Raw genomic sequence first — 57,671 nt, 5'->3', positions numbered from 1 at the left:
GCGACCAGGAGACGTTGGATGCGCTCGGCCGACTGCATCGCGCTCGAGGTGGTCTTGTTGGGGCGCATCGGCGAGCCGAGCGCGCGCACCAGCCGCAGCGTCGCCTCGGCGCGCTCGAGATAGCGGCCGAGCCAGAACAGATTGTCCGCGGCACGGCTCGGCAGCACGCCGGCGATGCGGCGGATGCGCACCTTGTCGGTCGCCGGCAGCAGCGTTGCCGGCGAGACCTGCTTCTCGGACACGACCCAGACGTCGGCAGCACGCGCGCCGTCGCCCATCGACACCGCGCGTGCGTCGGGCTGCTCGGCGATCCGGCAGAAGCCGCCGGGCATGATGGTCCAGCCGTCCTCGGTGGCGGCGGCAAACACCCGCAGCACGAACGGCCGCGGCGAGATCTGGCCCTGCTCCCACACCGGCATGGTCGACAGGCGCACCACCTCCTGGCCGACATAGTCGAGGCCGCGGTCGCCGATCGCGTCGATCAGGCGCTGGCGTTCCGGCGCATCGAGCTCGCTTGCGAGCACCGGGCCGTTGCTCGGAAAGCCCGGCACGAAGCGGCTATAGGCGCCTTCGATGGCGACCTCGTCGAGCCGCGACAGCACCTCGTCGCGCGCCGACTTCTGCCCGCACCACCAGGTCGCGATATGCGGCATCTTCAGCTCTTCGCCGAGCAGGCGACGGCTGAGCGCCGGCAGGAAGCCGAGCAGCGCCCGCGCCTCGAGCACGCCGGAGCCCGGCATGTTGGCGACCACGACGCCGTCCTTGCGCAGCACGTCGATCAGGCCGGGCACCCCCAAACGCGAGGAGGCATCGAGCTCCAGCGGATCGAGGAAGTTGGAATCGACCCGACGCAGCAGAACGTCGAGCCGCTTCAGCCCGGCCACGGTGCGGATGTGGAGACGGTTGTCGCTGACGGCGAGATCGTCGCCCTCGACCAGGAGGAAGCCGAGATAGCGGGCGAGCGTGGCATGCTCGAAATAGGTCTCGCTGAAACTGCCGGGCGTGAGCACGCCGATCCGCGGCTCGTCGCGGTCGGCGCTGCCGCGCAGGCTGTCGCGAAACGCCTCGAAGAACGGCGCGACGCGCTCGACATTCATCGACTTGTAGAGATTGGCGAAGGCACGCGACAGCACCAGGCGGTTTTCCAGCGCGTAGCCGGCGCCTGACGGCGCCTGGGTGCGGTCGCCAAGCACCCACCAGCGGCCATCGGGACCGCGGCCGACGTCGGCGGCATAGATCGAGAGATAGCGGCCGCCGGGCGGCTTTACGCCGCATACCGGCCGCAGATATTCGGCGCTGCCCGCAATCGCAGCCGCAGGAAGCGCACCCTCGGCGACCAGGCGGCCCTCGCCATAGATGTCGCGCAGCACCAGCTCCAGAAGCTGGGCGCGCTGCTTGATGCCGGCGGTGAGCTGCTGCCAGTCGGCGTCGTCGATCAGGAGCGGCAAATGGCTGAGCGGCCAGATCCGGTCGGCGTTCTCGCCCGGCGGGCGATAGGTGACGCCGGCCTCGCGCAAGTGCCGGTCGGCCATCGCAAAGCGGCGCTCGATCTCGTCCGGCGCGAGTGCGCCAAAGGCGTCGAAGAAACGGCTCCAGACGGCGCGGGGCTCGCCGTCGGGCGTCAGGAATTCATCGGGGATGCCGGGCAAGCGGCTATAGTCGCGAATCCATTGCGCAACGCGGCGCTGGCCGGGTCGCGCCCTGCCCGCCTGACCGGTCCCCTCGGTTGCGCCTTCGCCCATCCGCCTCTCCCTGCCCCATCACTATACTCAATGCAGGAGCGGCGTTCGCAAGTCGAGGGTCAGCGGAAACTCAATTGTGCGTTCCTCCGGCGGCGGCTGGACCGGGCCCGGCGTGTGGCCGTGATCCTGGAAGCGCGCCAGCCGCCGCGCCTCGGCCTCGTAGGTGTTGACCGGCTTGGTGTCGTAGTTGCGCCCGCCGGGATGGGCGACATGATAGACGCAGCCGCCGAGCGAGCGGCCGTTCCAGGTATCGATCAGGTCGAAGGTCAGAGGCGCGTGGACGGGAATGGTCGGGTGCAGGCCGGAGGCCGGCTGCCAGGCCTTGAAGCGGACACCGGCCACGGCCTCCGCCGACCGGCCGGTCGGGGTCATCGGCAGGCGGCGGCCGTTGCACGTCACCACATGGCGGCCCTCGATGAAGCCTTCAGCCTTCACCTGAAGTCGCTCGACCGAGCTATCAACATAACGAACAGTGCCGCCGGCTGAGCCCTCCTCGCCGAGCACATGCCAGGGCTCCAGCGCTTGGCGCAATTCCAGCGTCACGCCGCCATGGTGGACGCGGCCGAAGGCCGGGAAACGAAATTCGAGCTGGGCGAGATACCATTCCGGCTCAAAGGGATAGCCGGATTGCTTCAACTCAGAAAGCACGTCAACGAAGTCTGCCCAGATGAAGTGAGGCAGCATGAAGCGATCGTGCAGCGCCGTGCCCCAACGCACGAACTTGCCCTGTTGCGGTTCGCGCCACAGCTTTGCGATCAGCGCGCGGATCAAGAGCTGCTGCGCCAGCGACATGCGCGGATCGGGCGGCATTTCGAGCGCGCGGAATTCGACGAGGCCAAGCCGCCCGGTCGGGCTGTCGGGCGAATAGAGCTTGTCGATGCAGATCTCGGCGCGGTGAGTATTGCCGGTGATGTCGACCAGGAGATGCCGGAACAGGCGGTCCACCAGCCAGAGCGGCGCCTGGTAGCCCGGCGGCGGCACATGCGACAGCGCGACCTCGAGCTCGTAGATGCTGTCGTGCCGCGCCTCGTCGATGCGCGGCGCCTGGCTGGTCGGCCCGATGAAGAGCCCTGAGAAGAAATAGGACAGCGACGGATGCCGCTGCCAATACAGCACGAGGCTCTTCAACAGATCAGGCCGGCGCAGGAACGGCGAGTCCGGTGGGCTCGCCCCTCCGACCACGACATGATTGCCGCCGCCGGTGCCGGTGTGACGCCCGTCGATCAGGAAGCGGTTGGCGCCGAGCCGGACTTTTGCAGCGTCCTCATAAAGACCGAAGGTGATGTCGACGGCGTCGCGCCAGGTCTTGGCCGGCTGGATGTTGATCTCGATCACGCCGGGATCGGGCGTCACCTTGATGACGTCGATGCGCGGATCGAAAGGCGGCGGATAGCCTTCGACATGCACGGCGAGCTGCATCTCCTCGGCGGTCGCCTCGAGCGCTGCGATCAGCTCGAGATAGTCTTCGATCTTCTCGACCGGCGGCATGAAGGCGCAGATCACGCCGTCGCGAACCTCGACCGCCATCGCGGTGCGCACGGGAATCGCAGTGTTGAGATGTTCGGGCGCGAGCCTTGGCGGTGATGGCGGGCGCGCCCTGAGGCTGAACACCGGCAATTTGCCGCGCGCCTCCATCGGATCCTGCTCGTGGATGTAGGGGAATTCATTGGGCGGGACATAGCCGAGCGAGCCGATCGGCAGCCGCAGCCCGAGCGGGGAATCACCCGGCGTCAGGAACAGATGACTGCGCCGCAGGCTCCAGCGCTCGCTGCGCCAGCGCGGCGCTTCCGCGTTCCAGCGCTGCACCGGCATCACGAAGCCGCGCGGCGTGCCCAGCCCCTTGTCGAACACGCGCGCCATGCGCGCCCGCGCTTCAGGGTCGGACAGCTTGGAATCGGAGGGATCGACGTTGACCGGAAGCTCGCCCTCCTTCTGCAACCAATAGGCGGGATCCTCATAGGCCGGCATAATGTAGCCGGGATCGAGCCCGAGCCGCGCCGCGGTGCCTTCCATGAACGCTGCGGCGTCCTTGACCTGCGCCGGCCGCGCATCGGCGATCTTCGCGATGAGATCGGCGTTCTTCCAGATCGGCACGCCGTCCTTGCGCCAGTAGAGCCCAAAAGCCCAGCGCGGCAGGCTCTCGCCGGGATACCATTTGCCCTGGCCGTAATGCAGGAGACCACCGGGCGCGAAGCGCGTGCGCAGGCGGCGGATCAGATCGTCGGCCAGCGCGCGCTTGGTCGGACCGACGGCTTCGGTGTTCCACTCGCCGGCTTCGAGATCGTCGACCGAGACGAAGGTCGGCTCGCCGCCCATGGTGAGGCGCACGTCCTGGCTCACGAGATCGCCGTCGACCTGCTCGCCGAGCTCGTTGAGCCGCGCCCAGGCCTCGTCGGAGAACGGCTTTGTGATCCGCGGCGCCTCGCGGATGCGCCTGACGCTCATGTCGAAGGCGAACTCGACCTCGGCAAAGCCGGCGCTGCCGGAGATCGGTGCGGCCGAGCGATAATGCGGCGTGGCGGCGACGGGGATATGTCCCTCGCCCGCGAGCATGCCGGAGGTCGCATCAAAGCCGATCCAGCCGGCGCCGGGCAGATAGACTTCGGCCCAGGCGTGCAGATCGGTAAAATCGTTCTCGACCTCGGGCGGTCCCTCGATCGGATCGATGTCGGGACGGATCTGGATCAGATAGCCGGAGACGAAGCGAGCTGCGAGGCCGAGATGGCGCAGGGTCTGGATCAGCAGCCACGCCGAGTCGCGGCACGAACCGGCGCCCGAGGCCAGCGTCTCCTCCGGTGTCTGCACCCCCGGCTCCATCCGGATGATGTAGCGGACGCGCTTCTGCAGCTCCCTGTTGAGATCGACGAGGTAGTTGACGGTGTTGGAAGCCTCGCGCGGAATCGAGGCGAGATACTCGGCGAACTTTGGACCTGGCTGGATGGTTTCGAGATAGGGCGCGAGCTCGGTCTTGAGGTCCTTGGTGTAGTCGAACGGAAAGCTGTCGGCATAGGGCTCGACGAAGAAGTCGAACGGGTTGATCACGGTCATCTGGGCCGTGAAGTCGACCTCGATCTTTAGCTCGGTGGCCTTCTCCGGAAAGACGTAGCGTGCGAGCCAATTGCCCTGCGGGTCCTGCTGCCAGTTCACGAAATGATTTGATGGCGTGACCTTGAGCGAATAGCTCAGGATCGGCGTGCGCGTGTGCGGCGCCGGCCGCAGGCGGATGGTCTGCGGGCCGAGATCGATCGGACGGTCGTATTTGTAGTGCGTGACGTGGTGTAATGCGACGTAGATCGACACGGATCAGGTGCTCCAGCAGCTTTTTTGAGCAGAACACCTGACGTCATCGCGATCAAGCACTAACAAACGGCAGAGCGTGCCTACGGCACGGGCTATGCGCGCCTCTCACATCGTCGCCCCTAGCACCCATGGCGCAAACTCGGCACCGCCGAAACCAAGGCTCTCGCTCTTGGTCGGCTGTCCCGACGCGGTCTTCAGGATGAGATCGAAGATGCGCTTGCCGCACTCCTCGACGGTCTCGGATCCCTCGAGGATGGTGCCGCAATTGACATCCATGTCCTCTTCCATGCGCTGGTACATGGTCGTGTTGGTCGCAAGCTTGATCGACGGCGCGGGCTTGCAGCCGAACACGCTGCCGCGGCCGGTCGTGAAGCAGACGAGGTTGGCGCCGCCCGCCACCTGCCCGGTCGCCGCGACCGGGTCGTAGCCGGGCGTGTCCATGAACACAAAACCCTTCTTGGTGACGGCTTCCGCATAGTTGAGCACGTCGACGAGATTGGTGGTGCCGGCCTTCGCCATCGCGCCCAGCGACTTTTCGAGAATGGTGGTGAGGCCGCCGGCCTTGTTGCCGGGGCTCGGATTGGCATTCATCTCGGCGCCTTCCCGCTGCGTGTACTCTTCCCACCAGCGCATCAAGCCGACGAGCTTTTCGCCGACTTCGCGGCTGACCGCGCGGCGCGTGAGCAGATGTTCGGCGCCGTAGGTCTCGGGGGTCTCGGAGAGGATCACCGTGCCGCCATGGCGCACGATGAGATCGCTGGCCGCGCCGAGCGCGGGATTGGCCGATACGCCGGAATAGCCGTCGGAGCCGCCGCATTGCAGCGCCACGGTCAACTCGCTCGCCGGCACGGACTCACGCTTGACCTTGTTGGCATCGGCAAGCGTCTCGCGCACGAAAGCAACGCCCGCCTCCATCGTCTTGCGGGTACCGCCGACGTCCTGGATGTCCATCGCACGGAGCCGGCCGGCCAGCTTCTGCTCCTCCATCAACCCGCCGATCTGGTTCACCTCGCAACCCAGCCCCAGCACGATCACGTTGGAAAAGTTCACGTGCCGCGCGTAACCGCCGAGCGTGCGACGGAGCAGCGCCAGGGGCTCGTGCTGCGTCATGCCGCAGCCGGTCTTGTGGGTGAGCGCGACGACGCCGTCGACATTGGGGAAATCGGCCAGCGGATTCTCGCCGGTGAACGGATTCTTCTTGAAGACATCGGCGACGAGACCAGCGACATGCGCACTGCAATTCACCGAGGTGAGGATGCCGATGTAGTTGCGCGTGGCGACGCGGCCGTCGGGGCGGCGGATGCCTTCGAACGTCGCCGGCAGGTCGAAATTCGGCGTCGGCTTCACGTCCGCGCAATAGGCGTAGTCCTTGGAGAAATCGCCCATGCCGCAGTTCTGCGTATGCACGTGCTGGCCCGGCGAGATGGCTTGCGTCGCAAAGCCGATGATCTGGCCGTAGCGCTTGACCGGCTCGCCGACCGCGATCGGCTTGATCGCAACCTTGTGGCCCGAGGGAATGCGCTCGACCGCGCTCACGCCGTCGGCCACCACGGTGCCGGGCGGCAGGCTGGCACGCGCGATCACCACGCCGTCATCAGGGTGCAGGCGGATCACGGGAGCTGGGGTCGTCATGGGTGTCTCCTTGGTCTTCGGACTTCACCTCTCCCCGTTCTTACGGGGAGAGGTCGGATCGCGCAGCGATCCGGGTGAGGGGCGAGCCGCGCGCTCAGTCGTTAGCCTAGTTCGTGTTGAGAGAGGCCCCTCACCCCAACCCTCTCCCCGCAAGAGCGGGGAGAGGGAGAGGAGAGAGCGATCAAGCCTTGCCGCCGGAATCCTTCCGGGTCGCATTCACCTGCATCTTGGCATAGGTCGTCATCAGGCCGACCTCGTTCGACAGGGTGACCAGCTTGAAGCCCATGTTGATCGCCCGCGCCGCGCCTTCCGCGCCGCTGCAATGGATGCCCGGGTTGAGGCCGCGCTTGCCGCACTCCTTGATGATCTTCTCGTAGATCGCCAAGATCTCCGGCTCGCTGCGATCGAGCTTCGGCTCGAGGCCGTAGGAGAAGCCGAGGTCGGACGGTCCGATATAGACGCCGTCGATGCCTTCGACATCGAGGATCGCTTCCATGTTTTCGACCGCGGTCCTGGTCTCCATCATCGGGAGCAGGATGGTGTCGGCATTCGCTGTCTTCTGATACGAGCCCGCGGTGCCGTACATGCCGGCGCGGATCGGGCCGTTGGAACGCACGCCCTGCGGCGGATATTTTGAATAGGAGACGAGGTTCTTGGCCTCCTGCGCCGTGTTGACCATCGGGCAGATCACGCCATAGGCGCCGCCGTCGAGCACCTTGCCGATGATGCCGGGCTCGTTCCAGGGCACGCGGACCATCGGCGTCACCGGATGCTTGTCCATCGCCTGGAAGCATTGCACCATCGAGAGATAGTCCTGCACGCCGTGCTGCATATCGACGGTGACGCTGTCGAAGCCGCATTGCGCGATCATCTCGGCCGAAAAGCCCGAGGGGATCGCAAGCCACGCGTTGACCACGGCCTTGCCCGACTTCCAGATCTCTTTGACTTTGTTCGCCACGTTCACGTCCTTCCCTGTTGTTCTTGTTCACTGCCATTGCGAGTGAAGCGAAGCTTCCGAGCTCCAGCGCAAAATTGCTACGCAATTTTGTCGCTGGCTCCTCGCAAATGACGAAATCGAATTAACCCGCCGCCCTCCGGATCGCGACCTCGCTGACGCCGACCTCGCGGGCGGTGTTCACTATCGCCGCCCAGGTATCGTCCGGCAAGGGCACGCCATTTTTGGTACGATCGGCGCGCGTCTTTCGCTCGGGATCGCCGGGGACCAGCACCTGCTCGACGCCGGCAATCGGCTTGGTCGCGCGGATGAAGTCGGTATAGCGCGTGACTTCGTCGTCGAAGAGATTTGACGTGTCGACCACCTTGGGATCGACATAGAACGCCAGCATGCCGTTGGCGAAGCGGCGGCCGCCCGAGGTGGCGCCCGTTCCGGTCAACGCGCCGCCGAGCAATTCGCACATGAAAGCGAGACCCGATCCCTTGTGCTCGCCGAAGGCGCGGATCGCGCCGGTGCCCTTGGTGTGATCGCGCAGGCCGTCAGGCGTGTAGGGTCCGTACAGTACGACCGGCTCCTCGCGCAGCGTGCCGTCGGAATCGACCAGCGCACCCTTCGGCAGCTTCTTGCCGCCGCGGCTTGCGACCAGCACCTTGCCTTCGGCCACGATCGAGGTCGCGAAGTCGAGCACGATGGGATCCTGGCCCGGACGGGGAATGCCGACGCAATAGGGCGCGGTCGATAGCCGCTTCTCGACGCCGCCGAACGGTGCGACCAGCAGCGAGCCGGCGGCATTGACGAAATACACCGACACCAGTCCTTCGGCGGCCGCCATCTCGGCCCAGTCGCCGACGCGGCCGATGTGGCCGGCATTGCGCAGGGCAACCGCGGCAAGCCCCGCCTTCTTGCACTTCTCGATACCGATCCTCACCGCCTGCGGCGTCACCGTCTGGCCGTAGCCGAACTTGCCGTCGACCACAGCGAGCGACGGCGTGTCGAGCACCACTTCCGCGGTCTGGTTCGGCACGACGTTGCCGGTCTTTTTCCAGCGGATATAGACGGGCACGCGGATCACGCCGTGGCTGTCATGGCCGGTGAGATTGGCTGTGGTCAGGTAGGTCGCGATGCGTCTGGCTTCTTCGGGTGAGGACTCCGCATGCAGAAACACATCAGCGACAAAATCGATCAGCTTCTCAACCTGGATGGTGACCATAACGGGTCTTTTTGCCTCTGCCTTGTTCCCTGCGGAATGAGCCGGTCCCGACGCGGCATCATCCGTCCCGCCGCCGATTTTGGGTGGATCAGCTTGGGCGGCACTTTGAGCGAAAAAAACCGGCGATGTCCATCATTGTCGCCGCATATCTGCCTTCACTCCTCGGCGGAGGCCTCGTCTGCGCCGCCGAGGTCGGCAAGGCTCGTTTCAAGCTCGCTCAGCATGTCCTGCAACTCCGCAAGCTTGCGGGCGCCGAAACGTCGGGTGATCTCCGCGTAAACCGCTTCCGACGTTGGTGCGACGACCGCCATCAGCTTCACGCCCTTTTCCGAGATCGACACCACGCTGCGGCGCTGGTCGGTCTTGGCAGTCTTCCGCTCGATCAGGTGGCGCGCTTCGAGATCGCGCAGGATGCGCGACAGGCTCGGTCCCAGGAGAAACGCCGTCCGCGCGAGTTCCGTAACCTCGACCGCGCCGATCGCGGCGAGCGCACGCAGGATGCGCCATTGTTGCTCCGTGAGGCCGTGCTCACGCAGCGAGGGCCGGAACTGCCGCATCACGGCCTCACGTGCCCGGAGCAGTAACATCGGCAACGAGCTCGCAAAGTCGCGCATCGGCACCTGCCGGACGGCTGGGTGGCCGCCATTCGCGGGGTCGGCCGATTTCTTCCTGGTCATGGCGAAATGCCTCGTCCTCGCACCTGAGAATGTTTGCAGTGCAGCAAGCGCGAATTCGGCTTGACGCATTCACTTAACATGTTAAGTATCTCCCCGGCATCACACTTTGTATGACCTCCGATGGCGCTTTCCAACGACGATATCCTTGCTTGCGCGAACCGCCTGCACCAGGCGGAGAAGACGCGCACGCAGATCCGGCAGCTCTCGCAGGACTATCCCGCGATCACCATCGCCGATGCTTACGCGATTCAGAAGGCGTGGGTCGACATCAAGATTGCCGAGGGCCGGGTCGTCAAAGGCCACAAGATCGGCCTGACCTCGAAGGCGATGCAGAGCGCGCTCAATATCGACGAGCCTGACTCCGGCGTGCTGCTCGACGACATGTTCTTTGCCGATGGCGGGCTGGTGCCGACGGATCGCTTCATCGCCACGCGCGTCGAGGCCGAGCTCGCCTTCATCATGAACAAGCGGCTCAGTGGCCCCGACTGCACGATGTTCGACGTGCTCAACGCCACCGACTTCGTGGTGCCGGCGCTGGAGATCCTCGATACTCGCGTCGAACGTGTCGATCCCAAGACCAAGGCGACGCGGAAGATTTTTGACACCATCGCCGACAATGCGGCAAACGCCGGCATCGTGCTCGGCGGACGGCCGATCCGCCCCTCGGAGGCCGATCTGCGCTGGATCGGCGCGCTGTGCTTCAGGAACGGCCAGCTGGAAGAGACCGGGCTCGCCGCCGGTGTGCTCAACCATCCGGCCACATCAGTGGCGTGGCTTGCGAACAAGATCGCGCCGCTCGGCCTTTCGCTCGAGCCCGGGCAGGTCGTGCTCGCCGGCTCCTTCATCCGTCCGATCGAGACCCGCAAGGGCGACACAATTCAAGCCGACTACGGCGCTTACGGCTCAGTGAGCTGCTACTTCGCTTAAAGCCGTCAATAAGAACAGGGAGTGAAACCGCGATGCCGCATTTCACGATCGAGTATTCGGCCAATCTCGATGCCATCATCGACATGGCCGCGGTGTGCGAAATCGTGCGCAAGGCGGCGGCTGAGACCGGCGTCTTCCCCGTCGGCGGCATCCGCGTCCGCGCCATCAGATGCGAGCACTACGCGATCGCCGACGGCAGGAAGGACTACGGCTTTCTCTCGATGCTGCTGCGCATCGGCGAAGGCCGCGATCTGCCGACGCGCAAGGCCGCCGGCGAACACGTCTTCCGCGCGCTCTCCGGCCATCTCGATCCAGTCTTCGCTGCCAGCAAGTTCGCGCTGTCGTTCGACATGCAGATCAACGACAAGGAGACGAGCTGGAAGCGCAACAACATCCACGACGCATTGAAAGTGGAGGCCGCCCATGGATAAGCCCGCGCCGAAGACCGATGTGTTCCAGGCCAACCGCGACCGCGTAGCGCCGCTGCTGAAGAAGCTGCGCACTGAGGGCATCGGCCACATGATCGACGGCAGGATCGTCGCCTCGATCTCCGGCGAGACTTTTGAGACGAAGTCGCCGGTCGACGGCACGACGCTTGCGAGCGTCGCGCGCGGCAACGCCGGGGACATCGATCGCGCTGCAACCGCGGCTGCTCTCGCCTTTAAGTCCTGGCGCGACATGGGACCGGCGATGCGGCGCAAGCTCTTGCATCGCGTAGCGGATGCGATCGAAGACAATGCCGACGACATCGCCGTGCTCGAATGCATCGACACGGGACAAGCCTATCGCTTCATGGCGAAAGCCGCGATCCGCGCCGCCGAGAATTTCCGCTTCTTCGCCGACAAATGCGGCGAGGCGCGCGACGGCCTCAACACGCCGAGCGACGAGCACTGGAACGTCTCGACGCGCGTGCCGATAGGCCCCGTCGGCGTGATCACGCCGTGGAACACGCCGTTCATGCTCTCGACCTGGAAGATTGCCCCTGCGCTAGCCGCCGGCTGTACCGTCGTGCACAAGCCGGCCGAATGGTCGCCGGTGACGGCCGACATGCTGGCAAAGCTCGTCAAGGAAGCCGGGGTTCCCGACGGCGTGCTCAACACCGTGCACGGTTTTGGCGAGGAGGCCGGCAAGGCCCTGACCGAGCATCCCGCGATCAAGGCGATCGGCTTCGTCGGCGAGAGCGCAACGGGCTCGGCGATCATGCGGCAGGGCTCGGCGACGCTGAAGCGCGTACATTTCGAGCTCGGCGGCAAGAACCCCGTGATCGTGTTCGACGACGCCGATCTCGATCGCGCGCTCGATGCCGTCGTGTTCATGATCTACTCGCTGAACGGCGAGCGCTGCACCTCCTCCAGCCGCCTGCTGGTCCAGCAAAACATCGCCGAAAAGTTCGTGGAGAAGCTGACCGCGCGGGTGAAGGCCCTCAAGGTCGGCCATCCCCTCGATCCCGCGACCGAGATCGGGCCGCTGATCCATGAGCGGCACCTCGCAAAGGTCTGCTCCTATTTCGACGTCGCGCGCGAAGACGGCGCTGTCATCGCGGTTGGCGGCAAGACCCATGACGGTCCCGGCGGCGGGCACTATGTGCAGCCAACGCTGGTGACCGGCGCAACGACCAAGATGCGCGTCGCGCAGGAAGAGGTGTTTGGCCCGTTCCTCACGGTGCTGCCCTTCCGCGACGAGAAGGACGCGATCGAGATCGCCAACGACGTCCGCTATGGCCTCACCGGCTATGTCTGGACCAACGACATGGGCCGGGGCTTGCGCGTCGCGGACGCGCTGGAGGCCGGCATGATCTGGCTGAACTCCGAAAACGTCCGCCATCTGCCGACCCCGTTCGGCGGCATGAAGGCGTCAGGCATCGGCCGCGACGGCGGCGACTACTCGTTCGACTTCTACATGGAAACCAAGCACGTCTCGCTCGCGCGGGGCACGCACAAGATTCAGAAACTGGGAATTTGATCGTCATTCCGGGGCGTGCGACGGGACCGCGCAAGCGCGGCCCGGAGCACGAACCCGGAATCCATTCATCCACCGCCACCGCTGCGCGATGGATTCCGGGCTCGGCTCTTCGAGCCGCCCCGGAATGACAGAGGGAAACGCAATGCCCGTTCCGCAACACACGTTCGAACCACCCTTCAACATCATCCGATCGAGCCACGCCGTGCTCGACGTGACCGATCTGAAGCTCAGCCGCGAGTTCTACGAGACCACTGTCGGCCTCCATGTCGAGGATGCCGACGACAATGTCGTCTACCTGCGCGGCTTCGAGGAACATCAGCATCACTCGCTGGTGCTGCGCAAAGCCGCGGTGCCGGCCTGCAACCGGCTCGGCTTCAAGGTCGGCAACGACGGGGATCTCGACAAGGCGGCCGCGTTCCTCTCCGAGAATGGCCTCGCCTACGCCTTCTCCGATCAGCCGTTCCAGGGCCGAACGCTGCAATTCACCGATCCCTTCGGCTTCCAGATCGAACTCTATGCGACGATGGACCGGCGCCCGCATCTGCTCCGCCGCTTCGATCTCTACAGGGGTTGCCACCCGCAGCGGCTCGACCATTTCAACGTTTTTGCTGCCGAAGTGCAGGACACCGTCGACTTCTATGCCCGGCTCGGCTTCCGTCTCACCGAATATGCCGAGGAAGACGGCGCCAACGGCCGCATCGCGGCGGCCTGGATGCATCGCAAGGGCAACGTCCACGACTTTGCCATCACCAACGGCAAGGGCCCGCGGCTGCACCATTTTGCCTATTGGACGCCGACGGCGATGAACATCATCCATCTCTGCGACGTCATGGCGTCCGCCGGCTTCGTCAAGAACATCGAGCGCGGCCCGGGGCGTCACGGCATCTCCAACGCGTTCTTCCTCTATGTCCGCGACCCCGATGGACACCGCCTCGAGCTCTACACCAGCGACTATTTCACCGGCGATCACGACCATGAGCCGCTGCGCTGGTCGCTGCGCGATCCGCGCCGGCAGACGCTGTGGGGCGCGCCGGCCCCGCGCTCCTGGTTCGAGCAGGGCTCGCCGTTCGCGGGACAGGCCGTGCGCGAGCCAAAATTCGTGGCCGACGTGCTGGTGGCGGACTGAGCGATGAATCTCCCTCGCCTCGCCACCTACTCCGTCAAGGGAGTGACCAAATACGGCGCCGTCGTCGACGGCGGCATCGTCGATCTCTCGGCGCGCCATGCCAAGGACTATCCGACGCTGCGCGAAGTGATCGCTGCGGGCAAGCTGCAAGACCTCGCGGACGCCGCCGCCGGCCGCGCGCCGGATCACGCGATCGGCGACATCATTTGGCTGCCGCCGGTCCCTGCGCCGGAGAAGATCATCTGCATCGGCGTCAACTATCCCGACCGCAATGCGGAGTACAAGGACGGCCAGGACGCGCCAAAGTATCCGAGCATGTTCATGCGCTCGCCCCGCTCCTTCGTCGGCCACGACACGCCGCTGGTGCGCCCGCGCGCATCGAACCAGCTCGACTACGAAGGCGAGATCGTGCTGGTCATCGGCAAACCCGGCCGGCACATCCCGGAGAGCACGGCGCTCGATCACATCGCAGCCGTCACGCTCTGCAACGAGGGAAGCGTGCGCGACTGGCTGCGGCATGCAAAGTTCAACGTTACGCAAGGCAAGAATTTTGATTCCAGCGGCAGCCTCGGCCCGTGGCTGGTGCCCTATACGCAGGAAGCGCAGCTTGCCGACATCCGCCTGACCACGCATGTCAACGGCGAATTGCGCCAGGACGATCGGACCAGCCGGCTGATCTTCTCCTTCCGTTACCTCATCAATTATATTTCGACCTTCGCAACGCTCGTTCCCGGTGACATCATCGTCACGGGAACGCCGACCGGCGCCGGTGCGCGCTTCGATCCGCCGCGCTATCTGAAGCCGGGCGACGTTATCGAGGTCGAAGCCGAGGGCATCGGCAGATTGCGCAACGGCGTGGTCGACGAAGCCTGAGACAGTAACGCAGATTGGAATGATGCAATGACCACCCTCACCGGCGGCGAAGCGATCGTAAGCAGCCTTGTCGCGCACGGCGTCGACACCGTGTTCGGCCTCCCTGGCGCGCAGGTCTACGGCCTGTTCGACGCCTTCCATCAGGCGCAGCTCAAGGTGATCGGTGCGCGCCACGAGCAGGCCTGCGGCTACATGGCCTTCGGCTACGCACGCTCCAGCGGCAGGCCCGGCGTGTTCAGCGTGGTGCCCGGCCCCGGCGTGCTCAATGCCAGCGCGGCGCTGCTCACCGCGTTCGGCTGCAACGAGCCGGTGCTGTGCGTCACCGGCCAGGTGCCGACACAGTTTTTGGGCAAGGGCCGCGGTCATCTGCACGAGATGCCGGACCAGCTCGCGACCTTGCGCACCTATGTGAAATGGGCCGACCGCATCGAATATCCGGCCAATGCGCCGACGGTGGTCGCACGCGCCTTCCAGGAGATGATGTCGGGCCGCCGCGGTCCTGCGTCGGTCGAAATGCCCTGGGACGTCTTTACGCAACGCGCGGAGACCATAGCCGCAAAAGTTCTTGCACCACTGCCCGCCCCGCAGCCCGATTCCGACCAGGTGAAGCAGGCCGCAGCCCTGATCAAGGCCGCCAAGGCGCCGATGATTTTTGTCGGCAGCGGCGCAATCGACGCGCGCGAGGAAATCCTCGAGCTCGCCGAGATGATCGATGCGCCCGTGGTCGCCTTCCGCAGCGGCCGCGGCATCGTCTCCAACGCGCATGAGCTCGGCCTGACCATGGCGGCCGCCTACAAGCTCTGGCCGACGACAGACCTCATGATCGGCATCGGCACCCGCCTGGAATTGCCGACCATGTCGCGCTGGCCCTTCCGCCCGGATGGGCTGAAATGCATCCGCATCGACATCGACCCGGTCGAGGTGCGGCGTTACCCCGCCGACACCGCCGTCATCGCCGACGCCAAGGCCGCGACCGCCGACCTTGCCGCCGCCGTGAGCAAGGTCGGCTACCGCAAGACCGCCGGCCGCCGCGGCGCGATCCGCGAGGCGACGGCGTTGGCGCAAGCGGAAATCCAGCGCGTCCAGCCGCAGATGGCCTATCTCAACATTTTGCGCGAGGTGCTGCCGGCGAATGCCATTGTCACCGACGAGCTGTCGCAGGTCGGTTTTGCGTCCTGGTACGGTTTTCCAATCTACGAGCCGCGCACCTTCATCACATCGGGCTATCAGGGCACGCTGGGCTCGGGCTTTCCGACGGCGCTCGGCGCCAAGGTCGCCAATCCCGACAAGCCGGTGATCGCGATCACTGGCGACGGCGGGTTCATGTTCGGCGTGCAGGAGCTATCTACTGCGGTGCAGTTCAACATCGGCGTGGTGACGCTGGTGTTCAACAACAACGCCTATGGCAACGTCCGACGCGACCAGCGCGAACGCTTTGACGGCCGCGTGGTCGCCTCCGACCTCGTCAACCCCGACTTCGTGAAACTCGCGGAGTCCTTTGGCGTCGGCGCCGCCCGCGTCACCTCACCGGATCAATTCAAGGCCGCGCTGGAGAAGGCGCTCGCGCATGGGGGGCCGTATCTGTTGTCGATCGAAGTGCCGCGGGACTCCGAGGTGAGCCCGTGGGCCTTCATCCACCCGCCGAAGCCTTGATTCTATCAGCGCCCTGGAGCCGCGCCGCGGCGATCACCAATAGTCCGGCGCCTGCGACCGACCAGCAGGCGACCGGCGCCCAGTGCAGGAGCGGCGCGTAGTCCGGCATCTTCTGCAGGCCACCGGCGACCGCCGCCATCCGTGCGAACGTGCCGAGCGCCAAGGCCGAGAAGACGAGACCCGTCACTTTCCCTTCCGCGCCCGTCGAGCCGATCGCCAGCGCAGCCGAGATCGCGCTCATCAGCATGCAGCCCCAGGCCGCTCCCGCCAGGAACTGCGCAACGATCAGCGTATTGAGGCTGCCGGCGAGCTCGGCGCCCACGATCGCGAGCGCGCCGAACAGGCCGGCCGCGCCCATCACGATGAGCCCTCCGCGGTGCTTGACGATCAGGCTCGCGGGAAACATCGCGATGTTAAAACCGATCCAGAACACCGGCATCAGCCATTGCAACTCGCCGGGCTTTGCAAAGCGCAGGTAGAACGGCGCGCTGTTCATCGCAAAGTGCAGTTGATAGCCGAGCGCGAGCGCGACCATCGCGACGATGAAGATGATCGGCACCAGGCCGAGCGGTTTTGCCGCCTCGGCCGGCGTCGGCGGCGTGGTGTCGCGCGCCACGTCATACTCGATCCGCGACAGCGCGAGCGCGGTGAGCAGCAGCACGGCACTGGAGATGATGAAGGGCAGCCGAGCGTCTTGCTCGCGTAGCACCACGCCGAGATAGGGCGAGACGGCGCCGGCGACGCCATAGCCGAGCATGGCAAGCGCGGCGAGGAACGGCACCTGCGACTTCGCGCGATATTTTCCGAGCAGGGTGAGCGGCGGCGCGCGCAAGGCCGATGACGTGATCGACCAGACCACGATCAACGCGATGAACCAGCCTTGCGCAGCGGCGCCCGCGCCGGCCACGAAGGGCAGCGCGACGAAGGCCGCGCAGGAGATTGCGGTCAGCACGCCGACGAACAGGCCGAGCCGGCCGACGAAGGGCGCGATCTTGTCGGCCGCGATCCCCATTGCGGTATCGGCGATGGTGAAGATCGCCTGGTCCAGCATCAGGATGAGGATCACGGCGGTCGGCGCGATGCCGACCTCTGCCGCGAGTTTCGGCAGATAGATGACGTAGGTTGTCCAGCCCAGCGTGAACACCAATTGCAGCACGGCTAGATAAAGCCCGGTGCGACTGGCGCTTACGCTCGCGTCAGCCGACGCCTGTGCCGTGGTCATGTCGCTGCCCCCTCGGCGGCAAGCTTAGACGAGAGCAGGCTCTTGGGAAACGACGTCAGCGCGTCTTTCGGAAGGTCAGATTGACCCGCTGCCGGCCGAGCAGCGCATGCTCGCCGTCGGCGAGCGGGGCGACGCCGTGATAGGCTAGTCGCGACGGCCCGCCCCAGACCGCGACATCACCATGGGTCAGCCGGAATCGGCGCGGCTTGTCGCTGCGCGATAGGCCACCGAACAGGAAGATCGCGGGCAGACCGAGCGAGACCGACACGATCGGCGCCGCAAGATCCAGCTCGTCCTTGTCCTGATGCAGCGAGAGCCGTGTGCCGGGCTCGTAGCGATTGACGAGGCAGGCATCGGGCGCGAAGCCGGTATAACCACCCTGCTCTGCAGCACGACGGGCCAGATCACGGAACACGGCCGGCATGGCGGGCCACGGCACGCCGGATCGAGGATCGATCGCATCATAGCGATAGCCGGTGTGATCGGTGATCCAGCCGCAACAGCCGCAATTCGTCATCGCCACCGACATCTGATAGCCGCCCGGCGTGGTCATCCGCCGAAACGGCGCCTGAGCGACGATCTCGCGCACCGCCGCGATCAGCTCGTCCTCGATCGGTTTTGCGAAACCGCGCAACAACACGGCGCCATCGGCGATCTCTTCGCAAGACGGCTGCGCCTCCGCCAGACTGTCAAACAGGTCCGCCGTCAATCGTTGCGCTCACTTCGCATCGTGAAAGATCACACCCAGCGTATGGCGTTGGCCGGACCTGATCCGGCTGACGCCATGACGCAGATTAACGCGATAAGTGCCGCGCGTCCCCTGCACCGGCCGGTGATGCACAGCAAAGGCCACTGCGTCGCCCTGCACGAGCGGCACGACCTCGGCACGCGACTGCATGCGCGGGCGCTGCTCGGTCAGCACGAACTCACCGCCGGTGAAATCGCGTCCCGGCTCGGAGAGCAGGATTGCGACCTGGAGCGGGAACACGTGCTCGCCGTAGAGGTCCTGATGCAGGCAGTTGTAGTCACCGGCCTCGTACTGCAGCAGCAGCGGCGTCGGCCGCCCCTGGCCGGCGTCATGACAGCGCTTCAGGAAGGCGGCATGGTTGGCGGGATAGCGGATATCGATCCCCATCGCCTCGTTCCAGCTGTTAGCGACACCCTGGAGGTGTGCGTACAACGCCGGCCGGAGTTCGGCGATCAAGTCGGGCAGCGGATAGGAGAAGTATTTGTACTCGCCGCGGCCAAAGCCGTGGCGGCCCATGACGACGCGGCTGCGGAAGCGTGCGTCGTCGGGATAGAGCGCGGCGATGTCGCGGCATTGGTCTGATGTGAGCAGCCCGTTCAGGACGGCGCAGCCCTGGGCGTCGAGTTCAGCGGTGATCTGCGGCCAGTCGAGTGCGTCGACGCGGGCCGTGGGGTCGGTCGGGTCATTGACAGAGGCCGGCATACGTTTTGCGATTGCCATAGCGAACTTCCTATCCATTTCCGTCATTCCGGGGCGCGACGAAGTCGCGAGCCCGGAATGACGGAGAATGTGTTGCAAGTCCTAACAGCGGTAACCACCCGATTTCCGTCTGGAATCTATCCCAGCACCGGCAGCGTAACCACATCATACGCATGCCGGATCGTGCGCTTCAAAACGGGGTCCTCCAGCTCGAACTCAAAGCGGTCGGCGGGGCGGATGCCGCCCTTGGCGGCGAAGGTGCCGCCGAACATGGCGCAGCCGTCGGGCAAGCCCTTGCCGTCGAAGCCGCGCGCGATGAGGTCGTCGACCGGCAGCATCGCGTCCAGCGTGCCCTCCTGGTAGAGCACGCGCTCGCCGTTGATCCAGGCGTGGGAGCGCAAAATCATCTTGTCCCAATGGCCGATGACGTCCTCGAGCTCCCACAGCGTGGAGGCGACCACCTTGTCGCACATCTGCTTCGAGACGGTGACGCTGTAGGCCTCGACCTTGCGGTCGGTGTGGTCGGAGCCGCAGCCGACAAAAATGCGGCCCTGCCAGCCGATCAGCACGAACTCGACCTCGCCGGAGGACTCGCCGCCGCTGCATTCGATGCTGTCGGCCATGGTCAACCGGCGCGCCGAGACGCGGTAGTAGATCGGCGTCGAGGCCGGACGCGCAATGCCGACGGCCTCGAGCTCCGCGATATGCTTGTCGCGCGCGACGGGATCGCGGCCGGTCCAGCCGGCGATGACGGCCTTGTCGATCGCTAGCGTCAGCGGGGTTGTCGTGTCCTGGGCGTCGACGGTGAAGGTCAGGTCAAACACGAATTACGGCCTCCATGCCGGCAGCGAGTTCAAAGATGCGGTGATCGGATCCGCCTGAAGCCGCGAGCATCAGGCCGACGGGAACCTCGCCCGCACGATGCGCAGGAATCGAGATCGCGCAACCGTCGATCATGTTGATCAGGGTGCAGTTGCGCAGCGACTTCAAGTTGGCCGCGGCGAACGCCTTGTCGTCGGCAAGGTCGGCGATCCTTGGCGGCGTGTTCGCAGTGGTCGGCAGCACCAGCGCATCGTAGGGCGCAAGCCGCGCATTGACCCGCGCGATCAGCGAGCGGCGCTCGTTGAGGAGATCGATGTAGTCGGCCGCGCTCTGCGCCTCGCCACGCATGATGCGCACGAAAACCCTGGGGTCGTAGGCGTCGCCCTTGGCCTCTATGAGGTAGCGGTGCCAGGCATAGCTCTCGGAGGCGGCAAAGCCGCCCTTGGCGTTCATCGGGCCGATGTCCAGAAATTCCGACATCTCGATGCGCTCGATGATGGCACCATGATCGGCGAGCGTCTTGAGCGCGCGCTCGAAAGTTTGCGCGACGGGTGAATCGAGATCGTCGAGCGCAATCGTGGTCGGCACCGCGAGCCGCATACCCCGCACCGGGCGCGGCTTCAGCGGCACCACCGGCTCGTTCGCCAGCACGGCGTCGAGTATGGCACAGCAACTGACCGATCGCGCCAAGGGTCCGATGCTGTCGAGCGAGAACGACAGCGGCACCGCGCCCTCCAGCGGCACGCGGCGCTGCGTCGGCTTGTAGCCGACAATGCCGTTATAGGCGGCCGGGATCCGGCAGGAGCCGCCGGTGTCGGTGCCGAGCGCGCCATGGGCCATGCCGTCAAGCACGGACACCGCCGCACCCGACGACGAGCCGCCCGGCACATGGCCCACGGCCCGGTTCCAGGCGCCCTTCGGCGTGCCGAAATGCGGATTGATGCCGATGCCGGAATAGGCGAACTCGGTCATGTTGGTCCGGCCGATCAGCACGAAGCCGGCCTGGCGCAGCCGCGCCACTGCCGCCGCATCGTGCTCGGCCGGATCGGAATCGTCGAGCGCGCGGGAGCCGGCGCGCGTGGTCTGTCCCTTGATGTCGAAGAGATCCTTGATCGAGACCGGAATACCGGCATAAGGCGACGGCGCCGCCTTGGCCTTGCGCAAGGCGTCCATCGCATCCGCCGTCGCCAGTGCCGCATCCTTGTCGACACGGATGAAGGCGCGCTGGCCCTCGCCCGCGGGATCGGCAATCCTGGCGATGCAGTCCTCGACCAGCTTTCGGGACGTGGCGCGGCCGCTGTCGAGATCGGCGGCGAGCGTGGCGAGGGTCGGGAAATCGGGCATGTCTGTCTCGCGGAATATTTTTGGCGCGACGCAATCTATCGCGCTGGCTCCATTCGATACAAGCATTGTGCGCATGATGGCATGCGCGCGCGTTGCTGGACCGTTGACGCCCAATGGTCGATTGTCGCATCAAGATCGAAACGGCGGGCCATGCAGCCCGCACCTCGGGAGGACTTGCCGACATGGCCGAACCGCAGCGCGCGCGACCGAAACCGACGCCGGAGACGCAGCATTTCTGGGACGGCACGAAGGCGGGTGAATTGCGCCTGCAACGCTGCGACGCCTGCGCGCATGTCTTTTTCCCGCCGCGCCCGTTCTGCCCGTCCTGCGCCTCGCGCAAGGTTTCTGTCTTCAAGGCAAGCGGCAAGGGCTTTCTCTACAGCTACGTGATCAATCACCGCCCCGCCGCGCCCGGCTTCACGCCGCCTTATGCGATCGCCGTGGTCGAGCTGGCGGAAGGGCCGCGGATGATGAGCAATATCATCGACTGCCCGCAGACGCCTGAGGCCCTCGAGCTCGACATGAAGCTCGAGGTCGCTTTTGAGCCGCTCGACGACAAGATCACCCTCCCCGTGTTCCGTCCGGCGAAGGGGTAAGTGGCCATGCGCAGGAACCAGGTTGCCGTGGTCGGCGCGGCCGAGACCACCGAGCTCGGCGTCATCCCCAACATGTCGCAGCTCCAGCTTCATGCGGATGCGGCTCTCAACGCCATTGCGGACGCCGGGCTAAAACTGTCCGACATCGACGGCTTTGCCACCGCGGTCGAAACGCCGCAGCAGGTCTGCCATTATCTCGGCATCAAGCCGACCTGGGTCGACGGCACCTCGGTCGGCGGCTGCTCCTTCATGCTGCATGTCCGCCATGCGGCGGCCGCGATCGAAGCCGGGCTGTGCAAGACCGTGCTGATCACGCATGCCGAGAGCGGCAAGTCGATGATCGGCAAGGCGCCGCGCTCGATTCCGGCCGACAGCCTGCAAGGCCAGTTCGAGGCGCCCTATGGCGTCTACGGACCGCCCAGCATGTTCCCGATTCCCGTGCTGCGCTTCATGAAGACCTACGGCATCACGCATGAGCAGCTTGCCTCGGTCGCTGTCGTGCAGCGCGAATGGGCGGCGAAAAATCCGCGCGCGATGATGAAGGACCCGATCACGGTTGCCGACGTCCTCAACTCGCGCATGATCGCCTATCCGTTCCGTCTGCTTCAGTGCTGCCTCGTCACGGACGGTGGCGGCGCGCTGATCCTGACCTCGGCCGACCGCGCCAAGGATTTTCCGCGCAAACCCGTCTACATCATGGGCACCGGCGAGAGCGTGGAGACGCCGATGGTGAGCCAGATGGAAACGTTCAACTCCTCGCGCGCCTTCAAGGTCGCCGGCCCCCTCGCCTTCAAGGAGGCCGGCATCGCGCACAAGGACGTCGATCATCTCATGATCTACGACGCCTTCGCGCACCTGCCGCTGTTCGGGCTCGGCGACCTCGGCTTCATGCCCTATGAGGAGACCGGCAAGTTCATTGCCGAGGGCAACACGCGGCCGGGCGGCAAGCTGCCGCTCAACACCAATGGCGGCGGCCTCTCCTACATGCATTCGGGCATGTACGGCATGTATGCGTTGCAGGAGAGCGTGCGGCAGATGCGCGGCATCGCGCCGGCACAGGTGCCGGGCGCAAAGATTTCGGTGTGTCACGGCGTCGGCGGCATGTTCGCGGCGTCGGGCACGATCGTGTTTACGAACGAGAGGTGAGCTCGTCATTCCGGGGCGTCGCGCAAGCGACGAGCCCGGAATCCATAACCACCATCGTGAGTATGGATTCCGGGCCTGCGCCTTTCGGCGCATCCCGGAATGACGACGGAAATTGGAACGGATAGCGGAGACCACACATGACAAAATCACTGCAGGACAAAGTCATCATCGTCACCGGCGCAGGCCGTGGCATCGGGCGCGAGATCGCGCTGCTCTGCGCAGCGGAAGGTGCAAAAGTGGTCGTCAACGATCCCGGTGGGGCCGCCGACGGCGCCGGCTCGAACGCGGCCCCCGCCGAGGAGGTGGTCGAGGAGATCAAGAAGCGCGGCGGCACCGCGGTCGCCAATTTCGAGAGCGTCGCGGAAGCCATCCCCGCCAGCAAGATCGTAAAAACCGCAACCGATCATTTCGGTCGGCTCGACGGCGTCGTCAACAATGCCGGCATTTTGCGCGACATGATCTTCCACAAGATGAGCGTGGAAGCGTTCGAGGCCGTCATCAAGGTGCACCTGATGGGTTCGTTCTACGTCTCTCACGCCGCGGCGCGGATTTTCCGCGAGCAGGAGAGCGGGTCCTTCGTGCACTTCACCTCGACCTCGGGCCTGATCGGCAATTTTGGACAAGCCAACTACGCCGCCGCCAAGCTCGGCATCGTGGGGCTCTCCAAATCGATTGCGCTCGACATGGGCCGCTTCAACGTGCGCTCGAACTGCGTCTCGCCGTTCGCCTGGACCCGCATGATCGGCACCATCCCGATCGAGACGGACGCCCAGAAGGCCCGGGTCGAGAAAATCAAGCAGATGGGTCCGGAGAAGATCGCGCCCGTCTGCGCCTATCTGCTCGGCGACCAGGCCAAGGACGTCACCGGACAGATCTTCGGCGTGCGCATGAACGAGATCTTCCTGTTCAGCCAGAACCGCCCCCTGCGCTCGGTGCATCGCGGCGAAGGCTGGACGCCGCAGAGCATTGCCGAGCACGGCATGCCGGCGCTCAAGGATTCGTTCTACAAGCTCGACCGCTCGGCGGATATTTTCCCGTGGGATCCTGTCTAGCCACTGATACGGCAATGCTGCCTTGCGATCTTCGGTTGTCTGAGCCGAAGATTGCTCGATTTGCCGCCTGATTGCCGGTGCATCGTGTCCTCCCAACAAAAAATTGTGGGAGGAAACCATGACAAGAGCACTGACTTTCTCCACCGACACGTCTGCCACCGAACCTGCCGGCCTCGGCCGCCGCACCCTCCTGAAGGGCGCGGCGGCGGTCGCGGCGTCAGGCATAACGATGACCGCGGCCAATGCTGCGAGCGTGACGCCTCTGGGCCAGACCGGCGCGCCAACGCGATCGACCGCACCGTTGCCGCTGGGGCCGCTGCCCGGCAGCCGCTACCCGGACTCGCGCCTGGAATCCGCCAAGAAGGGGCCGCCAACATTCGGACCTGCCGACTTCCCGGCCTTCGCCGGCACCATGGCGGTCGAGCGCGTCGCAACCGGCTTCCGATGGGCCGAGGGCCCGGTCTATTTCCCGGCGGGACGATATTTGCTGTTCAGCGACATCCCCAACAATCGCATCATGCGTTTCTCGGAGGATGACGGTCACACGAGCGTGTACCGCCAGCCGTCGATGAACTCGAACGGCAACACCATCGATCGCGAAGGACGCCTGATCACCTGCGAACATAGCGGCCGGCGCGTGACCCGAACCGAACTCGACGGCTCGATCACCATCATCGCCGACAAATACAACGGCAAGCGGCTGAACTCGCCGAACGACGCGGTCGTCACCGCCGACGGTGCCATCTGGTTCACCGATCCGGCCTACGGCATCGGCGGCTTCTATGAAGGCATCAAGGCCGACCCCGAGCAGGAGAAGAAGAACGTCTACCGGGTCGATCCGAAGACCGGCGACGTCAAGGTCGTCGTCGACGATTTCGTGGAGCCCAACGGAATCACGATCTCGCCGGACGAGAAGAAGCTTTATGTCTGCGATACCGGATTCACGGACGGACCGGACAACCCCTCGCATATCCGCGTGTTCGACCTCGATGTAGCGGCGGGGAAGGTGTCGAACAGCAAGGTCTTTGCGGATATGCCCAAACCCAGCATTACTGATGGCGTTCGTTGCGACACCGAAAGCCGCGTCTGGTGCTCCGTCGGTTGGGGCGATCCCAACGAGGACGGCGTGCGCTGCTACACGGCGAAAGGCGAACTGCTGGGCAAGATTCACATTCCGGAGACCGTCGCCAATCTGACTTTCGGCGGCCAGCAGCGAAACCGGCTTTATATCTGCGGCTCGACGTCGCTGTATGCCGTGTACACGAGTGTGCAGGGCGCGTTGAAGCCTTGATCCGCTGACGATCCGTATCATGGCCGGGCATCGCCCCCCGAAGGACGACGCCGCTTCCGCTCGCCTATGTCCCGGCCATCGACGTCTCTCGTCTAGCACCGTCGTTCCGGGGCGGCTCGCAGAGCCGAACCCGGAATGAAGATCAGCCCGTATTCCTCAGGCCCGCCGAGATGCCGTTGATGGTGAGCTGGATGCCGCGCAGCACCGCCTCGTCCGGGTTCTGCGCGCGGTGCTCCTTCAAGAGTTCGACCTGCACATGGTTGAGCGGGTCGAGATAGGGGAAGCGGTGGCGCACGGAGCGCTCGAGCAATGGGTTGCCCTGAAGCAGCCGATCCTGCCCCATGATATCCAGGAGCGTCTCGATGCAGGAATGCCATTCGCGGCGGATGCGGCCAAAAATCTTTTCGCGCAAGGCTTCGTCGGGCACGAGCTCGGCATAGCGTGACGCGATCGCGATCGAGCTTTTTGCGAGCACCATGTCCATGTTGGACAAGAGCATGCGGAAGAACGGCCAGTCGCGATAGAGCTCTTTCAGGAACGGCATGCCCTTGTCGGGATGCTCCTCGATCCATTGCTCGACTGCGCTGCCAAAGCCGTACCAGCCGGGCAGCATCAGCCGGCACTGCGCCCAGGAGAACACCCAGGGGATGGCGCGCAGATCCTCGATGGCGCGGGTCTTCTTGCGCGAGGCCGGACGGCTGCCGATGTTGAGCGTCGCGATCTCGTTGATCACGGTGGATGACCAGAAATAGTCGACGAAGCCGTCGGTCTCATAGACGAGGCCGCGATAGGCCTTGAAGGCGAGGCCCGACAGCTCGTCCATCGCGGTGAGATATTCGCGGCGCGGCGCGCTCTGGCGCGGATGTAGCAGGCTTGCCTCCAGCGTGGCTGCGGCAAGGATCTCCAGATTGTTGCGGCCGACCTCGGCGTTGGAATATTTCGATGAGATGATCTCGCCCTGCTCGGTGATGCGGATCTGGCCGTTCACGGCCCCGCCCGGCTGCGCGATGATGGCGTCATAGCTCGGGCCGCCGCCGCGGCCGACCGATCCGCCGCGGCCGTGGAACAGGCGCAGGCGCACGCCATGACGCTCGAACACGTCGACGAGGCCGATCTCGGCCTTGTAGAGCTCCCAGCCCGAGGTGACGAAGCCGCCGTCCTTGTTGCTGTCGGAATAGCCGAGCATCACCTCCTGCACGCTGCCGCGGCTGTCAACCAGACGGCGGTAATCGTGCAGCGACAGCATGCGGTCCATGATGCCGCTTGACGCCTGCAGGTCCTCGATGGTCTCGAACAGCGGCACGATGTTGATGGCGCTGCGGCCGGAGGGAATGACGAGGCCGACCTCCTTCAGCAGCACCGCGACCTCGAGCATGTCGGACATGCCCTTGCACATCGAGATGATGCATTGGGGGATTACGTCGGTGCCGAAGCTTGCATGGGCTTCGGCGGCCTCGCGGAACACGGCGAGTTCGCCCAGCGTCTCGTCGCTGTATTTGATGAACTGCGACACCAGCGAGCGCGTAGAGCGCAGCTCGTTGGTGAGGAGCGCAATGCGCGCCTCCTCGCCGAGCGCGAGATAGGACATGCCGGGGTTGGCGGCATCCATCAGCTCGGCGACGGTGCGCTCGTGCACGGCAGAATTCTGGCGGATGTCGAGGCGCGCGAGGTGGAAGCCGAAGCAATCGACCGCGCGGCGCAGCAGCCGCAGCCGGCCGCGCGCGATGACGCGGGCATTGTTCGAGATCAGCGAGCGGTGCAACACGTCAAGATCGGCCTGCAGCTCCTTGACGCTCTCGTAAGGAGCGCCCTTGCCGACCGGGCGGCGGGTGATCTCGACCTTTAGTTTTTCGGCAGTCGCCGTCAGCCGCGCATAGATGCCCGACACGGCCAAACGATAAGGCTCGCCGCTCCGGTGCGGCGAGGTGTCGGGCGAGCGCTCGGCGAGCGCGCGCAATTCCTCGGAAACGTCGGCCAGATGGGCGGCGATCGAGAGCTCGGCGCCGAGCTTGTGCAGCTCTTCAAGATAGAACTGCATGACCCGGCTCGACTGCAGCCGCAGCGTGCCGCGCATCACCTCCGCAGTGACGAAGGGGTTGCCGTCGCGATCGCCGCCGATCCAGCTTCCCATGCGCAGGAACGAGGCAAGCTCGGCTGCCGCCTGCTCGCCGCCCTCCTCCAGCCGGTCCTCCAGCGTGTTGACCAGCCGCGGCACCTCGCGAAGGAAGGTGTAGTCGTAGAACGACAGGCCGTTGGCGACCTCGTCGAGCACGGTGAGCTTGGTCCTGCGGAGCAGATTGGTCTGCCACAGCGTCAGCACCTCGCGGCGCAACTGCTCGTCACTGGCCGCAGCCTCATCCGGCGTCAGCGCGACGCGCTCGCGATGATCGAGCAGCGCGGCGACCTCCATCTCGCGGTCCATGGTGCTCTTGCGACGGACCTCGGTCGGGTGTGCCGTCAGCACGGGGCTGACCAGCGCGTCCTTGAAGAAGCGGCGCAGCGACTCGGCGCTGAGACCAGCGTCCCTTGCATGCGCCAGCGTATCGGCAAGCACGCCGGCGGCGCCATTCCTTGCCGCGCTCCGGGCGCGCATCTGGCGGATATTGTTGTGGTCCTCGGCGATGTTGGCGAGATGCGAGAAATAGCTGAAGGCGCGGACGATGCGCACGGTGTCGGCGATCGACATGCCGTCGAGGATCTGCTCGAGCTCGCGGCGGGCAAGCCGGTCCTCGTCGCGATGGAACCGGATCGAGGTCTGGCGGATGCGCTCGACCAGGTCGAAGGTTTCGGCGCCCTCCTGGTCGCGCACGGTATCGCCGAGGATGCGCCCGAGCAGGCGGATGTCATCCCGCAGCCGCGCATCCGCCTCCAGCGCCTGGGCTTCCTCGGCGCGGTTGGGACGGTCGACGGCGGCGTCTGGGGGTACGGTCTGGAGGGACATGGCTAGCTCCGCTTCGAGCTTCCTTGGCTGCCCGGCCCAACCGAGTGTGCAAGTTTTTTGCCGCAGTGCAAGATAAACTTGGAGGCGGCGCGGCAACATGGTCCACTATGGCGCCATGACTGTAGCAGCGAACGACGTCGTGAGCCCAAGAGGCATGAAATGAACAAGCCGACCCGCGGCGACGCTCGCCTCGCCGCGGCTGCCACCAGCGCCAAAGCGCCGCCCATGCTGAAGCTCGAAGACGCGCCAATGAGCGATGTCGTCGATGCCTTGGCCAATGGGCGGGTCACCGCCACTGATCTGACCAAAGGCTACCTTGCGCGCATTGAGGCCTACGACCGCGATGGGCCCATGCTCAACGCCGTGCGCGCGCTCAATCCCGACGCGCTCTCGATCGCGGGCAAGCTCGACGACTTCGGGCCGTCGGTCAAGCGGCCGCTGGCCGGGGTCCCGATTCTGGTGAAGGACAATATCGCGACCGCTGACAAACAGCCGACCACGGCCGGCTCGCTGGCGCTGGAGGGCGCGCGCGCCAGGGACGACGCCACCGTCATCAAGCTGTTGCGCGACGCCGGCGCGATCATCCTGGGCAAGGCGAACCTGACGGAGTTCGCCAACATGCTCGCGATCGACATGCCCTCGGGCTACTCGTCGCTCGGCGGCCAGGTGAAGAACCCCTACGTGCCTGACCTGACGGACGAGCATGGCATCCCGGTCGTGCAGCCGGGCGGATCGAGCTCGGGATCCGCGGTCGCGGTGGCGGCAGGCCTGTGTGCGGCCTCGATCGGCACGGAGACCTCGGGTTCGCTGCTATCCCCCGCCAGCCAAAACGGCCTCGTCACCGTTAAGCCGACCGTCGGGCTGATCAGCCGTGCCGGCATTTTGCCGATCTCGCACAGCCAGGACACGGCAGGGCCGATGACGCGCACCGTGCGCGACGCAGCGCTGCTGTTGAACGTGCTGGCCGCCAAGGACCCGCGCGATACGGCGACGGCACGGCAGCGGCGGCCGGCCGATTACACCGCCGGCCTCGCTAAGGATGCGATGAAGGGCGCGCGGATCGGCGTGCCGAGCGACCCCGCCGATCCCCTCAACGATTGCTACTACGGCAAGCTGCTCCCCAACCGGGTCAAGGTGATGCGTGAGGCGATCAGGGTGCTGGAGGATCTCGGCGCCGTCATCGTGCGCGCCAGCATGCCGACAGCCGGCTGGATCGGCGGACCGGGCACGACCATGGCCGCGCTCAACCGCAATCCGTTGAGCCGCAACAAGGGCAATCCGGGGTCGCCGCCGATCGTCTTCATCTACGAGCTGAAGCGCGATCTCAATCTCTATCTGAGGGATTGGGCGACCAACACCGCGATCAAGACCATGGCCGACATCGTGGCCTTCAACGAAGCACACGCGGAGAAGGCGCTGCGTTTCGGCCAGGACCTGTTCCTCGCCGCTGACATGACCAAAGGCGATCTCAGCGAGCGCGAGTACAAGTCAGCGCGAGCTATGGACCTGCTCGCGGCCAAGACGCGCGGCATGGACGCCTACATGAAGCAGCACAGGCTCGACGCCGTGCTGTTCGCCGGCGCAACGGGCGCGGCGATCGCGGCCAAGGCGGGCTATCCCAGCGTCATGGTGCCCGGAGGCTTCATCTCGGGCACAACAGACGGCAAGGATACGCCCGACTATCCGCTCGGCATCGCTTTCGCTGGGCGCGCCTGGAGCGAGCACAAGCTTCTGCGTCTGGCTTACGCCTACGAGCAGGCGTCGCAGATGCGCAAACCACCGTTGGAATGAGCTGCGCCTCAATAGAGGTGGATGGGGAGCGCGGCGCCATCCGGGCCGACCAGCAGACCCCAGGTCTCGTTAGCAGAGACCTCGAACTCCCGGTTCTGCGCCGTACCGCTCGCCACCTTGAGGGTGACCTTGTACCTGCCCGCAGGCAGGTCGATCCTTTGGCTGTCCGGCACCTTGTCTGCGTCCTCGGCGGAGTCAGACAAGTCAGCCCCGGCTTTGGCTGCCAACTTGATGGTCTGCCCATTGATGGTGATGACGGCCTCTTCATCTGTTCGGTTGCCGAGCATCAGTTTGACCTGCCCGGGCTTCGGCTGCAGGCCGCCCTTAGCTTCGGCCACCTTGCGCAGCGACAGATCGGCGATCGTCATGTCGCGCTCGCGGGTGAGCCGGAGCAGCGCCGGCCGACCTGACGCCTTGAACGCGATCACGGCACGGTCCGGCTCGATCGCTGCACCATCATTCTCCGTCCAGCCGCGCTTTTCGAGCTCGGCACGATAGAAGCCGAGCACGGACGCAAGATCGAGCGGCGTCTCGGCATGAACCGAGCTGATAAACGGTGAATTCTTCGCGGTCGTGACGTCCCAGCGCTCGGGCAGCGGCAGGCCGGTGTTGTCCGAAACCTTCGATTCGAAATAGTTGCCCGCGGCCCGTGTCGGCAACACGTAAGAGATAGCAATACAGAACAGGCGCTGGGCGACGGTGTCAGGGGGGCAATGGCTTCGGACCGCCCACCAGGTTTCGTCCAGAGAGTTGTCTGACCGGGACGTGCGATCCCAGCCGATATGAATGCTCTTTGTCGGGCTCTCCTGGGTGGGGCTCGTCGCGACCGGGCTTGCCAACACAGCCGTCGTGGCGACCAGACCGCCGGCGAGCAACAGGGCTTTCGTAAGACGATTCATCTCAGGCTTCCCATGTCCATGAGAGTCCTGGGCTCAGGTCCTCATTCCAAGCTTAGTCGCCTGGATCGGGCAGGACGTTCATGACCCGTTGGCCAGGGAGGAACCGCCTACCGGCCCTCAAACTTCGGCTCGCGCTTCTCCATAAAGGCCTTCATGCCCTCGACCATGTCCTGCGTCTTGAACAGCGGCAAAAGCTGGAGATAGACGTGGTGGACGTGGTCGGGGAAGGTCTCGTTCAGGCCCATGCGCATCATGCGTTTCGACGCCTGCACGGCGAGCGGCGCGTTGGCGGCGATCTCGCGGGCCATCGCACGAGCGCGGCCCATCAGTTCGCCGTCGGGGACGACCTCGTTGGCGAGGCCCCATGTCAGACACTCCCGCGCGCTGAGCGTGCGGCCGGTGAAGATCAGCTCGGACGCCTTGGCCCAGCCGATCATGCGCGGCAGGAGCCAGGTGCCGCCGGATTCCGGCACCACGCCGCGCTTGACGAAGGCGGCGGCGAGTTTGGCCGACTCCGCCATGATGCGAATATCGCAGCCGAGCGCGGTATCCATGCCGTAGCCGGCCGCGCCGCCGTTGACGGCGCAGATGGTCGGCTTGTCCATCGCCTGCAACACCGTCGGCGGCGTGTTGCGCAGGTTGAGCGTGGTCGGCGAGGACGCCGCCGAAAGGCCGTTGCCGTTCCGCTCCTGGCGCAAATCGAGTCCGGCGCAGAACGCCCGTCCCTTGCCGGTGAGGATAACGCAGCGGACCATCGGGTCCTCGTTGGCCTCGGTCAGGCGCCGCGCGAGGTCGTTGAGCATCGGACCGGAGATCGTGTTCATCCGCTCCGGCGCGTTGAGCGTGATGGTCGCGATGTGGTCAGCGACCTCGTAGAGAACTTCCCTCGCCCCGGATTTGGCTGTGCTTGCTGCTGCATCACTCATGGGAGCCTCTCTTGCGTTTGGTGTTTGTCCCGTAGCCCGGACGAGCGAAGCGACATCCGGGGACTTGTTGCGCGTTGTCCCGGGTATCGCTGGGCTAACCCGGGCTACGAAGTGTCAGATCTTTCGCCCGGCCCGTTCCCAATAGGGATCGCGCAGGCGGCGCTTGAAAATCTTTCCGGAATCTTCGCGCGGCAGTTGGGCGTGGATCTCGATGTGTTTTGGCACCTTGTAGTCGGCGAGCGAGGCCTTGAGCCGCGCACGAATTTCAGTCGCGTCCAGCGTCACGCCGGCTTGCGGCTCGACCACCGCCATCAGCGCCTCGCCGAACTCGGCGTCGGGAATGCCGAACACAGCGCAATCATGCACGCCGGGCACGGCGTGCAGCACCGACTCGATCTCGGCCGGATAGATGTTGACGCCGCCTGAGATCACCATGTCGCGCTTGCGGTCGCAGATGAAGACATAGCCGTCCGCGTCGATGTAGCCGACGTCGCCGGAGGTGATGAACCCCTCGCGGTCGATCTCGGTGCGCTTCTCCGGCTTGTTGTGATAGGTGAAGTCAGCCGTCTGTGGCATCCGGGAATAGATTTCGCCGATCTCGCCGACCGGCAATGCGCGACCGTCCTCGCCGAGGAACCGCAGCTCGGCGCCGGGCGAGATCTTGCCGACGGTGCCCGGCTTCTTCAGCGCGTCCTCTGAGGTCGCGAAGGTGACAGCGCCCGACTCGGTCGAGCCGTAGAATTCATAGATCACCGGCCCCCACCACTCGATCATGGCGCGCTTGACGTCGGGCGGACACGGCGCGGCGGCGTGAATGACATGGCGGAGCGAGGACATGTCGTATTGCCTGCGGACTTTTTCCGGCAGCTTCATCAGGCGGATGAACATCGTCGGCACCATGAAGATGGTGTCGATCCTGTAGCGCGCGATCAGCTCCAGAAATTCTTCCGCCTCGAAGCGCGGCATCAGAAGCAGCGCGCCGCCGAGCTTTCCGGCGCGCAGGCCGAACGAGTTCGGCGCGGAGTGATAGAGCGGCCCCGGCAACAGCGCGCGGGCGCCCGGCTTGAGGCCGTAGATCATCGCGCGCATGCGCTCGCCCGCCGCCTGCTGCTCCGGTGTCGGTGCATGACGCCGCACGCCCTTCGGGTGCCCCGTCGTGCCCGAGGTGTAGATCATGTTCATTGGCTGCGGCACGACCGGGCCGTCATAGGGTTGGTACTGCTTCAGCCAGGACTCGAAGTCGATCGCGAAGTCCGGTGTCTTCAAATGATCGGGATGGATCTTGTAGCTTTTCAGGATTTCAGGCGGCGTCGGCACGCTGATCGCGGTGACGCCTTTGGGAATCGCGTCGCGCAAGGCGTGCAGCATGTCGGCATGGCCGATCAGCACCGATGTGCCGGAGTCCTTCAGGATATAGTTGATCTCCTCCGGCTTGAAGTGCCAATTGATCGGCACGCCATAGGCCCCGAGCCGCATCGCCGCATAAGCCGCCTCGATGAAGGCGATGTCGTTGCGCAGCAGCACGCAGACGCAATCGCCCTGCTTGACGCCGATTTTGGCGAGACCGCTCGCGATGCGGTTCGAGCGGTCAGCGACGTCAGCATGGGTGCGGCGGCGTTTGCCGGAGACGATGCCGAGGAAGTTGGACGTTTCGCTCATTTTGTTTTTCTTTTTTGTCGTAGATGTTGGCTGTCATTCCGGGGCGGCTCGAAGAGCCGAACCCGGAATCTCGAGGTTCCGGGTTCGATGCTGCGCATCGCCCCGGAACGACGGAAAGCTAATCCGCAAACCTTGGCGCGCGCTTCTCCATATTGGCGCGCACCGCTTCGGTCTGGTTGGGGCTGCCGATCAGCTTCTGCTGCTCGACGGATTCGGCGAGCAGCGCCGGGCCCGGATCGACCGAGAGATTGTTCAGCATGCGTTTTGCGGCGCGGATCGCATCCGGGCTCTTGCCTGCGATCTCGCGCGCGACTTCGAGCGCTGCGGCGCGCGGATCGTCGCAGATGCGCGTGGCGAGACCATAGCTGAGCGCCTCCTGCGCGGAGAAGATGCGGCCGGTATAGGTGAGCTCGCGCAGGATGTCGTCGCGCACGAGGCTCGCGAGGATCGGCGTGCCCGCCATGTCGGGCACCAGACCCCATTTGATTTCCATGACCGACATCCGCGCATCGGCTGCGAGGAAGCGCATGTCGGCGCCGAGCGCGAGCTGAAAGCCGCCGCCGAAAGCGACGCCATGGATCGCGGCGATGACGGGAACCCCAAGCTGCCGCCAGCCCCAGACCGCCTGCTGCGGGAAGTTGGCTTGGCCGTGCGTGCGTTTGGTGAGATCACGATTTTCGCCACCCGGAATTCCGTTGCCGCCCTTCTCCTTCATGGCGGCAAAACGTCCCATGTCGAGACCGGCGCAGAAGGCGCGGCCCTCGCCCGAGAGCACGACCGCGCGCACACCTTTTTCCTTGGAAAGACGGTCGGTTGCACCGACGAGCGCCTCGAACATCGCCTGATCCAGCGCGTTCATCTTGTCCGCTCGTACAAGACGGACATCGGCAACGCCTTCCGAAATCGAGATCGAGACGCGCTCTTCCATGGATCAATTCTCCTCAGTTCTTGCCTATTCTTGTTCGATGCCGCTTTACAGGAAGCCGGCGTCCGGATTTAGTCAATCGACCAATTAACTGACAATCCCTGCGGGGGAAACACCCATGTTCAGAGAAAATCTTCTGGCCGGTCGGCGCATCCTGGTGACCGGCGGCGGGACCGGACTCGGCAAGTCGATGGCGTCGCGCTTCCTCCAGCTTGGCGCCGAGGTGCACATCTGCGGCCGGCGCAAGATCGTGTGCGACGAGACCGCAACCGAGCTGATGGATCTGTATGGCGGCCGCGTCACCAGCCACGGCGTCGACATCCGCAATGCGCTCGCGGTCGAAGAGATGATCGAGAACATTTTTCGCGAGGCGCCCCTCACCGATCTCATCAACAATGCCGCCGGCAATTTCATCTCGCGCTCGGAAGAGCTGTCGCCGCGCGGCTTCGATGCGGTCGCCAACATCGTCATGCACGGCACGTTCTACGTGACGCAGGCGGTCGGCAAGCGCTGGATCGCCGCGCGGCAGCCGGGCAACATCGTCTCGATCACCGTGACCTGGGTGCGCAACGGCTCGCCCTACGTCGTGCCGTCGGCGATGAGCAAGTCGGCGATCCACGCCATGACCATGTCGCTTGCGACCGAATGGGGCCGCTACGGCATTCGCCTCAACACCATCGCGCCCGGCGAAATCCCGACCGAGGGCATGAGCAAGCGCATCAAGCCGGGCGACGAGGCCGGCGCGCGCACCAAGGCGATGAATCCGATGGGCCGCGTCGGCACCATGGAGGAGTTGCAGAACCTCGCGGTGTTCCTCATCTCCGGCGGCTGCGACTGGATCAACGGCGAGACCATCGCCATGGACGGCGCGCAGGCGCTCGCGATGGGCGGCAATTTCTACCAGCTGCGCGACTGGACCGACGACGACTGGACCAAGGCGCGCGAGAGCATCAAGGCGCAGAACGAGAAGGACCGGGCTGCGCGGGGGTAGCTGTCGTCGTCCCGCACACTCAACTGTCGTCCCGGCGAAGGCCGGGACGACGATCAAGTGTTGAGCTTGGCCCATATTGTCATTGCCCGCAGATGACGCCACACTCCGCGCCATAAAAACAAACGTCACGGGAGAGACATGTCCACGCTACAGCCCACGGCTGATCTCGCCGACATGGTGCGCGAGCGCGCCAGGAGCCGCGGCAGTGCCGTCGCCTATGAGTTCGAGGGCCGCCTCACCACTTTTGCCGAGTTCGACGTGAGGACCAACAAGGTCGCCAATGCGCTGATCGCGATGGGCGTGACCAAGGGCAGCCGCATCGCCTATCTCGGCAAGAACAGCGACATCTATTTCGAGCTGCTGCTCGGCGCGGTGAAGGCTGGCGTCGTGATGGCACCGGTGAACTGGCGGCTCGCAGGGCCCGAGGTCGCCTTCATCGTCGACGACTGCAAGGCGCCGGTGCTGTTCGTGGGCCCGGAGTTCATCACGCTGGTGCGCCAGATCAGGGACAAGCTGCCGGGCGTGCGCACCGTCATCACCACCGAGGGCGGCGTGCCGGAGTGGCAGGATTTTACGCCCTGGCGCGATGCGCAGAACGGCAGCGATCCAAACGTGCCGATCAGCGCCAAGGACATCGCGATGCAGCTCTACACGTCCGGCACCACGGGCAAGCCGAAGGGCGCGATGCTGTCGCATTCGAACTTCAAGAGCCTGCTGGAGGCCGGCGGCGCCGCGGATACGCCTGACTGGAACAAATGGACGACCGACGACGTGTCGCTGATTGCCATGCCGATCTTCCATATCGGCGGCTCCGGCTGGGGCGTGGTGGGCCTCGGCCATGGCGCACGCAGCGTGATCGCACGCGAGTTCGATCCGACCAAAGTGCTCGACTTCTTCGAGCAGTTCGGCATCACAAAGCTGTTCATGGTGCCGGCGGCGATGCAATTCGTGGTGCGGCAGCCGCGCGCGAAGACGATGGATTTTTCGCGGCTGAAATACATGCTCTATGGCGCTTCCCCGATTCCGGCGGCGCTGCTCAAGGAGTGCATCGAAGTCTTCAAATGCGGTTTCGTGCAGCTCTACGGCATGACCGAGACGACCGGGACCATCGTCGCCTTGCCGCCGGAGGACCATGTCGAGGGCCTGGAGCGGATGCGCTCGGCCGGCAAGGCGCTGGCAGGCGTCGAGCTTGCGATCCTCGATGCCGACGGCAAGCCGCTGCCGCCGCGCCAGGTCGGCGAGATCGCGACGCGCTCGGATCACAACATGTCCGGCTACTGGAATCTGCCGGAGGCCACGGCCGCGACGTTGCGCAGCGACGGCTGGCTGCGCACGGGCGATGCCGGCTACATGGACGAGGACGGCTATCTCTACATCCACGACCGCATCAAGGACATGATCATCTCCGGCGGCGAGAACATCTACCCGGCGGAAGTCGAGAGCGCGGTCTGCGATCACCCCGACGTCGCGGAAGCCGCCGTGATCGGCGTGCCCGATGACAAATGGGGCGAAGCGGTCAAGGCGATCGTGGTGATGAAGCCGGGTAAGCAGGCGACCGCGTCAGACATCATCAACTTCACCCGGGAGCGCATCGCCGGCTACAAGACGCCGAAGAGCGTGGAGTTCATCCCCGCGCTGCCGCGCAATCCCTCAGGCAAGATCTTGCGGCGGGAATTGCGGGAGCCGTTCTGGGCGGGGAAGGATCGGAGGGTGAATTGATTTCGTAGGGTGGGCAAAGGCGCGCTCTTCGCGCGCCGTGCCCACCACTCTTCCACGTGTGCGACAGAAGTGGTGGGCACGCTTCGCTTTGCCCCCCTACGAAGCTTCGCAATGACGCCTAGTGCTTCCCCGGCCCCATATAGCCGAACAAGAACCCCGCGACTTTCCGCATCTGGATCTCCTCGCTGCCTTCGGTGATGCGGTAGCGGCGGTGGTGGCGGTAGATGTGCTCGAAGGCTTTGTGGCGTGAGTAGCCCATGCCGCCATGGACCTGCATGGCGCGGTCGGCGGCTTCGCAGCAGAGGCGGTTTGCCCAGTAGTTGCACATCGAGACGCGGTCGGAGAGCGTGCGCTCGATCTGTTCCTCGTTGAGCTGGTCCATCTCCCAGGCGGTCTTGCGGATCAGCAGGCGCAGCATCTCGGCCTGGGTCGCGAGCTCGACCAGCGGGAACTGGATCGCCTGGTTCTCGGCGAGCGCGCGGCCGAACGGTTTTCGCTCACGTGCATATTTGACGCTTTCGTTGATGCAGTAGACGGCGGCACCGAGCGAGCTTGCCGCCTGCCGGATGCGGTTCTGGTGCACAAAGCACTGTGCGAGCGACAGGCCGCGCCCGACCTCGCCGAACAGCGCATCCTCTGAAACGAACACGTCCGTAAAACTGACGCGGGGATGGTCGGTCGGCATGTTGAAGGTCCACATGTACTCCTCGATCCTGACGCCCTCGCTCTTGGCCGGCACCAGGAAGCAGGTGATGCCGCGGGCATCGCCATCGTTGCCGCTGGTGCGCGCGAACAGCGCGCAGTGGGTCGCGACATGCATGCCGGTCGTCCACATCTTCTCGCCGTTGATGATCCAGCCCTTGACGTTGTCGCGCACAGCCGGCACCGCGCGCGTCTCCATGTGGGTGGCGTCCGAACCGTGATGCGGTTCGGTCAGACCAAAGGTGATGCGGTACTTGCCCCTGATCGAGCCGTCGATCATCGCCTTCTGGTCGTCGCGGCCGTAGCGGTCGAGCATGGTGACGACGGGGAAATTGCCGACGATCGAATGCTCGTTCTGGAGATCGTTGTGCAGGCCGAGACCTTTTGCGGCAAAGTGCTCGCGGATGACGGCCATCCAGAGGTTGGAGCCGTCCTTGCCGCCATACTGCTTCGGCACCGGAAAGCGGAGATGGCCGGCGGCGTCGGCCAGGTCCTTGGCCTTGCGCAGCAGCACTTCCCACTCATGTCGCGGCAGGCCGCCATTCTCGAAATCGGTGCGCGCCCATTCGCGGCGATGATCGAAGAAGCGGATGTTGTCGTCGGCCTGTTCCAGCGGCTTGATCTCGCGTTCGATGAAGCGGTCGAGCGCTCCGAGATAGGCGACGAGATCGGCAGGCAAAGAGAAATCCACGGCAGTCTCTCCCGGCTTGATTTTGTGTTTTGCGTTAAGGCGCTACGCGCACATTCTGCTGCGATCGATTAAGGTGAGAAGACCGCACGCAAGTCAAGCAATGCGAGACGCGTGACGCACGCAAGGCGCATTGCGCAATTCGAGTGGTGCGCGCGCGTGGGCGCGCGCTAGTATGCGCACCAATATTCTCTGCCACAGAAAAACGCGGGAGCGACCATGGAGCTGAAATTTTCGAAGGTGGAACGCAAGGGACCGATCACGATCATCACGCTGTCGCGCCCCGAAGTCTACAACGCGCTGCATATCGACGCCCATTTCGAGCTCAACAAGGTGTTTGACGACTTCTCCGCGGACCCTGCGCAATGGATCGCAGTCGTCACCGGCGCCGGCGACAAGGCCTTCTGCGCCGGCAACGATCTGAAGTGGCAGGCGGCAGGTGGAAAACGCGGCTGGGACAAGGGCGGCTTTGCCGGCCTCACCTCGCGCTTCGATTGCGACAAGCCGATCATCGCCGCGGTGAACGGCGTCGCCATGGGCGGCGGTTTCGAGATCGCGCTCGCCTGCGACCTGATCATCGCGTCGGAGAATGCGACGTTTGCGCTGCCCGAGCCGCGCGTTGGCCTCGCCGCGCTCGCCGGCGGCCTGCACAGGCTGCCGCGGCAGATCGGCTTGAAGCGCGCCATGGGCATGATCCTCACCGCGCGCCACGTCTCGGCCCGCGAAGGTCTCGAGCTCGGCTTCGTCAACGAGGTGGTGCCGCAAGGCGAAGCACTATCGGCCGCGCTGCGCTGGGCCGAGTTGATCGCCAAGAACTCGCCGACGTCGATCCGCGCCTCCAAGCAGACCATCCAGAAGGGCCTCGCGGTATCGCTGGAGCAGGCAATCGAGGAGCAGCGGGAGTACCCAGCGGTGAAGGCGATGGTGGCGTCGCAGGACTACATCGAGGGCCCGAAGGCGTTTGCGGAGAAGCGGCCGCCGAAGTGGCTGGGGAAGTAGGACCACTGCCCGTCATTCCGGGGCGCGCCCCTTTGGGCGCGAGCCCGGAATCCATCGAGCGGCAGAACACGCGGATGAATGGATTCCGGGCTCGTCGCGTTGCGACGCCCCGGAATGACGGCGGAGTGAGCCGCCCCGCCTACCCCTCTCGCCCCAGCTCCCGCTTGTACGACGCGTAGTTCGGCTGATCGACCGCAAGCTTGTCCATCGTGGTCGCCCAGAGATGCTCCGACAACCCCGGCGTCGCGAGGTCGACCTCGCCTTTCGCGATGCGTTCGGCGAGAACGCGGTTGAGCTCGGCGACGGAGCCCTCGGTGCCGAGCAGCGTACGTAGCCGTTCCACTTCCCTCGCATCGCTCCCCTCCTCCCGCGTCAACTGCCGCGCGACGAGATCGAGGATGTTGACGGCGACCCTCAGCTTGAAGGCCTGGTGGCCGGAGATGAGCGGCGTGATGTCGTTGCGGAGGAAATCGGCGACGGCCTTGGTCAATTCGATCGGCGTCGGTTCGTCCTGCATCTTCACCTCCCGCGCGGCGCCAAGAGCCGCAACAGATCGATCTCGGTCTCCGAGGCGCGGCGGCCGATCATGGCGTGCTCCATCGAATGGTCCGGCCAGGTGCGGAAGCGCTGCATCATGCGGCTGCACATGATGCCCCAGCGCAGCGTGCCCATCACCTCCCAGAACATCACGCGGTCGGGGTCGACCTTGCGGCCGCTCTCCTCGTAGCCGGCGAACATGTCCTCGCGCGACCCAAAGCCGCCGACCGGCTGGTCGATCTCACCAAAGCGCCAGGAGTTGACGCAGATCCAGCCGAGATCCTCCATGGGGTCGCCGAGATGGGCGAGCTCCCAGTCCAGCACCGCACGCACGCCGTCCGCGCCGATGATGAGATTGCCGTTGCGGAAATCGCCGTGCACCAGCGTCACCTCCGCCGACAGACCAGGGTCGTGGTCGCTCAGCCAGCGCAGCGCCAGCTCGACCACCGGCCGCGGCCGGCCGAAGCCGCGATATTCGCGCGCGAGATCGGCGATCTCGCCGGTTGACGTCACCTGTCGGAGTTTTGGCAGTCTTGCCGCCGGCAGACCGTGGAGGCCTGCGGCGATGCGCCCGATCTGGCGGGCCAGGATCGGACGTGCCGCGGCAAACTCCTCATCCCGCAAAATCTTGCGCGCAATGGTCTCGCCTTCGACACGCGCCATGATGAAGCCCGCGCCTAGGTTCTCGTCCGGTGTCAGCACATGCAACACGCGCGGCGACGGCACGCCGGCATCATGCGCGAGCTGCATCAAGGTCGCCTCGGCCTCGAGACCGGGCCCGCGCATGGACGACGGGCCGGAGCCCGGCGGCGCGCGGCGCAAGATCGCGCCGATGTTGCCGTCGGGATGCAAGATGTCGAAGCGCCAGGTTTCCTGGCTGGCGCCGCCGGACAGCTTTGCGGCGCCCGCGACGCCGGTCGCGCCGGGGCACCAGCGCAGGACGATGCGGGAAAGCTCCGCCTCGATCATTTGCCCCGAAACTTCGCCGGACGTTTCTCCAGGAACGCACCGACGCCTTCACGGAAGTCTTCGGTGTCGCCGGCGCGCAGCTGGCACTGGAACTCGAGATTGAGCTGCTCTTCGAAGGAGTTTTCCGGGCTGTCCCAATAGAGTTTGCGGATCAGCGACAGGGCGATCGTCGGGCCGTTGGCGAGGTCGTGCGCGAGCTTCATCGCCTCGTCCATCAGCGCACCGTCGTCATAGACGCGGTTGACGAGACCCCATTCCAGCGCCTTCTCCGCCGGCAGCCGCTCGCCCATCAGCGACAATTCGATCGAGCGCGCACGGCCGATGAGGCGCGGCAACAGCCAGGTCGAGCCGCAATCCGGCACGAGGCCGATACGACGGAAGGCCTGCAGGAAATAGGCCGAACGCGCGCAAAGGATCATGTCACCGAGCAGCGCGAAGCTCATGCCGGCACCGGCGGCCGGCCCATTGACCGCCGACACGATCGGACAATGCAGGTTGCGGATGCGCCGCAGGAACGGGTGGAAGCCGGTCTCCAGCGTCAGGCCGGCCTTGGTCTTCTTGGACTGGTTGTTGCGACCTTGCAGATTTGCGCCCGTGCAGAAGGCACGCCCTGCCCCGGTCAGCACGATGCAGCGGACGTCACTCTTTCTGTCCTCGATTTCGTCGAGCGCCTCGGCAAGACCGCCCAACATATCCGCGGAGACCGCGTTCATGACCTCCTGGTGGTCCAGCTTGAGAATGGCGACCGGCCCGTCGAAGTCGAGCGTGACGTGCTTGAACTGCATTGTTTCCTCATCAGTTGCGGCCCGCGATGTTCCGCGGATCGGAATTGGTTTGTCGGGGCGCATATTTGATTTTTGGCGCGGCCTTGTCCATGGTTGTCAGGACATATCGCATCGGCATATCAGACCATCTTGCGCGCACCGGCTGGCGCCGCGGTGCCAAGAAAGTGCCAAGAAACGGGAAACGCTCATGAACATTTTTGACCTCACCGGCCGCGTGGCCGTGATCACCGGCGGCAATGGCGGTATCGGGCTCGGCATCGCCCAGGCGCTCGCCGGCCAGGGCTGCAATGTCTCGATCTGGGGCCGCAATGCCGACAAGAACAAGGCCGCCGCCGCGAGCCTCGCGGGAGCGCCCGGCAAGGTGGAGAGCCGCGTCTGCGACGTCACCGATCCGAAGTCAGTCAACGACGCGATGAAGGCCACGCTCGACACGTTCGGCCGGGTCGACGGCTGCTTTGCCAATGCCGGCATCGGCGGCGGCGGACGGCGCTCCTTCGTCGAGCGCACCGAGGAAGAATGGCGCACGATGTTTTCGACCAACCTCGACGGCGTATTCCACGCCTTCCAGGCCGCCGCGAAGCACATGACCGACCGCGCCAATGCCGGCGATCCCTTCGGCCGGCTGGTCGCGACCTCGAGCCTCGCCTCGATTTTTGGCACCGCCCGCAACGAGCACTACGCGGCGACCAAGGCGGCGATCAACGCGCTGGTGCGCGCGCTCGGCGTCGAGCTCGCGCGGCACGGCGTCACCGCGAACGCGATCCTGCCGGGCTGGATCAGGAGCGACATGACATCAGGTCTCATGGCCAACGAAAAATTCGTCGCCAACGTCATGCCGCGAATTCCACAGCGTCGCTTCGGCGAGCCCAGCGATTTCGGCGGCATCGCCGTCTATCTCATGAGCAAGGCGTCGTCCTATCACACGGCGGATACGTTCGTGATCGACGGCGGCTATACGGCGTACTGAGATTTCGTAGGGTGGGCAAAGGCGCACTTGCGCCGTGCCCACCATCAAGGTTTCTCATGGTGGGCACGCTACGCTTTGCCCATCCTACAACTCCAAAACCTGAGGGAGGAAAGACGACCATGTTCTCGCACGTGATGATCGGCACCAATGATCTCGACAAGGCCAAGGCGTTCTACGACACGCTGCTCGGCACGCTCGAGGTGAGGCCCGCACGGGTCGACGGCCATCGCATTTTCTACATCACCAAGACCGGCGTGTTCTCGGTGAGCAAGCCGATCAACGGCGAGCCGGCAACCTGCGCAAACGGCGGCACCATCGGCTTTGCCGCCAACTCGCCCGAGCAGGTCGACAAGTGGCACGCTGCCGGCGTCGCCGCCGGCGGAACGCCGATCGAGAATCCGCCCGGCATCCGCGAGGGCGCAGGAAACAAGCTCTATCTCGCCTATTTGCGCGATCTCGACGGCAACAAGATCTGCGCGATGCACCGGATGCCGGCTTGACCCCACACGCGACACTGTCATTCCCCGCAAAAGCGGGGAATCCAGTACGCCGCGGCTTCTCCGCATCCTCGCACAGCCTCTGGAATACTGGGCGGATTCGCCCGGTCGAGCCGGGCGATGACAGCCGAGATAGTGGCGGGTCTTCCTGAGCGTCACCCGCGTTCAAACAACATTTCAAACACTGCCGCGAAATTCCGCGATGTGGCATCAGTCGCGCGAAAATGTGCGCTCGCACTTTCGACTTCGCGCGTCTATTGTCTGCCGCAACGCGCTGATGCGAATGGGAGGAAGAAGAATGAAGCATGCTTATGTACCCCGCACGACCAACTACACGCTCAATCCCGGCGACGAGCTCAACGACTTGCGCATGTCGGACCAGGTTCGTCCGCTCTACGATCACGTGAAGAAATTCATCCGCGACACGGTCGAGCCGATGTCGATCGAGTTCGCCAAGGCTGGCGAGGGCAAGGAAGACCGCTGGAGCTTTACGCCGAAGCAGCTCGAGGTGCTCGAGGTGGCGAAGAACAAGGCCAAGAAGGAAGGCTTGTGGAACTTCTTCCTGCCGGACGACGAGACCGGCCAGGGCCTGAAGAACCTCGACTACGCCTATATCGCGGCCGAGCTCGGCAAGAGCCCGCTGGCCTCCGAGACCATGAACTGCTCGGCGCCTGACACCGGCAACATGGAGGTGCTCGAGCGCGTCGGCACCAAGGAGCAGAAGGAGAAGTGGCTGAAGCCGCTGATGAACGGCGAGATCCGCTCGGCCTATGTGATGACCGAACCAAACGTCGCCTCCTCCGATGCCAAGAACATCTCGACGACCGCAAAGCTCGTCGGCGACGAATGGGTGATCAACGGCGAGAAGTATTACATCTCCGGCGTGGGCGACCCCCGCTGCAAGATCCTCATCGTGATGGTGAAGACCAATCCGGATGCGGCGCCGAGCAAGCAGCAGTCGCAGATCCTGGTGCCGCGCGACACGCCCGGCGTCGAGGTGCTCGGCCCCATGTACGTATTCGGACAGGACCACGCGCCGCGCGGCCACATGCACATGCGTTTCAACAATGTGCGCGTGCCCAAGGAGAACATGCTGCTCGGCGAGGGCCGCGGTTTTGAAATCTCCCAGCTCCGCCTCGGCCCCGGCCGCATCCATCACTGCATGCGCACCATCGGCAAGGCCGAGAAGGCGCTCGACCTGATGGTGCAGCGCGGCCTCACCCGCGAAGCCTTTGGCAAGAAGATCGCCCATCTCGGCGGCAACATGCAGATCATCGCGCAGGCCCGCTGCGAGATCGAGGCGATGCGGCTGATGGTCTTGAAGGCGGCGAAGGCGATGGACGTGCTCGGCAACAAGGAAGCCCGCGTCTGGGTCTCCATGGTCAAGGCCATGGTGCCCGAGCGCGCCTGCCGCATCATCGACCAGTCGATCCAGATGCATGGCGCGACCGGTATCTCGCACTGGACCCCGCTCGCCGAGATGTACCAGGATGTGCGCCACCTTCGCTTCGCCGACGGTCCGGACGAGGTGCACTGGATGGTGGTCGGACGGCATGAGCTGAGCATGGCCTAGGTCTCTCCTGTCCCTCTCCCCGTTCTTACGGGGAGAGGGTTGGGGTGAAGGGCTGCGTCCGCGGTTACGGTGACAAACGGACTCGCGGAGACTCCCCCTCACCCGGAATCCGCGCTTCGCGCGAATTCCGGCCTCTCCCCGCAAGCGGGGCGAGGCGAAGCCTCCAACACAGGAAGTACCGCGTCGTCTTCCCGACGACGGAGGGCGCGCAGGCCAAATTGAGACGCACCACAGGGAGCGGGAGAATGCCGGAAACATTCCGCGACAATGAGGAACGCCAGCGGTTCGAGCTCGAGGTCGACGGGCCGATCGCCTTCGTCACCTACCGGAAGACGCCTGATGTCATCACGCTCGTGCACACCGAGGTGCCGCCGGAGCTCGGCGGGCGCGGCATCGGCTCAAAACTCGGCCAGGCGACGCTGGATGCGGTGCGCGCGCAGGGGCGCAAGCTGGCGGTCGAGTGCGACTTCATCCGCAACTACATGAAGAAGAGCACGGCGTATAACGACCTGCTGGTCGAGGGCGAGGTCGCGCATGCCGAGCCCGCAGCGAGCTACAAGGCCACCTGCTTCTGCGGTGCAGTCGAGGTCGAGGTGTCAGGCAAGCCTCTGTTCGCCGGCTATTGCCATTGCGCCGACTGCCAGGCCTGGTCGGCAGCCCCCATCAACGCATTCAGCCTGTGGAAGGCAGACAGCGTCCGCGTCACCAAGGGCGAGAGCGAGATCGGGACATTCCGCAAGACCGAGCACTCCGACCGAAAATTCTGCAAGCGCTGCGGCGGCCACATCATGACCGCGCATCCGCGGATGCGGCTGATCGACGTCTATGCGAACCTGCTCAAGGGCTACACCCACGAGCCGACGCTGCACGCGAACTACGCAAGCAAGATGGTGTCGGTGCGCGACGGCCTGCCGAAGTATCGGGATTTGCCTGCGAACCTCGGCGGGTCGGGGGAGATGTTGCCGGATTAGAAGCAGGCGTAGGGTGGGCAAAGGCGCATCGCGCTGTGCCCACCATCTTTCATCATTTTATACGAGAAGTGGTGGGCACGCTTCGCTTTGCCCGCCCTACGACTGCCGGATTGATTCACGCCGTCATGGCCGGGCTTGTCCCGGCCATCCACGATCTTTCTCACCTCACCAAGAACGTGGATGCCCGGGACAAGCCCGGGCATGACGAAGTTCGTGGCTCGGCTATCGCAAGAAAGGCTACGACGCCGCCGGTTGAGGCTCGCCGATCTTGTCCTGCGTCTTCGTCTCGAAGTCGGACGCGTCGTGGCGCTCGTGCAATTGGCTGGCGGGGTCGCCGGAGATGCGGTTCACCATGCGGCCGCGCTTCACCGCCGGGCGTTTTGCGATCTGGTCGGTCCAGCGCTGCACGTTCTTGTAGTCCTGCACCGACAAAAATTCTCCGGCGCCATAAACGAGGCCCTTGGCGAGCGCGCCGTACCACGGCCAGGTCGCCATGTCGGCGATCGTGTAGTCCTTGCCGGCGAGATATTCATTGTCGGCCAGGCGCCGGTCAAGCACGTCGAGCTGGCGCTTCACCTCCATGGCGTAGCGATTGATGGCGTATTCGATCTTGGTCGGCGCATAAGCGTAGAAATGACCAAAACCGCCGCCGAGGAACGGCGCGCTGCCCATCTGCCAGAATAGCCAGGACAGGCACTCCGCCCGCGCCTGGCCGCCGCTCGGCAGGAACGCACCGAACTTTTCCGCAAGATACATCAGGATCGCACCTGATTCGAACACCCGGATCGGGGTCGGCCCGCTGCGGTCCATCAGCGCCGGGATTTTTGAGTTCGGATTGACGCCGACAAAGCCGCTGCCGAACTGGTTGCCGTCGATCTTGATCAGCCAGGCGTCGTATTCGGCACCGCTATGGCCGGCCGCCAGAAGTTCCTCGAACATCACCGTGACCTTGACGCCGTTCGGCGTCGCCAGCGAGTAGAGCTGGAAGGGGTGCTTGCCGACCGGCAGCTCCTTCTCGTGCGTCGGCCCGGCGATCGGACGGTTGATGCTGGCAAAGCGCCCGCCGCTCTCCTTGTCCCAGGTCCAGACTTTTGGCGGTTCGTAGGGGGCGTCGGTCATGCGATTGGCTCCAGCGCGAAAAGGCGTGGGGTGTTACCTAACGCCGAATGCGCGGTTGACAAGGGAGCCGGGATGCATGGCGCGAGGGGCGCCCTCCCCGTTTCGTCATGACGCCGCCCGCCTCGGCTGCGCCGCCCGCCCCAATACGAACCCCTCATAGCCCTTCGCGGCGACGTCATTGCAGATCTGCCGGTAGGCGCCGACGCCGCCGATATAGGGCATGAAGATGCGCGGCTTGCCGGGGATGTTGGCGCCCATGTACCAGGAATTGGCCTGAGGATAGAGCGTGCCGTGGGCGACCTCATTGACGTGGGCGACCCATTTCTCCTCGGCTGAAACGTCCGCCTCCATGGTCGCGAGGCCCTGCTCGCGCATGTGGACGAGGCAGTCGGCTATCCAGTCGACATGCTGCTCGATCGACACGATCATGTTCGACAGCACCGATGGGCTACCCGGCCCGGTAATGATGAACAGGTTCGGAAAGCCCGCGCTCATCAGGCCGAGATAGGTTTTTGGCCCCTCCGCCCATTTCTGGTTCAGCGTGCGGCCAGCCCGGCCGCGAATGTCTATCCTGGCGACAGAACCGGTCATTGCGTCGAAGCCGGTGGCGAGCACCAGGGTATCGATCTCGTGATCGTGGCCTGCGACGCGCACGGCATTTTCCGTGATCTCCTCGATCGGGCTCGCCTTGATGTCAACCAGCGACACGTTGGGACGATTAAACGTGTCGAAATAGTCGGTGTCGATGCAGATGCGTTTTGTTCCAATCGGATACGTCGTCGGCTGAAGCAGCTTTGCGGTCGCAGGATCCTTTACGGTTTCGGCGATTTTTTCGCGGACGAAGCTGGCAGCGGTGTCGTTGGCGGCCTTGTCGAGTCCAAGGTTGTTGTAGACCGACATGAAGGTCAGTCCGCCCCGCGCCCATCGCGCCTCGTATTTTGCGCGGCGCTCGCTGTCGCCGTCATCGAGCGCACCGCGGTCGGGCAGATCGGTGTAGATGCCGTTGCGCGCTTCCCAGCGGGCGAAGCGGCGGATCTCGGGATAATTGTCGCGAAATTTCTGTCGCTCGGCAGGAGTCAGCGCGGCGTTGTGCGCGGGGATCGAATAGTTCGGTGTGCGCTGGAACACCGTCAGGTGCTTCGCCTGCTCAGCGATGACAGGCACCGACTGGATGCCGGACGAGCCGGTGCCGATGATGCCGACGCGCAGGCCCGTAAAGTCGACCGGCTCATGCGGCCAGTTGCCGGTGTGGTAGACTGGGCCCTTGAAACGATCGAGCCCCTTGATGTCGGGCTTGCGCGCGTTGGAAAGGCAGCCCGTTGCGAGTACCACGAAGTTTGCGCTGACCGTCCTGCCGTCCGATGTCGTGACCGACCAGGCGTTCGATCGCTCGTCGAATTCGGCGCGATCGACGCTTGTGTCGAACTGGATATCGCGGCGCAGGTCGAAGCGGTCAGCGACGTGGTTGGCGTATTTCAAAATCTCCGGCTGCGGCGCGTAGCGCTCGCTCCAGTCCCACTCCTGCTGGAGCTCGTCGGAGAACGAGTAGGAATACTGCATGCTCTCGACGTCGCAGCGCGCGCCCGGATAACGGTTCCAGTACCAGGTGCCGCCGACGCCACCGCCCTGCTCGTAGACGCGCGCCGACAAGCCGAGGCCGCGCAGGCGATGCAGCATGTACATGCCGGCAAAGCCAGCACCAACGATGACGACGTCAAAGGCTTCGCTGGCTTGATGAGCTGGACTTGACTGCGCGGACATGAATGGGCGCTCCCTCGTTCTTTGTCTTGTTGCAGCCAGCATTCTATCAGGCCCGCCAAAGCGCAAGAGGCAAACGGCGTGCGCGCCTCTGCTTATTTTGCACGGCGGAATGCCTCCGCCGCCGCGCGGCGCCTGCACGCAAGATGCGCGCTCGAATCCGGCTTGGCATGGCCGCACGCGATGAGCTAGCGTCGAAAGTGCATTCGCCAATCCAAGCAAGAAGAGCAGCCGCACAAAAGCTGTCGCCGCCGGGAGAGAGACATGAAATCGCCGATCTGCGAGATGCTGGGCATAGAGTTCCCGCTGTTCGCCTTCAGCCATTGCCGCGACGTCGTTGCCGCCGTGAGCCGCGCCGGCGGCTTTGGCGTGCTGGGCGCGACCGTGCACACTCCCGATACGCTCGAGCGCGAGCTGAAATGGATCGACGATCTCGTCGACGGCAAGCCCTATGGCGTCGACGTGCTGATCCCTGAAAACATCTCGACTGCCGGCGAGAAGGACGTCACCTGGAAGAGCCTGGAAGCGCGTGTGCCGCAGGCGCACCGCGACTACACCCGCAACCTCCTGAAGAAGTACGATATCGATCTGACCACAACCAGCGTCGCCGACAACCAGCCGCAGCCGTTCGACGCCAAGACCGCGCTGGAGCTGCTCGAAGTCTCCTTCAAACATCCGATCCGGCTGATCGCGAATGCGCTGGGCGTGCCGCCGAAGCAGATGATCGAGATGGGCAAGAAGCACGGCGTGCCGGTCGCGGCCCTGGTCGGCGCCAAGGAGCATGCGGTGCGCACGGTGGCTGCGGGTGTCGATATCCTGGTTGCCCAGGGTACCGAAGCCGGAGGACATTGCGGCGAGGTCTCGACCATGGTGCTGGTGCCCGAAGTGATCAAGGCGATCAAGCCGATGCGCGACGTGCCGGTACTCGCCGCGGGCGGCATCATGACCGGACGGCAGATGGCGGCCTGCATGGCGATGGGCGCTGCTGGCGTCTGGACCGGCTCGGTGTGGCTCGCAACAGTCGAATCCGAGACCACGGAAATCTTCCGTGAGAAGATGATCGCGGCCTCCTCGCGCGATGCCGTGCGCTCGAAGGGCCGCACCGGTAAACCCGCGCGCCAGCTCCGCTCGGTCTGGACCGATGCCTGGGACCGCGCGCCCGAAAGCCCAGGCGCCCTGCCGATGCCGCTGCAAAGCATCGTCAGCCGCGACGCCTTCAACTCGATCGACCGCGCGGCCGCCGCCGGCAATCCCAAGGCGCGCGATCTCGTCAGCTATTTCGTCGGTCAGGGCGTCGGGCTGATCGACAGCGTGAAGTCCGCGGGCGCCGTGGTGCAGGAGTTCAAGGAGGATTTTGCCGAGGCCGTCGAGCACATGAACGCGCTGGTCGGGGAGTAGTGTTTGTGGCCGGAGCAGCACCCGAGGCCCATCCTTCAAGGCTCGCCCAGCGGCGCAATGCGCCGCCGGCCTCGCACCTCAGGATGACGTTCTCCCCGTATCCGTCACCCTGAGGTGGCCGCTTCTTCAGCGGCCCTCGAAGGGCAACGGCGTGCTGAAGATTTAGAATGTGAAACAAGAACAATGACCAACTCTCATACCTCCCCGGACCGCATTCCCGTCATCGTCGGCATCGGCGAGATCGTCGATCGTCCCAGGGAGATCACCGCGGGCCTCGAGCCGCTCGACCTGCTGGAGCAGGCGCTGCGGCGTGCCGAGGAAGACGCCGGTGCAAAGCTGCTCGGCGAGGTGCAGTCGCTCGACGTCGTCAACTTTCTGAGCTGGCGCTATCGCGATCCGGAAAGGCTGCTGGCGCAGCGCCTCGGGATTGCGCCGGCGCATTGCTATTACGGCCCGGTCGGCGGCGAGAGCCCGATCCGCTATCTGCACGAAGCCGCCCAACGCATCGCGCGCGGCGAATGCACGGTGGCCGCTGTCGTCGGCGCCGAGGCGCAGTCGACCGCGACCAAGGCTGAGCGCGCCGGCTCAAAGCTGCAGTGGACGCCATTTGCCCATGATGTCGAAGAGCCGAAGCGCGGGGCGGCATTCCAGAAGCCGCTTGCGGTCAAGCTCGGCGTGTTCCGCCCTGTAACCGTCTATCCGTTCTATGAGGGCGCATCGTCGGCGCATTGGGGACAGACGCCGCGCGAGGCGATGGCCGAGTCAGGCACGCTGTGGTCGCGTTACTCGGAAGCGGCCGCGCAGAATCCCAACGCCTGGCTGAAGCGGCGGTTTGCACCGGACGAGATCACGACGCCGACTGCTGATAACCGGCTGATCGCATGGCCCTACAACAAGCTCATGGTTGCCAACCCAAGCGTCAACATGGGCGGAGCGCTGCTGCTCACCAGCCTCGCCAAGGCACGTGCGGCCGGCATCACCGAGGACAAGCTGATCTATCCACTCGGCGGCGCCTCCGCCGAAGAACCGCGCGATTATCTGCTGCGCGACCAGTTCTACGAGAGCCATCCGCAGAATGCGGTGCTCAATGCGGTGATGGGTCTCGCGGGCGGCGACGGCAAAAAATTCGACGCGATCGAGCTTTATAGCTGCTTCCCCTGCGTGCCAAAAATGGCGCGGCGGACGTTGGGCTTAGGGGCCGACGTGCAGCCGACCGTGACCGGCGGCCTCACCTTCTTCGGCGCACCGCTCAACACCTACATGACGCATGCGGCCTGCGCGATGGTGCGCCGCTTGCGCAACGGTGCCAATCTCGGCCTGCTCTACGGCCAGGGCGGCTTCGTCACAAAACATCATGCGCTGGTGGTCTCCAGGACGCCGCCGCGCGAGCCGCTCGCGCAGGACACCTCCGTGCAGGCGGTGGCCGACCGCAACAAGCGCGCGGTGCCGGACTTCGTCACCGAGGCGAGCGGCAAGGGCAAGGTCGAAAGCTTTACCGTGCTCTACGGCCGCAACGGCGATGTCGAGCACGGCGTCGTCATGCTGCGCACGGCGGACGATCGGCGGACGCTTGGCCGCATCCCGGCAGGCGATACCGCGACGCTGGCGCATCTGCTCAACATGAACAGCACGCCGGTGGGTTCGCTCGGCGACATCACGATGGCCGCCGATGGCGTGCCGGAGTGGCGGGTGGCCTGATTTCCCTCGTCCCGACTCAGGCCGCGCGGACGTTGGCGAGGAACTTGCTGACTTCGTCCTTCAGGCGCCCCGAATCGTTCGACAGCATCCGCGCCGCCGACAGCACCTGCGAGGAGGCCGTGCCGGTCTCGGTCGCGCCCCGCTGCACGTCGGTGATGTTGGAAGAGACCTGCTGGGTGCCGTGCGCGGCCTGCTGTACGTTGCGGGAGATCTCCTGGGTCGCCGCACCCTGCTCTTCCACGGCCGCGGCAATGGCCGATGAGATTTCCGACAGGCGCTCGATGGTCGAGGAGATTTCCTTGATCGCGCTGACGGAGTCGTTGGTCGCGGCCTGGATGCCGGTGATCTGCTGGCCGATCTCGCCGGTCGCCTTCGCCGTCTGCTCGGCGAGCGCCTTCACTTCCGAGGCCACCACCGCAAAGCCGCGGCCGGCTTCGCCCGCGCGCGCCGCCTCGATGGTCGCGTTCAGCGCGAGGAGGTTGGTCTGGCCGGCGATGGTGTTGATGAGCTCGACGACGTCGCCGATGCGGGACGCGGCCTTCAACAGCTCGCTCACACGTTCGCTGGTGGTCCGCGCCTGGCCGACGGCATCGCCGGCCATCCGCGCCGACTCCTGCACCTGACGGCTGATCTCGCCGACCGACGAGGCCATCTCCTCGGTCGCGGACGCCACCGACTGCACGTTGGTGGAGGCTTCCTCGGATGCGGCGGCAACCGTAGTCGCCATCTGCTGGGAGCGATCGGCGGTCGCGGTCAGCGTCGAGGCGGATGCCTCGAGCTGGGTCGAGGCGGACGACACCGTCTGCACGATCTCGCCGATCATGGCTTCGAACTCGCGCGTGACGTTGTCGACGCGGCGGCCGCGCTCGATCTTGGCTTCCGCATCGGCGGCGGCGGCTTCGTCCGCCGCCTTCTTGGCAATCAGCGCCTCCTTGAAGACCTGGAGCACGTCGGCCATGGCGCCGATCTCGGTCTTCTCGCCCCGATGCGACACTTCCGCGGTGAGGTCGCCCTTGCCGAGCGCCTGCATCGGCTCGATGATCGAGTTGATGCCGCTGGAGACGTCGCGCACCAGATAGACGCTGACGCCGATGCCGATCACGACGGCCGTGCCGAGAATGATCGAGACCAGCAAGAAGGCGAAGGCGTAGCTAGCATCCGCAGCCCGGCCTGCGGCATCCGCGCCCTTGTCGCTCAGCGCCAGACTCTTTGCGAGCGTTTCGTCGGACTGATACCCGAGGGGCGCGGCCTTGTTCAAAAACATGTCCACCGCCTTGGCCTGTTCCTGATTTCGAGACAGCGTCAAAACGTCCTTGGAAATGTTCATGAACCCCGTCCATGATTTGCGGAACTCGTCATACAAGCTCCGCTCTTCCGCTGAAACGATCGTCGCTTCATAGGCCTTCACGAAGCGCTCGTTGTCGCTCTCCTGACTCGTGGCCTTCTTATCCACGGCAACTTTCTTATCCGCATCAGTTGTGAGTATGTGATCGCGCACAAGGAGCCTGTAGCGCATCATGCCCATTTGCAGATCTCCGGTCGCGCGGGCCCGGGACATCCAACGAGTCTGAAGCTCGGCCGCATTCGCATTGATCCCCTGCATCTCCCTAATGGAGAACAGCCCAAGTCCCACTATCGCGACCAGCAGGAAGGAAATCACCATGATGATCTTGGCGCGGATCGAGATCTTGGAAAACATTGTCGGAGTCTCTTTTGTGCGGGCGCGGACGGCGCATCCGGAAATCGACGTAACAACTAGAGGGAGTACCGCCGACATCAAGCACGAAACCATCTGAGCAGATGTTAACTGCGACTCCGTACGAGTACGGAACCCAAAAGAGATAAATTCCGTACGGGTACGGAACCCGAAAGAGATAAATAAGGACCTAAAGAGCCCTGCGCTCAGCGCATGAGCCCAAGCGCGTCGGTGAAGAACTCCGGCCCGCCGAAATTGCCTGATTTTAGAGCAAGCAACATGGCGCCTTCTTTTGCACCAACGGCACGCAGCACCGGGACTCCCGCAGCGATCTCCGCGCCGACGAGGAAGCCGGGAATCTTCAGACGATCGACCACGGCGCCCGAGGTCTCGCCGCCGGCGACGACCAGTCGGTGCACGCCGGATTGCACGAGCCCTTCGGCGATGTCAGCCATGGTCTGCTCGATCGCATGGCCGGCCGCGTCACGGCCGTAGCGCGACTGGACGGCGGCGACTGCCTCCGGCGTTGCACTCGACGCGATCAGGAGCGGACCGTCCGAGAGTCGCTGACGCGCCCAGGCCAGCGCGCGCTGGGCCTCGTTGTCCGTGAAGATACGGGTCGGATCGAGATGCAGCACCGGCATGGCACGCTCGGCATTGGCCATCTGCTGCAAGGTCGCCTGCGAGCAACTTCCGGCGAGACATGCGGCGGGACCGCCCACCGGCGCGCCAGCGTCCGCGCCCGACGCGTTCGAGGTTACCTTGCCCGAGGAGACCAGCGCGCGCGCGAGACCAAGCCCGATGCCGGAGGCGCCGACCGAGAGGCGGTGGCTGCCTGCGACGAGGCCGATGGTCTCGAGGTCGCGGTCGAACACCGCGTCGATGATTGCGGCGCCGATGCCCTTGGCTGCAAGATCGGACAGCCGTGCACGGACGGCCTCAGCGCCGCGCGTCACGGTCGCGAGGTCGACGAGACCGACGTTGGTGCTGCTCTGGCGCGCCAGCACGCGCGCCAGATTGGAATCGTGCATGGGATTGAGCGGATGGTCCTTCAGCGGGCTTTCGTTGAGCGGCACCGCGCCAACGAAGAGGTTGCCCTGGTAGACGGTGCGCCCGGTCTCCGGGAAGGCCGGCGTGACCAGCACGATCGCCTCGCTGCAATCGTCGCGCAGCGCATCCATCACGGGACCGATATTGCCGGCATCGGTGGAATCGAAGGTCGAGCAGATCTTGAACAGCACGTGCGAGGCGCCGCGGCTGCGCAGCCATTTTTCCGCGGCGCGCGAGCGCGTCACTGCAAGCCCCGCCTCGATCGAGCGGCTCTTGAGCGACACCACGACGGCATCAACCTCTGGCAGCGCCAGATCATCCGACGGCACACCGATGGTCTGCACGGTGCGGAGACCCGCACGCGTCAGCGTGTTGGCGAGATCGGAGGCGCCGGTATAGTCGTCGGCGATGCAACCCAGCGCGAGTGTCACGACTTTGCTCCAGCGTAGGGCTTGAACCAGGCGAGACCGTCAGCGGTCTTGCCGCGCGGATTGTATTCGCAGCCGACAAAGCCTGAATAGCCGAGCCGGTCGAGCTCGGCGAACAGGAACGGATAGTTCAGCTCTTCGCCATCAGGCTCGTTGCGCGAGGGGATGCTGGCGATCTGGATGTGGCCGATGATCGGCATCATCTCGCGCAGGTGCATGGTGACGTCGCCGTGGATGATCTGGCAATGATAGATGTCGAACTGGAGTTTCAGGTTCGGGATCTTCAGCTCCTCGATTAGGTCGCGCGCGAACCGAAAGTCGTTGAGGAAGTAGCCGGGCACGTTGCGCGGATTGATCGGCTCGATCACGACGTCGAGGCCGTGCGGTGCGAAAAATTCCGCGGCCCAGGCGACAGACTTGTAGAACTGCTCGACGGCAAGACGGTCGCTGCGACTGGCCATGCCGGCCATCAGGTGCAGCCGCTTGACGCCGGTCGCCTTGGCGTAAGGCAACGCCGTGTCCAGGCTGCGCTTGAGGTCGTCGAAGCGCGCGGGCAGCGCCGCAAAGCCCTTCTCTCCGGCGTTCCAGTCGCCGGGCGGCAGGTTGAAAAGTGCCTGGGTCAGGCCGTTGCGCTTGAGGCGCGCGCCGACCTCGTCGGCCGGATGCTCATAGGGAAACAGGAATTCGACCGCGGTGAAGCCGGCCTTTGCGGCAGCGTCAAAGCGATCGAGGAACGGCACCTCGGTGAACATCATCGAGAGATTGGCGGCAAAGCGCGGCATCGGCTGTCCTCTTCCTCTCGTTCTTACTTTTCGCCGGGCAGTTTCACGCCGGTGACCTGCGCATACATGCGCGCAACCGATGCGTCGTCGTCGCGGCCCATGCCGGCGGCCGATGTCATCAGGAACATCTGGAGCGCGGCGGCCGAGACCGGGACGGGAAAGCGCGCCGATCGCGCCATGTCCTGGATGATGCCGAGGTCCTTCACAAAGATCTCGACCGCGCTGCGCGGCGTGTAGTCGCCGTCGAGCACGTGCGGCATGCGGTTCTCGAACATCCAGGAATTGCCGGCGGACGCCGTGATCACCTCGTAGACCTTGCGGATATCGAGGCCCTGCTTGGCGGCAAAGGCGATCGCCTCCGAAGCGGCTGCGATGTGCACGCCGGCCAGCAACTGGTTGATCATCTTGAAGGCGGCGCCCTGCCCGGCGGCATCGCCGAGCTCGTAAAGCTTTGCCGCCATCGCGTCGAGCGCGGGACGCGCCTTGGCGAAGGCGGCCGGGCTGCCGGAGGCCAGGATCGTCAGCTCGCCCTGGGCCGCGCGCTGGGCGCCGCCGGAGATCGGCGCATCGAGATAATGCCGGCCGGTGGCCTCGAGCTGTTTTGCAAGGCGCCGCGCCACCTCTGGGTCCATGGTGGCGGACGAAATGAAGACGCTGTCCTTGGGCATGGTCTCGGCGGCACCGTCCTTGCCGAACAGGATCCCTTCGGTCTGCGCGGCGTTGACCACAACGCTGACGACGATGTCGGCCCCCTTGGCCGCCTCCGCCGGGGTCCCGGCGCCCGTGCCGCCATCCCCAACGAAGCGCGCGACCGCGTCAGCCGAAACGTCGCAGCCGGTTATCGCGTGGCCGGCGCGCTTCAGCGAGGTCGCCATGCCAAATCCCATCGAGCCGAGCCCGATAACGGCGATACGCTGCGAATTGGTCGTGGAGGCAGACATGAACACTTATCCCCTGGAACGTTCCCTTACCGGCCGATCTGAGGCGGCCTCTCGAACCGAATAACACGGCTTGGCCGCGCTGCCAAAGCATGAGACAAGGCGGCAACAGGATAAGCCCGCCATGAGCAGCGAGACACGACTTCGCGACGATATCTGCCGTTTCGGGCGCTCGCTGTTCGAGCGCGGGTTGACGCCGGGCTCTTCCGGCAACATCAGCGTGAGGCTGGAGGACGGCTGGCTGGTGACGCCGACCAACGCCTCGCTGGGCTTCCTCGACCCGACGCGGCTGACGCGGCTGGATGCTCAGGGGAGGCTCGTCTCCGGCGATGCCCCGACCAAGGAGGTGCCGCTGCACACCGCGCTCTACGAGACCCGCGGATCGGCGCGGGCGATCGTGCATTTGCACTCCACCCATTCGGTCGCGCTCTCGATGCTCCCGGAGATCGATCCCGCCGCCGCACTGCCGCCGATGACGGCCTACTACATGATGAAGTGCGCGCCGACCGCGCTCGTGCCTTACTACCGGCCGGGCGATCCCGCCGTGGCAGACGCGATCAAGGGACTGGCGGGGAAATACTCATCCGTGCTGCTCGCCAATCACGGCCCGGTGGTCGCCGGCGATACGCTGGAGGCGGCGGTGTTCGCGACCGAGGAGCTGGAGGAGACGGCGAAGCTGTACCTGCTGCTGCGCGGGCTGAACCCGCGCTATCTGTCGCCGGAGCAGGTCAAGGATCTGGCAAAGACGTTTGGGCTGACGCTGCCGGAGCATGGGCACGAGAAATGACCAATCCAACACAACCTGCACCAGCTGAGATAGAAGCGGCGGCCCGCGTTCTCCATGAGATTGGCTTACGCCATCACTGGTGGTCTCCGTATAAGAAGACATACGATGAACTGGCCGCAACTGATCCGATCGGAAAGGAAGAGTTCGACGCAACGTCGAAGCGATGTTGCAGGCGGCGGCTAAGGCAAGGCTCGGGTAGCAATCTTAGCCCACCTGGGCGCCAACCACACACACCGACGTCATCCTGAGGTGCGAGCCTTGCGATGCCTTTGCATCGCAAGGTGAAGCCTCGAAGGATGGGCCACAGGCGCTTGCGGCTCATCCTTCGAGGCGCGCAAGGGCGCGCACCTCAGGATGACGGCTGCGCCTGTGGAGAGCGAAGATTGTAACCCACATGAGCGAAGCGACATGCGGGACCACCTGCCCCGGATATCGCTTCGCTCATCCGGGCTTCTGTAACGGGCCTTGGTTAGTCAATCCCTTTTTGCGTCATCCTCTCGC

At 65.0% G+C, this 57,671-nt stretch carries 47 protein-coding genes and 1 pseudogene (1 of these 48 running past the window's edge); 22 read left to right on the top strand and 26 right to left on the bottom strand.

Annotation, left to right across the window (positions count from 1 at the left end):
* From JQ632_RS26425 to hpaR, 6 genes are all read right to left on the bottom strand, one after another.
* Positions 1-1,742, bottom strand: the 5' portion of a protein-coding gene (locus JQ632_RS26425) for a circularly permuted type 2 ATP-grasp protein (protein ID WP_212405570.1). 775 nt of this gene lie to the left of the window's left edge; only the first 1,742 of its 2,517 coding nucleotides appear in the window; its start codon is at positions 1,740-1,742; its stop codon lies off the left edge, out of view.
* 27 nt (positions 1,743-1,769) lie between these two features.
* Positions 1,770-5,042 (bottom strand): DUF2126 domain-containing protein, encoded by a 3,273-nt coding sequence (locus JQ632_RS26420; RefSeq protein WP_212405569.1) that lies wholly within the window; start codon positions 5,040-5,042, stop codon positions 1,770-1,772.
* Between the two features lie 105 nt (positions 5,043-5,147).
* Positions 5,148-6,674 carry a UxaA family hydrolase gene (locus JQ632_RS26415; protein ID WP_212405568.1) on the bottom strand — a complete coding sequence of 509 codons (1,527 nt, stop codon included), beginning with the start codon at positions 6,672-6,674 and terminating at the stop codon, positions 5,148-5,150.
* Between the two features lie 181 nt (positions 6,675-6,855).
* Positions 6,856-7,632 (bottom strand): aldolase/citrate lyase family protein, encoded by a 777-nt coding sequence (locus JQ632_RS26410; RefSeq protein ID WP_212405567.1) that lies wholly within the window; start codon positions 7,630-7,632, stop codon positions 6,856-6,858.
* Between the two features lie 121 nt (positions 7,633-7,753).
* Complete coding sequence (locus JQ632_RS26405) at positions 7,754-8,839, bottom strand: malate/lactate/ureidoglycolate dehydrogenase (RefSeq protein ID WP_212405566.1); 1,086 nt, start codon at positions 8,837-8,839, stop codon at positions 7,754-7,756.
* Positions 8,840-8,994: 155 nt separating this feature from the next.
* Entirely contained in the window at positions 8,995-9,516 is a 522-nt protein-coding gene (gene hpaR / locus JQ632_RS26400) for a homoprotocatechuate degradation operon regulator HpaR (protein WP_212405565.1), read from the bottom strand.
* A gap of 120 nt (positions 9,517-9,636) precedes the next feature.
* Between hpaR and hpaH the strand changes: the two genes are divergently transcribed.
* The 6 genes from hpaH to JQ632_RS26370 all read left to right on the top strand — a co-directional run bounded on the left by hpaH (position 9,637) and on the right by JQ632_RS26370 (position 16,057).
* Complete coding sequence (gene hpaH, locus JQ632_RS26395) at positions 9,637-10,443, top strand: 2-oxo-hept-4-ene-1,7-dioate hydratase (protein ID WP_212405564.1); 807 nt, start codon at positions 9,637-9,639, stop codon at positions 10,441-10,443.
* A 32-nt stretch (positions 10,444-10,475) separates the two neighbouring features.
* Entirely contained in the window at positions 10,476-10,874 is a 399-nt protein-coding gene (locus tag JQ632_RS26390; protein WP_212405563.1) for a 5-carboxymethyl-2-hydroxymuconate Delta-isomerase, read from the top strand.
* A complete protein-coding gene (hpaE, locus tag JQ632_RS26385; protein WP_212405562.1) occupies positions 10,867-12,405 on the top strand; it encodes a 5-carboxymethyl-2-hydroxymuconate semialdehyde dehydrogenase in 1,539 nt (512 codons plus the stop codon). The genes JQ632_RS26390 and hpaE overlap by 8 nt, the downstream gene beginning before the upstream one ends.
* A 142-nt stretch (positions 12,406-12,547) precedes the next feature.
* Entirely contained in the window at positions 12,548-13,531 is a 984-nt protein-coding gene (gene hpaD, locus JQ632_RS26380; protein WP_212405561.1) for a 3,4-dihydroxyphenylacetate 2,3-dioxygenase, read from the top strand.
* A 3-nt stretch (positions 13,532-13,534) separates the two neighbouring features.
* Complete coding sequence (locus tag JQ632_RS26375) at positions 13,535-14,404, top strand: fumarylacetoacetate hydrolase family protein (protein ID WP_212405560.1); 870 nt, start codon at positions 13,535-13,537, stop codon at positions 14,402-14,404.
* A gap of 27 nt (positions 14,405-14,431) precedes the next feature.
* Positions 14,432-16,057, top strand: coding sequence for a thiamine pyrophosphate-dependent enzyme (locus tag JQ632_RS26370; RefSeq protein ID WP_212405559.1), 1,626 nt, complete (start codon positions 14,432-14,434; stop codon positions 16,055-16,057).
* Here the strand turns inward: JQ632_RS26370 and JQ632_RS26365 are convergent.
* From JQ632_RS26365 to JQ632_RS26345, 5 genes are all read right to left on the bottom strand, one after another.
* The gene (locus JQ632_RS26365) at positions 16,035-17,279 is read right to left on the bottom strand and encodes an MFS transporter (protein ID WP_212405558.1); all 1,245 of its coding nucleotides are present in this window, start codon (positions 17,277-17,279) and stop codon (positions 16,035-16,037) included. The genes JQ632_RS26370 and JQ632_RS26365 overlap by 23 nt on opposite strands.
* 55 nt (positions 17,280-17,334) lie before the next feature.
* A complete protein-coding gene (alkB, locus tag JQ632_RS26360; protein ID WP_212405557.1) occupies positions 17,335-17,988 on the bottom strand; it encodes a DNA oxidative demethylase AlkB in 654 nt (217 codons plus the stop codon).
* A 9-nt stretch (positions 17,989-17,997) separates the two neighbouring features.
* A complete protein-coding gene (locus JQ632_RS26355; RefSeq protein WP_212405556.1) occupies positions 17,998-18,747 on the bottom strand; it encodes a 2OG-Fe(II) oxygenase in 750 nt (249 codons plus the stop codon).
* Positions 18,748-18,863: 116 nt separating this feature from the next.
* The gene (locus JQ632_RS26350) at positions 18,864-19,550 is read right to left on the bottom strand and encodes a DUF2848 domain-containing protein (protein ID WP_212405555.1); all 687 of its coding nucleotides are present in this window, start codon (positions 19,548-19,550) and stop codon (positions 18,864-18,866) included.
* Positions 19,543-20,892 (bottom strand): amidase, encoded by a 1,350-nt coding sequence (locus JQ632_RS26345; RefSeq protein ID WP_212405554.1) that lies wholly within the window; start codon positions 20,890-20,892, stop codon positions 19,543-19,545. Before JQ632_RS26345 ends, JQ632_RS26350 begins: the two co-directional genes overlap by 8 nt.
* Positions 20,893-21,074: 182 nt before the next feature.
* On the opposite strand from JQ632_RS26345, the gene JQ632_RS26340 reads away from it, so the two are divergent.
* The 4 genes from JQ632_RS26340 (at position 21,075) to JQ632_RS26325 (ending at position 24,977) form a co-directional block, all read left to right on the top strand.
* On the top strand, positions 21,075-21,488 hold the full coding sequence (locus JQ632_RS26340) for a Zn-ribbon domain-containing OB-fold protein (protein ID WP_212405581.1): 414 nt from the start codon (positions 21,075-21,077) through the stop codon (positions 21,486-21,488).
* Between the two features lie 6 nt (positions 21,489-21,494).
* Entirely contained in the window at positions 21,495-22,634 is a 1,140-nt protein-coding gene (locus JQ632_RS26335; protein ID WP_212405553.1) for a thiolase C-terminal domain-containing protein, read from the top strand.
* A gap of 137 nt (positions 22,635-22,771) precedes the next feature.
* Entirely contained in the window at positions 22,772-23,686 is a 915-nt protein-coding gene (locus tag JQ632_RS26330) for an SDR family oxidoreductase (RefSeq protein WP_212405552.1), read from the top strand.
* 118 nt (positions 23,687-23,804) lie between these two features.
* On the top strand, positions 23,805-24,977 hold the full coding sequence (locus tag JQ632_RS26325; protein ID WP_212405551.1) for an SMP-30/gluconolactonase/LRE family protein: 1,173 nt from the start codon (positions 23,805-23,807) through the stop codon (positions 24,975-24,977).
* A 142-nt stretch (positions 24,978-25,119) separates the two neighbouring features.
* Here JQ632_RS26325 and ppc read toward each other — a convergent pair whose 3' ends face one another.
* A complete protein-coding gene (gene ppc, locus JQ632_RS26320) occupies positions 25,120-27,918 on the bottom strand; it encodes a phosphoenolpyruvate carboxylase (RefSeq protein WP_212405550.1) in 2,799 nt (932 codons plus the stop codon).
* Positions 27,919-28,077: 159 nt separating this feature from the next.
* Between ppc and JQ632_RS26315 the strand changes: the two genes are divergently transcribed.
* Positions 28,078-29,709: an amidase family protein gene (locus JQ632_RS26315; protein WP_212405549.1), complete on the top strand. Its 1,632-nt coding sequence runs from the start codon at positions 28,078-28,080 to the stop codon at positions 29,707-29,709.
* A gap of 8 nt (positions 29,710-29,717) precedes the next feature.
* Here the strand turns inward: JQ632_RS26315 and JQ632_RS26310 are convergent, their stop codons facing one another.
* The 4 genes from JQ632_RS26310 to JQ632_RS26295 all read right to left on the bottom strand — a co-directional run bounded on the left by JQ632_RS26310 (position 29,718) and on the right by JQ632_RS26295 (position 34,121).
* Positions 29,718-30,608 (bottom strand): hypothetical protein, encoded by an 891-nt coding sequence (locus JQ632_RS26310; protein WP_212405548.1) that lies wholly within the window; start codon positions 30,606-30,608, stop codon positions 29,718-29,720.
* Between the two features lie 107 nt (positions 30,609-30,715).
* Entirely contained in the window at positions 30,716-31,534 is an 819-nt protein-coding gene (locus JQ632_RS26305; RefSeq protein WP_212405547.1) for an enoyl-CoA hydratase/isomerase family protein, read from the bottom strand.
* Between the two features lie 114 nt (positions 31,535-31,648).
* Entirely contained in the window at positions 31,649-33,193 is a 1,545-nt protein-coding gene (locus tag JQ632_RS26300) for an acyl-CoA synthetase (protein WP_212405546.1), read from the bottom strand.
* A gap of 118 nt (positions 33,194-33,311) precedes the next feature.
* Entirely contained in the window at positions 33,312-34,121 is an 810-nt protein-coding gene (locus tag JQ632_RS26295) for a crotonase/enoyl-CoA hydratase family protein (RefSeq protein ID WP_212405545.1), read from the bottom strand.
* A gap of 115 nt (positions 34,122-34,236) precedes the next feature.
* On the opposite strand from JQ632_RS26295, the gene JQ632_RS26290 reads away from it, so the two are divergent.
* On the top strand, positions 34,237-35,109 hold the full coding sequence (locus JQ632_RS26290; RefSeq protein WP_212405544.1) for an SDR family oxidoreductase: 873 nt from the start codon (positions 34,237-34,239) through the stop codon (positions 35,107-35,109).
* 138 nt (positions 35,110-35,247) lie between these two features.
* Positions 35,248-36,828 (top strand): fatty acid--CoA ligase, encoded by a 1,581-nt coding sequence (locus JQ632_RS26285; protein ID WP_212405543.1) that lies wholly within the window; start codon positions 35,248-35,250, stop codon positions 36,826-36,828.
* A 118-nt stretch (positions 36,829-36,946) separates the two neighbouring features.
* Here JQ632_RS26285 and JQ632_RS26280 read toward each other — a convergent pair whose 3' ends face one another.
* Positions 36,947-38,221 (bottom strand): acyl-CoA dehydrogenase family protein, encoded by a 1,275-nt coding sequence (locus JQ632_RS26280; protein ID WP_212405542.1) that lies wholly within the window; start codon positions 38,219-38,221, stop codon positions 36,947-36,949.
* A 216-nt stretch (positions 38,222-38,437) separates the two neighbouring features.
* Between JQ632_RS26280 and JQ632_RS26275 the strand changes: the two genes are divergently transcribed.
* Positions 38,438-39,217 (top strand): enoyl-CoA hydratase-related protein, encoded by a 780-nt coding sequence (locus tag JQ632_RS26275; RefSeq protein ID WP_212405541.1) that lies wholly within the window; start codon positions 38,438-38,440, stop codon positions 39,215-39,217.
* Positions 39,218-39,356: 139 nt separating this feature from the next.
* Here the strand turns inward: JQ632_RS26275 and JQ632_RS26270 are convergent, their stop codons facing one another.
* The 3 genes from JQ632_RS26270 to JQ632_RS26260 are packed head-to-tail and all read right to left on the bottom strand — an operon-like array spanning position 39,357 to position 41,508.
* Positions 39,357-39,734 (bottom strand): DUF6285 domain-containing protein, encoded by a 378-nt coding sequence (locus JQ632_RS26270; protein ID WP_212405540.1) that lies wholly within the window; start codon positions 39,732-39,734, stop codon positions 39,357-39,359.
* 2 nt (positions 39,735-39,736) lie between these two features.
* A complete protein-coding gene (locus tag JQ632_RS26265) occupies positions 39,737-40,723 on the bottom strand; it encodes a phosphotransferase family protein (RefSeq protein WP_212405539.1) in 987 nt (328 codons plus the stop codon).
* Complete coding sequence (locus JQ632_RS26260) at positions 40,720-41,508, bottom strand: enoyl-CoA hydratase/isomerase (RefSeq protein WP_212405538.1); 789 nt, start codon at positions 41,506-41,508, stop codon at positions 40,720-40,722. The genes JQ632_RS26265 and JQ632_RS26260 overlap by 4 nt, the downstream gene beginning before the upstream one ends.
* A gap of 187 nt (positions 41,509-41,695) precedes the next feature.
* Between JQ632_RS26260 and JQ632_RS26255 the strand changes: the two genes are divergently transcribed.
* From JQ632_RS26255 to JQ632_RS26240, 5 genes and pseudogenes are all read left to right on the top strand, one after another.
* Positions 41,696-42,475, top strand: a complete 780-nt coding sequence (locus JQ632_RS26255; protein ID WP_212405537.1) for an SDR family NAD(P)-dependent oxidoreductase — start codon at positions 41,696-41,698, stop codon at positions 42,473-42,475.
* A gap of 119 nt (positions 42,476-42,594) precedes the next feature.
* Positions 42,595-42,975 (top strand): VOC family protein, encoded by a 381-nt coding sequence (locus JQ632_RS26250; RefSeq protein WP_212405536.1) that lies wholly within the window; start codon positions 42,595-42,597, stop codon positions 42,973-42,975.
* Between the two features lie 295 nt (positions 42,976-43,270).
* The gene (locus JQ632_RS26245) at positions 43,271-44,545 is read left to right on the top strand and encodes an acyl-CoA dehydrogenase family protein (RefSeq protein ID WP_212405535.1); all 1,275 of its coding nucleotides are present in this window, start codon (positions 43,271-43,273) and stop codon (positions 44,543-44,545) included.
* Between the two features lie 245 nt (positions 44,546-44,790).
* A pseudogene (locus tag JQ632_RS39675) lies at positions 44,791-45,045 on the top strand (GNAT family N-acetyltransferase); the annotation flags it as partial.
* Between the two features lie 12 nt (positions 45,046-45,057).
* Positions 45,058-45,516, top strand: a complete 459-nt coding sequence (locus JQ632_RS26240) for a GFA family protein (protein ID WP_249152546.1) — start codon at positions 45,058-45,060, stop codon at positions 45,514-45,516.
* Positions 45,517-45,753: 237 nt separating this feature from the next.
* Here the strand turns inward: JQ632_RS26240 and yghU are convergent, their stop codons facing one another.
* Together yghU and JQ632_RS26230 are read right to left on the bottom strand one after the other, a co-directional pair.
* Positions 45,754-46,635: a glutathione-dependent disulfide-bond oxidoreductase gene (gene yghU / locus JQ632_RS26235; RefSeq protein ID WP_212405534.1), complete on the bottom strand. Its 882-nt coding sequence runs from the start codon at positions 46,633-46,635 to the stop codon at positions 45,754-45,756.
* Positions 46,636-46,740: 105 nt separating this feature from the next.
* On the bottom strand, positions 46,741-48,396 hold the full coding sequence (locus JQ632_RS26230) for an NAD(P)/FAD-dependent oxidoreductase (RefSeq protein WP_212405533.1): 1,656 nt from the start codon (positions 48,394-48,396) through the stop codon (positions 46,741-46,743).
* 261 nt (positions 48,397-48,657) lie between these two features.
* Between JQ632_RS26230 and JQ632_RS26225 the strand changes: the two genes are divergently transcribed.
* Together JQ632_RS26225 and JQ632_RS26220 are read left to right on the top strand one after the other, a co-directional pair.
* Entirely contained in the window at positions 48,658-49,791 is a 1,134-nt protein-coding gene (locus JQ632_RS26225; protein WP_212405532.1) for a nitronate monooxygenase, read from the top strand.
* Positions 49,792-49,974: 183 nt separating this feature from the next.
* A complete protein-coding gene (locus JQ632_RS26220; protein WP_212405531.1) occupies positions 49,975-51,489 on the top strand; it encodes an acetyl-CoA acetyltransferase in 1,515 nt (504 codons plus the stop codon).
* 16 nt (positions 51,490-51,505) lie between these two features.
* Here the strand turns inward: JQ632_RS26220 and JQ632_RS26215 are convergent, their stop codons facing one another.
* From JQ632_RS26215 to ltnD, 4 genes are all read right to left on the bottom strand, one after another.
* Positions 51,506-53,188, bottom strand: coding sequence for a methyl-accepting chemotaxis protein (locus tag JQ632_RS26215; RefSeq protein WP_212405530.1), 1,683 nt, complete (start codon positions 53,186-53,188; stop codon positions 51,506-51,508).
* Positions 53,189-53,391: 203 nt separating this feature from the next.
* Positions 53,392-54,666, bottom strand: a complete 1,275-nt coding sequence (otnK, locus tag JQ632_RS26210; protein WP_212405529.1) for a 3-oxo-tetronate kinase — start codon at positions 54,664-54,666, stop codon at positions 53,392-53,394.
* Entirely contained in the window at positions 54,663-55,445 is a 783-nt protein-coding gene (otnI, locus tag JQ632_RS26205; protein WP_212405527.1) for a 2-oxo-tetronate isomerase, read from the bottom strand. The genes otnK and otnI overlap by 4 nt, the downstream gene beginning before the upstream one ends.
* Before the next feature lie 23 nt (positions 55,446-55,468).
* Positions 55,469-56,386, bottom strand: a complete 918-nt coding sequence (ltnD, locus tag JQ632_RS26200) for an L-threonate dehydrogenase (protein ID WP_212405525.1) — start codon at positions 56,384-56,386, stop codon at positions 55,469-55,471.
* Between the two features lie 121 nt (positions 56,387-56,507).
* On the opposite strand from ltnD, the gene JQ632_RS26195 reads away from it, so the two are divergent.
* Positions 56,508-57,170, top strand: a complete 663-nt coding sequence (locus tag JQ632_RS26195; protein ID WP_212405523.1) for an aldolase — start codon at positions 56,508-56,510, stop codon at positions 57,168-57,170.
* Positions 57,171-57,671 lie beyond the last annotated feature (501 nt).

The organism is Bradyrhizobium liaoningense, assembly GCF_018130955.1.
GTDB classification, from domain to species: domain Bacteria; phylum Pseudomonadota; class Alphaproteobacteria; order Rhizobiales; family Xanthobacteraceae; genus Bradyrhizobium; species Bradyrhizobium liaoningense_C.
Note: the sequence above shows the minus strand (reverse complement) of the source record. Positions and strands in the feature narration are given on the sequence as shown.

Bases quoted from the DNA above. Each gene is read 5' to 3' on its own strand.
- JQ632_RS26245 (WP_212405535.1), top strand. From the start codon at position 43,271: ATGAAGCATGCTTATGTACCCCGCACGACCAACTACACGCTCAATCCC.
- JQ632_RS26310 (WP_212405548.1), bottom strand. From the start codon at position 30,608: ATGAATCGTCTTACGAAAGCCCTGTTGCTCGCCGGCGGTCTGGTCGCC.
- JQ632_RS26305 (WP_212405547.1), bottom strand. From the start codon at position 31,534: ATGAGTGATGCAGCAGCAAGCACAGCCAAATCCGGGGCGAGGGAAGTT.
- JQ632_RS26225 (WP_212405532.1), top strand. From the start codon at position 48,658: ATGAAATCGCCGATCTGCGAGATGCTGGGCATAGAGTTCCCGCTGTTC.
- JQ632_RS26390 (WP_212405563.1), top strand. From the start codon at position 10,476: ATGCCGCATTTCACGATCGAGTATTCGGCCAATCTCGATGCCATCATC.
- ppc (WP_212405550.1), bottom strand. From the start codon at position 27,918: ATGTCCCTCCAGACCGTACCCCCAGACGCCGCCGTCGACCGTCCCAAC.
- JQ632_RS26265 (WP_212405539.1), bottom strand. From the start codon at position 40,723: ATGATCGAGGCGGAGCTTTCCCGCATCGTCCTGCGCTGGTGCCCCGGC.
- JQ632_RS26335 (WP_212405553.1), top strand. From the start codon at position 21,495: ATGCGCAGGAACCAGGTTGCCGTGGTCGGCGCGGCCGAGACCACCGAG.
- JQ632_RS26370 (WP_212405559.1), top strand. From the start codon at position 14,432: ATGACCACCCTCACCGGCGGCGAAGCGATCGTAAGCAGCCTTGTCGCG.
- hpaE (WP_212405562.1), top strand. From the start codon at position 10,867: ATGGATAAGCCCGCGCCGAAGACCGATGTGTTCCAGGCCAACCGCGAC.
- JQ632_RS26415 (WP_212405568.1), bottom strand. From the start codon at position 6,674: ATGACGACCCCAGCTCCCGTGATCCGCCTGCACCCTGATGACGGCGTG.
- JQ632_RS26215 (WP_212405530.1), bottom strand. From the start codon at position 53,188: ATGTTTTCCAAGATCTCGATCCGCGCCAAGATCATCATGGTGATTTCC.
- JQ632_RS26275 (WP_212405541.1), top strand. From the start codon at position 38,438: ATGGAGCTGAAATTTTCGAAGGTGGAACGCAAGGGACCGATCACGATC.
- JQ632_RS26295 (WP_212405545.1), bottom strand. From the start codon at position 34,121: ATGGAAGAGCGCGTCTCGATCTCGATTTCGGAAGGCGTTGCCGATGTC.
- JQ632_RS26220 (WP_212405531.1), top strand. From the start codon at position 49,975: ATGACCAACTCTCATACCTCCCCGGACCGCATTCCCGTCATCGTCGGC.
- JQ632_RS26365 (WP_212405558.1), bottom strand. From the start codon at position 17,279: ATGACCACGGCACAGGCGTCGGCTGACGCGAGCGTAAGCGCCAGTCGC.
- ltnD (WP_212405525.1), bottom strand. From the start codon at position 56,386: ATGTCTGCCTCCACGACCAATTCGCAGCGTATCGCCGTTATCGGGCTC.
- hpaR (WP_212405565.1), bottom strand. From the start codon at position 9,516: ATGACCAGGAAGAAATCGGCCGACCCCGCGAATGGCGGCCACCCAGCC.
- JQ632_RS26375 (WP_212405560.1), top strand. From the start codon at position 13,535: ATGAATCTCCCTCGCCTCGCCACCTACTCCGTCAAGGGAGTGACCAAA.
- JQ632_RS26330 (WP_212405552.1), top strand. From the start codon at position 22,772: ATGACAAAATCACTGCAGGACAAAGTCATCATCGTCACCGGCGCAGGC.
- otnI (WP_212405527.1), bottom strand. From the start codon at position 55,445: ATGCCGCGCTTTGCCGCCAATCTCTCGATGATGTTCACCGAGGTGCCG.
- JQ632_RS26340 (WP_212405581.1), top strand. From the start codon at position 21,075: ATGGCCGAACCGCAGCGCGCGCGACCGAAACCGACGCCGGAGACGCAG.
- JQ632_RS26260 (WP_212405538.1), bottom strand. From the start codon at position 41,508: ATGCAGTTCAAGCACGTCACGCTCGACTTCGACGGGCCGGTCGCCATT.
- JQ632_RS26290 (WP_212405544.1), top strand. From the start codon at position 34,237: ATGTTCAGAGAAAATCTTCTGGCCGGTCGGCGCATCCTGGTGACCGGC.
- JQ632_RS26250 (WP_212405536.1), top strand. From the start codon at position 42,595: ATGTTCTCGCACGTGATGATCGGCACCAATGATCTCGACAAGGCCAAG.
- JQ632_RS26315 (WP_212405549.1), top strand. From the start codon at position 28,078: ATGAACAAGCCGACCCGCGGCGACGCTCGCCTCGCCGCGGCTGCCACC.
- JQ632_RS26355 (WP_212405556.1), bottom strand. From the start codon at position 18,747: ATGGCAATCGCAAAACGTATGCCGGCCTCTGTCAATGACCCGACCGAC.
- JQ632_RS26230 (WP_212405533.1), bottom strand. From the start codon at position 48,396: ATGTCCGCGCAGTCAAGTCCAGCTCATCAAGCCAGCGAAGCCTTTGAC.
- JQ632_RS26285 (WP_212405543.1), top strand. From the start codon at position 35,248: ATGTCCACGCTACAGCCCACGGCTGATCTCGCCGACATGGTGCGCGAG.
- JQ632_RS26405 (WP_212405566.1), bottom strand. From the start codon at position 8,839: ATGGTCACCATCCAGGTTGAGAAGCTGATCGATTTTGTCGCTGATGTG.
- hpaD (WP_212405561.1), top strand. From the start codon at position 12,548: ATGCCCGTTCCGCAACACACGTTCGAACCACCCTTCAACATCATCCGA.
- JQ632_RS26325 (WP_212405551.1), top strand. From the start codon at position 23,805: ATGACAAGAGCACTGACTTTCTCCACCGACACGTCTGCCACCGAACCT.
- hpaH (WP_212405564.1), top strand. From the start codon at position 9,637: ATGGCGCTTTCCAACGACGATATCCTTGCTTGCGCGAACCGCCTGCAC.
- JQ632_RS26345 (WP_212405554.1), bottom strand. From the start codon at position 20,892: ATGCCCGATTTCCCGACCCTCGCCACGCTCGCCGCCGATCTCGACAGC.
- JQ632_RS26195 (WP_212405523.1), top strand. From the start codon at position 56,508: ATGAGCAGCGAGACACGACTTCGCGACGATATCTGCCGTTTCGGGCGC.
- JQ632_RS26255 (WP_212405537.1), top strand. From the start codon at position 41,696: ATGAACATTTTTGACCTCACCGGCCGCGTGGCCGTGATCACCGGCGGC.
- JQ632_RS26270 (WP_212405540.1), bottom strand. From the start codon at position 39,734: ATGCAGGACGAACCGACGCCGATCGAATTGACCAAGGCCGTCGCCGAT.
- JQ632_RS26300 (WP_212405546.1), bottom strand. From the start codon at position 33,193: ATGAGCGAAACGTCCAACTTCCTCGGCATCGTCTCCGGCAAACGCCGC.
- yghU (WP_212405534.1), bottom strand. From the start codon at position 46,635: ATGACCGACGCCCCCTACGAACCGCCAAAAGTCTGGACCTGGGACAAG.